51 protein-coding genes (2 of these 51 only partly in view) are annotated in these 57,671 nt (G+C 63.3%); 17 read left to right on the top strand and 34 right to left on the bottom strand.

Annotation, left to right across the window (positions count from 1 at the left end):
• Positions 1-47, top strand: the final stretch of a protein-coding gene (locus K8R92_07200) for an ABC transporter ATP-binding protein (protein MCE9619680.1). The gene continues 1,003 nt to the left of window position 1, outside the view; the window shows 47 of its 1,050 coding nt (coding positions 1,004-1,050); the start codon falls outside the window, past its left edge; its stop codon occupies positions 45-47.
• Between the two features lies 1 nt (position 48).
• Positions 49-843, top strand: a complete 795-nt coding sequence (locus K8R92_07195) for a hypothetical protein (protein MCE9619679.1) — start codon at positions 49-51, stop codon at positions 841-843.
• A gap of 49 nt (positions 844-892) precedes the next feature.
• On the opposite strand, the gene tmk is transcribed toward K8R92_07195, so the two are convergent.
• Together tmk and K8R92_07185 are read right to left on the bottom strand one after the other, a co-directional pair.
• The gene (gene tmk, locus K8R92_07190; protein MCE9619678.1) at positions 893-1,552 is read right to left on the bottom strand and encodes a dTMP kinase; all 660 of its coding nucleotides are present in this window, start codon (positions 1,550-1,552) and stop codon (positions 893-895) included.
• Between the two features lie 2 nt (positions 1,553-1,554).
• Entirely contained in the window at positions 1,555-2,352 is a 798-nt protein-coding gene (locus K8R92_07185; GenBank protein ID MCE9619677.1) for a YggS family pyridoxal phosphate-dependent enzyme, read from the bottom strand.
• An 85-nt stretch (positions 2,353-2,437) separates the two neighbouring features.
• Here K8R92_07185 and gpmI point away from each other — a divergent pair, with 85 nt between their 5' ends.
• Together gpmI and K8R92_07175 are read left to right on the top strand one after the other, a co-directional pair.
• Positions 2,438-4,045 (top strand): 2,3-bisphosphoglycerate-independent phosphoglycerate mutase, encoded by a 1,608-nt coding sequence (gene gpmI / locus K8R92_07180; protein MCE9619676.1) that lies wholly within the window; start codon positions 2,438-2,440, stop codon positions 4,043-4,045.
• A gap of 66 nt (positions 4,046-4,111) precedes the next feature.
• Entirely contained in the window at positions 4,112-5,518 is a 1,407-nt protein-coding gene (locus K8R92_07175) for a hypothetical protein (protein MCE9619675.1), read from the top strand.
• 43 nt (positions 5,519-5,561) lie between these two features.
• On the opposite strand, the gene K8R92_07170 is transcribed toward K8R92_07175, so the two are convergent.
• A complete protein-coding gene (locus tag K8R92_07170) occupies positions 5,562-8,774 on the bottom strand; it encodes a protein kinase (GenBank protein ID MCE9619674.1) in 3,213 nt (1,070 codons plus the stop codon).
• Positions 8,775-8,858: 84 nt separating this feature from the next.
• Here K8R92_07170 and K8R92_07165 point away from each other — a divergent pair, with 84 nt between their 5' ends.
• Together K8R92_07165 and K8R92_07160 are read left to right on the top strand one after the other, a co-directional pair.
• Positions 8,859-9,233 (top strand): helix-hairpin-helix domain-containing protein, encoded by a 375-nt coding sequence (locus K8R92_07165; GenBank protein MCE9619673.1) that lies wholly within the window; start codon positions 8,859-8,861, stop codon positions 9,231-9,233.
• Between the two features lie 49 nt (positions 9,234-9,282).
• Complete coding sequence (locus tag K8R92_07160; protein MCE9619672.1) at positions 9,283-10,503, top strand: winged helix DNA-binding domain-containing protein; 1,221 nt, start codon at positions 9,283-9,285, stop codon at positions 10,501-10,503.
• Positions 10,504-10,716: 213 nt separating this feature from the next.
• On the opposite strand, the gene K8R92_07155 is transcribed toward K8R92_07160, so the two are convergent.
• Positions 10,717-12,354 carry a hypothetical protein gene (locus K8R92_07155; protein ID MCE9619671.1) on the bottom strand — a complete coding sequence of 546 codons (1,638 nt, stop codon included), beginning with the start codon at positions 12,352-12,354 and terminating at the stop codon, positions 10,717-10,719.
• On the opposite strand from K8R92_07155, the gene K8R92_07150 reads away from it, so the two are divergent.
• The 5 genes from K8R92_07150 to K8R92_07130 all read left to right on the top strand — a co-directional run bounded on the left by K8R92_07150 (position 12,353) and on the right by K8R92_07130 (position 16,627).
• Positions 12,353-12,817, top strand: a complete 465-nt coding sequence (locus K8R92_07150; protein ID MCE9619670.1) for a cupin domain-containing protein — start codon at positions 12,353-12,355, stop codon at positions 12,815-12,817. The genes K8R92_07155 and K8R92_07150 overlap by 2 nt on opposite strands.
• Before the next feature lie 239 nt (positions 12,818-13,056).
• Positions 13,057-14,082 (top strand): YHYH protein, encoded by a 1,026-nt coding sequence (locus tag K8R92_07145; GenBank protein MCE9619669.1) that lies wholly within the window; start codon positions 13,057-13,059, stop codon positions 14,080-14,082.
• Positions 14,083-14,140: 58 nt separating this feature from the next.
• Entirely contained in the window at positions 14,141-14,662 is a 522-nt protein-coding gene (locus K8R92_07140; GenBank protein ID MCE9619668.1) for an RNA polymerase sigma factor, read from the top strand.
• Positions 14,659-15,804, top strand: coding sequence for a hypothetical protein (locus tag K8R92_07135; protein MCE9619667.1), 1,146 nt, complete (start codon positions 14,659-14,661; stop codon positions 15,802-15,804). Before K8R92_07140 ends, K8R92_07135 begins: the two co-directional genes overlap by 4 nt.
• Positions 15,805-15,844: 40 nt before the next feature.
• Positions 15,845-16,627, top strand: a complete 783-nt coding sequence (locus tag K8R92_07130; protein ID MCE9619666.1) for a formylglycine-generating enzyme family protein — start codon at positions 15,845-15,847, stop codon at positions 16,625-16,627.
• A gap of 115 nt (positions 16,628-16,742) precedes the next feature.
• Here the strand turns inward: K8R92_07130 and K8R92_07125 are convergent, their stop codons facing one another.
• Entirely contained in the window at positions 16,743-20,273 is a 3,531-nt protein-coding gene (locus K8R92_07125; GenBank protein ID MCE9619665.1) for a hypothetical protein, read from the bottom strand.
• A gap of 201 nt (positions 20,274-20,474) precedes the next feature.
• On the opposite strand from K8R92_07125, the gene der reads away from it, so the two are divergent.
• From der to K8R92_07110, 3 genes are read left to right on the top strand one after another with little or no spacing between them, the layout of a single operon-like run.
• Positions 20,475-21,875 (top strand): ribosome biogenesis GTPase Der, encoded by a 1,401-nt coding sequence (gene der, locus K8R92_07120; protein MCE9619664.1) that lies wholly within the window; start codon positions 20,475-20,477, stop codon positions 21,873-21,875.
• Positions 21,876-21,907: 32 nt separating this feature from the next.
• A complete protein-coding gene (locus K8R92_07115; GenBank protein MCE9619663.1) occupies positions 21,908-22,909 on the top strand; it encodes a hypothetical protein in 1,002 nt (333 codons plus the stop codon).
• A gap of 26 nt (positions 22,910-22,935) precedes the next feature.
• The gene (locus K8R92_07110) at positions 22,936-24,597 is read left to right on the top strand and encodes a S26 family signal peptidase (protein ID MCE9619662.1); all 1,662 of its coding nucleotides are present in this window, start codon (positions 22,936-22,938) and stop codon (positions 24,595-24,597) included.
• Here the strand turns inward: K8R92_07110 and K8R92_07105 are convergent, their stop codons facing one another.
• Both K8R92_07105 and K8R92_07100 read right to left on the bottom strand, forming a co-directional pair.
• Positions 24,598-25,875 (bottom strand): amidohydrolase family protein, encoded by a 1,278-nt coding sequence (locus K8R92_07105; protein MCE9619661.1) that lies wholly within the window; start codon positions 25,873-25,875, stop codon positions 24,598-24,600.
• Between the two features lie 221 nt (positions 25,876-26,096).
• Positions 26,097-27,737, bottom strand: coding sequence for a hypothetical protein (locus K8R92_07100; GenBank protein MCE9619660.1), 1,641 nt, complete (start codon positions 27,735-27,737; stop codon positions 26,097-26,099).
• Positions 27,738-27,955: 218 nt separating this feature from the next.
• Between K8R92_07100 and K8R92_07095 the strand changes: the two genes are divergently transcribed.
• Both K8R92_07095 and K8R92_07090 read left to right on the top strand, forming a co-directional pair.
• Positions 27,956-28,237, top strand: a complete 282-nt coding sequence (locus tag K8R92_07095) for a PGPGW domain-containing protein (GenBank protein ID MCE9619659.1) — start codon at positions 27,956-27,958, stop codon at positions 28,235-28,237.
• A 139-nt stretch (positions 28,238-28,376) separates the two neighbouring features.
• Positions 28,377-31,580 (top strand): proprotein convertase P-domain-containing protein, encoded by a 3,204-nt coding sequence (locus K8R92_07090; protein MCE9619658.1) that lies wholly within the window; start codon positions 28,377-28,379, stop codon positions 31,578-31,580.
• 105 nt (positions 31,581-31,685) lie between these two features.
• Here K8R92_07090 and K8R92_07085 read toward each other — a convergent pair whose 3' ends face one another.
• Genes K8R92_07085 through ccoN form a run of 9 tightly spaced genes read right to left on the bottom strand, consistent with a single transcriptional unit; the run spans position 31,686 to position 41,149 of the window.
• Entirely contained in the window at positions 31,686-32,525 is an 840-nt protein-coding gene (locus K8R92_07085) for an ATP-binding cassette domain-containing protein (protein ID MCE9619657.1), read from the bottom strand.
• On the bottom strand, positions 32,482-32,694 hold the full coding sequence (gene ccoS, locus K8R92_07080; protein ID MCE9619656.1) for a cbb3-type cytochrome oxidase assembly protein CcoS: 213 nt from the start codon (positions 32,692-32,694) through the stop codon (positions 32,482-32,484). Before ccoS ends, K8R92_07085 begins: the two co-directional genes overlap by 44 nt.
• Entirely contained in the window at positions 32,691-35,195 is a 2,505-nt protein-coding gene (locus tag K8R92_07075) for a heavy metal translocating P-type ATPase (protein MCE9619655.1), read from the bottom strand. Before K8R92_07075 ends, ccoS begins: the two co-directional genes overlap by 4 nt.
• Positions 35,192-36,016 carry a sulfite exporter TauE/SafE family protein gene (locus K8R92_07070; GenBank protein ID MCE9619654.1) on the bottom strand — a complete coding sequence of 275 codons (825 nt, stop codon included), beginning with the start codon at positions 36,014-36,016 and terminating at the stop codon, positions 35,192-35,194. Before K8R92_07070 ends, K8R92_07075 begins: the two co-directional genes overlap by 4 nt.
• Complete coding sequence (locus K8R92_07065; GenBank protein ID MCE9619653.1) at positions 36,013-36,564, bottom strand: FixH family protein; 552 nt, start codon at positions 36,562-36,564, stop codon at positions 36,013-36,015. Before K8R92_07065 ends, K8R92_07070 begins: the two co-directional genes overlap by 4 nt.
• Positions 36,561-38,066, bottom strand: a complete 1,506-nt coding sequence (ccoG, locus tag K8R92_07060; GenBank protein ID MCE9619652.1) for a cytochrome c oxidase accessory protein CcoG — start codon at positions 38,064-38,066, stop codon at positions 36,561-36,563. The genes K8R92_07065 and ccoG overlap by 4 nt, the downstream gene beginning before the upstream one ends.
• Complete coding sequence (locus K8R92_07055; protein MCE9619651.1) at positions 38,051-38,644, bottom strand: c-type cytochrome; 594 nt, start codon at positions 38,642-38,644, stop codon at positions 38,051-38,053. Before K8R92_07055 ends, ccoG begins: the two co-directional genes overlap by 16 nt.
• On the bottom strand, positions 38,637-38,834 hold the full coding sequence (locus tag K8R92_07050; protein MCE9619650.1) for a hypothetical protein: 198 nt from the start codon (positions 38,832-38,834) through the stop codon (positions 38,637-38,639). Before K8R92_07050 ends, K8R92_07055 begins: the two co-directional genes overlap by 8 nt.
• On the bottom strand, positions 38,831-41,149 hold the full coding sequence (ccoN, locus tag K8R92_07045) for a cytochrome-c oxidase, cbb3-type subunit I (protein MCE9619649.1): 2,319 nt from the start codon (positions 41,147-41,149) through the stop codon (positions 38,831-38,833). The genes K8R92_07050 and ccoN overlap by 4 nt, the downstream gene beginning before the upstream one ends.
• Before the next feature lie 208 nt (positions 41,150-41,357).
• Between ccoN and K8R92_07040 the strand changes: the two genes are divergently transcribed.
• Entirely contained in the window at positions 41,358-41,855 is a 498-nt protein-coding gene (locus K8R92_07040; GenBank protein ID MCE9619648.1) for an Rrf2 family transcriptional regulator, read from the top strand.
• A 61-nt stretch (positions 41,856-41,916) separates the two neighbouring features.
• Here the strand turns inward: K8R92_07040 and K8R92_07035 are convergent, their stop codons facing one another.
• The 18 genes from K8R92_07035 to K8R92_06950 all read right to left on the bottom strand — a co-directional run.
• Positions 41,917-42,723, bottom strand: a complete 807-nt coding sequence (locus K8R92_07035) for a YdcF family protein (protein ID MCE9619647.1) — start codon at positions 42,721-42,723, stop codon at positions 41,917-41,919.
• Positions 42,723-43,916 carry a DegT/DnrJ/EryC1/StrS family aminotransferase gene (locus tag K8R92_07030; GenBank protein ID MCE9619646.1) on the bottom strand — a complete coding sequence of 398 codons (1,194 nt, stop codon included), beginning with the start codon at positions 43,914-43,916 and terminating at the stop codon, positions 42,723-42,725. Before K8R92_07030 ends, K8R92_07035 begins: the two co-directional genes overlap by 1 nt.
• A 20-nt stretch (positions 43,917-43,936) precedes the next feature.
• On the bottom strand, positions 43,937-44,578 hold the full coding sequence (locus K8R92_07025; protein ID MCE9619645.1) for an acetyltransferase: 642 nt from the start codon (positions 44,576-44,578) through the stop codon (positions 43,937-43,939).
• Positions 44,575-45,207 (bottom strand): sugar transferase, encoded by a 633-nt coding sequence (locus K8R92_07020; GenBank protein ID MCE9619644.1) that lies wholly within the window; start codon positions 45,205-45,207, stop codon positions 44,575-44,577. The genes K8R92_07025 and K8R92_07020 overlap by 4 nt, the downstream gene beginning before the upstream one ends.
• 5 nt (positions 45,208-45,212) lie before the next feature.
• Positions 45,213-46,379 carry a glycosyltransferase gene (locus K8R92_07015; protein MCE9619643.1) on the bottom strand — a complete coding sequence of 389 codons (1,167 nt, stop codon included), beginning with the start codon at positions 46,377-46,379 and terminating at the stop codon, positions 45,213-45,215.
• Complete coding sequence (locus tag K8R92_07010; GenBank protein ID MCE9619642.1) at positions 46,376-47,317, bottom strand: NAD-dependent epimerase/dehydratase family protein; 942 nt, start codon at positions 47,315-47,317, stop codon at positions 46,376-46,378. The genes K8R92_07015 and K8R92_07010 overlap by 4 nt, the downstream gene beginning before the upstream one ends.
• A gap of 48 nt (positions 47,318-47,365) precedes the next feature.
• Positions 47,366-48,274 carry a glycosyltransferase gene (locus K8R92_07005; GenBank protein MCE9619641.1) on the bottom strand — a complete coding sequence of 303 codons (909 nt, stop codon included), beginning with the start codon at positions 48,272-48,274 and terminating at the stop codon, positions 47,366-47,368.
• Complete coding sequence (locus tag K8R92_07000; protein ID MCE9619640.1) at positions 48,259-49,341, bottom strand: hypothetical protein; 1,083 nt, start codon at positions 49,339-49,341, stop codon at positions 48,259-48,261. The genes K8R92_07005 and K8R92_07000 overlap by 16 nt, the downstream gene beginning before the upstream one ends.
• 50 nt (positions 49,342-49,391) lie before the next feature.
• Entirely contained in the window at positions 49,392-50,735 is a 1,344-nt protein-coding gene (locus tag K8R92_06995; protein ID MCE9619639.1) for a hypothetical protein, read from the bottom strand.
• Between the two features lie 219 nt (positions 50,736-50,954).
• A complete protein-coding gene (locus K8R92_06990) occupies positions 50,955-51,713 on the bottom strand; it encodes a transaldolase (GenBank protein ID MCE9619638.1) in 759 nt (252 codons plus the stop codon).
• 10 nt (positions 51,714-51,723) lie between these two features.
• Positions 51,724-52,341, bottom strand: a complete 618-nt coding sequence (locus K8R92_06985; GenBank protein ID MCE9619637.1) for an SIS domain-containing protein — start codon at positions 52,339-52,341, stop codon at positions 51,724-51,726.
• A 72-nt stretch (positions 52,342-52,413) separates the two neighbouring features.
• Positions 52,414-53,367 carry a phosphoglycerate dehydrogenase gene (locus K8R92_06980; GenBank protein MCE9619636.1) on the bottom strand — a complete coding sequence of 318 codons (954 nt, stop codon included), beginning with the start codon at positions 53,365-53,367 and terminating at the stop codon, positions 52,414-52,416.
• Positions 53,364-54,017, bottom strand: a complete 654-nt coding sequence (locus K8R92_06975) for an HAD hydrolase-like protein (protein MCE9619635.1) — start codon at positions 54,015-54,017, stop codon at positions 53,364-53,366. The genes K8R92_06980 and K8R92_06975 overlap by 4 nt, the downstream gene beginning before the upstream one ends.
• A gap of 4 nt (positions 54,018-54,021) precedes the next feature.
• A complete protein-coding gene (locus K8R92_06970) occupies positions 54,022-54,798 on the bottom strand; it encodes a 2,4-dihydroxyhept-2-ene-1,7-dioic acid aldolase (protein MCE9619634.1) in 777 nt (258 codons plus the stop codon).
• On the bottom strand, positions 54,792-55,799 hold the full coding sequence (locus tag K8R92_06965) for a class I SAM-dependent methyltransferase (protein ID MCE9619633.1): 1,008 nt from the start codon (positions 55,797-55,799) through the stop codon (positions 54,792-54,794). The genes K8R92_06970 and K8R92_06965 overlap by 7 nt, the downstream gene beginning before the upstream one ends.
• A gap of 14 nt (positions 55,800-55,813) precedes the next feature.
• Positions 55,814-56,869 carry a Gfo/Idh/MocA family oxidoreductase gene (locus K8R92_06960; protein MCE9619632.1) on the bottom strand — a complete coding sequence of 352 codons (1,056 nt, stop codon included), beginning with the start codon at positions 56,867-56,869 and terminating at the stop codon, positions 55,814-55,816.
• The gene (kdsB, locus tag K8R92_06955; protein ID MCE9619631.1) at positions 56,866-57,624 is read right to left on the bottom strand and encodes a 3-deoxy-manno-octulosonate cytidylyltransferase; all 759 of its coding nucleotides are present in this window, start codon (positions 57,622-57,624) and stop codon (positions 56,866-56,868) included. The genes K8R92_06960 and kdsB overlap by 4 nt, the downstream gene beginning before the upstream one ends.
• A gap of 32 nt (positions 57,625-57,656) precedes the next feature.
• Positions 57,657-57,671, bottom strand: partial view of an SDR family oxidoreductase gene (locus K8R92_06950; GenBank protein ID MCE9619630.1) — the 3' end only. The gene runs 738 nt beyond the window's last position; 15 of the gene's 753 nt are visible here — the last part of the coding sequence; its start codon lies beyond the right edge, outside the window; it ends in the stop codon at positions 57,657-57,659.

The raw sequence follows: 57,671 nt of genomic DNA, 5'->3' as shown, positions 1-57,671 counted from the left end.
CGCTGCACGTTCCGCCCGAGGCCGTCGTGGTTCTTTCGGAGAATTGAAGTGACCCAGATCGAAGTCAACAACGTCGCCGTCGAATTGAAACCGCAGGAGCGGCAGAGCTTCGCCCAGCTCGCCAACACGCTGCTGCCGGGCATGATCGCGGGCAAGAAGATCATCGAGCTTCTCTGCAGCGTCGTCGCCGAGGGGTCGAAGCGCGGCGTCGAGGCGACCCATCCGACTTTCCAGGCGTCGCTCTGGGCGATGCACCAGATCGGCGTGCGCGGCGTGCGGATCAATTTGGAGACCAACAACGCCGACCTGCGCACGGAGAAGTCCACCGAATTCGAGAAGCAGCCCTTCGAGTCGCACTTCACGCAGGGCAACATTGCCACCGGCCGCGCCCTGGTGGCCACGCTGCTTTATTTCACCAACCGTTCGATCCGCATCAACAACGTGGTGCGGCCCGTGGTGCCGCAGCCCCTCGAGGCGATGAAGCAGGTCAACCAAGCGGTGACGCAGTCGCGCCTCGCCGGCGAGGATGTGCCCGCGACGGCGGCGAAATATTTTCTCAAGATGGTCGAGGCAGGCCATGCCGACGACTCGAAGGAGATCCAGACCGCCGTGCACGTGCTGGCGGATTGCTCGGTCTCTGCGCTCTCCTACGACATCCCGGGCAAGAGCATCACGATCGAGGGCTTCAGCGAGGCCAATGCCTGCGCCATCGCCTACCTGCAGGGATTCGATCCGCAGCAGATCGAGCAGATGCACCAGCGCATCGTGGGCATGAACGCGCGGATGCGCGGCGAGATGCCGCCCGCGCAGGCGATGCCGGTGGCGCGACGACGGCGCTCGTAGGGTCTTTCGACCGGTTCAAATTTTCTCGTGCTCTCAGAAGTGGAAAGTATTACGGCGCGACTGCGACGGTCGTGGCGCACCAACGCTCAAGCCCATCCATCAATTGCGCATAGACCTCATCGGGCGAGCGGCCCGCGTCGACCACCAGGAAATCCTTGGGGTTCTGCTGCACCTGGCGCAGGTAGCCCTGGCGGACGCGGGCGTGGAACTGGGCGCCCTTGCCCTCCATGCGATCCATCAGCGGACTCAGCCGCGACATGGCGACGGCGGTGTCCACGTCGAAGAGCACGTTCAGGTCGGGCCAGCGCCCGCTGATCGCCACTTCGGCGACGGCGCGGATCTCGTGCGGCGGAAGGCCGCCCGCCGTGCCTTGGTAGGCCAGCGTGCTGGCCACGAAGCGGTCGCTGAGCACGAAGATTCCCTTGCGCAGCGCGGGCTCAATGCACTCCCGCACCAGCTGGGCGCGGCTGGCCATGTAGAGCAGCATTTCGCTGCGCACATCCATCTCGGTGTGGCGCGGATCGAGCAGCACGTCGCGGATGCGCTCACCGATGACGGTGCCGCCCGGCTCGCGCACCGTGAGCATCTTGAGGTTCTTGTCGCGGCAGAAACGCTCCAGCCGCGCGATCTGCGTGGACTTGCCGCTTCCATCCGCGCCCTCAAAGGCCAGGAATTTTCCGCGGAGCCGATCCCACCAATTCGAGCCCATGATCAATCTTCGCCGGACTCGGAGACCTGCGGCTCGCCGATGACGGCCGAGCCGACGCGGACCATGTTGCTGCCGCACTCGATGGCCATCTCGAAGTCGCCGCTCATGCCCATGGAGAGAATGTCGAAGCGGTCGCCGCCTGCGCCCGAGCCGCGCACCTCCTCGAAGAGTTCGCGGCAGCGCAGAAAAGTTTCGCGGGCCGCGGCGACTCCGCCTTCGAGCGGACCCATGCACATCAAGCCGCGCGGCTTCAGGTTGGGCATGGTGGAAAGCTGATCAACCATGTGCTTCACGGCCGGCGGCGAGATGCCGTGCTTGTTGCTGTCGCCGGAGACATTCACCTCCAGCAGCACCTCGGTGCGGGCGGGGCGGCGCGTCGAGGCCTCCTGCACCTCCTCGGCGATGCGCAGCGAATCGATCGAGTGGATGAGTCGGGAGACCTCCACGCACTTCTTGACCTTGTTGCGCTGCAGCGATCCCACCATGTGCCAGCGCACCGTCGGCAGCGTGACCTGCGGGTCCATCTCCTTGCGGCGCGAGAGCCACTCGCCGATGGTGGCGGCGCGCTGCGAGAGCTGCTGCACGCGGTTCTCGCCGAAATCGACCTGGCCCATGTTCACCATCTCGCGGATCTGCTCGATGCTGGCGGTCTTGGTGACCACGATCAGCACCACGCTGCCCGGCTTCTGCCCGGACTTCTTCACCGCGGCGTCGACGCGCTGGCGGACGGAATTCAGTCGCTCGCGCAGTGCGGTGACGTGGGCGGCGTCAAGCGGAATGGATGCGGCGGTTTCTCCCATTGAGGTGAAGGCTAACAGCATCGCGCAGGAATCGGGAGCAGAAAATTCCCAATCGTCCACCTTGTATCCTGACGCGGTGAGTTCGATGCCTCCGCAAAGTAGAAAAGCTCCGGTTGTCCTGATCATCCGCGACGGCTGGGGGGAGAATCCGCATCCGGAGCAGGACAGTTACAACGCAGTGAAGCTGGCAAGCACTCCCTGTGCGGACATGCTTGCGAAGAGTTGGCCGCGCACGCTCATCAAGACCAGTGGCGAGGATGTCGGCCTGCCGATCGGACCCGACGGCCCGGTGATGGGCAACAGCGAAGTGGGGCACCAGAACATCGGCGCCGGCCGGATCGTGGATCAGGAGCTGATGCGCATCACCCGGGCGATTCGATCGGGAGAATTCGCAAGAAATCCGCAGTTGCTGGCGGCTTTCGAGCATGCCAACAAGAGCGGCAAGTGCGTGCACGTGATGGGCCTTTTAAGTGACGGGCAGGTGCACAGCGATCTTTCTCATCTTGAGGCAATCCTGGAGACGGCCAAGGCACATGGCGTGATCAGCGACAAGCTTTTTGTCCACGCCTTTCTTGACGGCCGCGACACACCCGCCGAAGGATCGCTCAAGTATGTGCCTCGATTGCAGTATGTGTTGCAGAAGACGGGCGGGCGATTGGCGACCCTGTGCGGACGATTTTTCGCCATGGATCGCGACCATCGATGGGAGCGAGTGAAGAAGGCCTACGACCTGTTGACCAAACCCTCCGCGCCATGCCCGGGCGATGCACTCTCGGCGATCCGCGGGCATATCGCGCATCCATTGAGCAAGACCGAGCGCGGCGACGAGTTCATGCCTCCCACGCGGCTTCTGAAGGATGGCGTGATTTGCGATGGCGACTCGGTGATCTTCTTCAACTTCCGCGGCGACCGGCCGCGCGAGTTGTGCAAGGCGTTCACGCTCAATGATGATGCGTGGAAGGTCGTTCAGGGCGGCGGATTCGATCGCGCGCCGCGCCCGACGCAATTGTTCTTCCTCACCATGTCGGAATATGAGCGAGGCCTGCCGACGAAAGTCATGTTCACCCGCCCGACGAAAATGGAGCACATCCTGGGCGAGGTCGTCTCCACGGCGGGCTTGACGCAGTTCCGCTGCGCCGAGACGGAGAAATTTCCACACGTCACCTTCTTCTTCAACGACTACCGCGAAGAGCCCTTCACCGGCGAGAAGCGCGAGATCATTCCGAGTCCGCGCGACATTCCCACCTACGACCTGAAGCCGGAAATGAGTGCGGCGGGGGTGCGTGACGCGGTGCTGGCGCGGCTGGCGGCGCCGGATTGCGAATCGCTGATTGTGGTCAACTTCGCCAACCCGGACATGGTCGGGCACACCGGCTCGCTGCCCGCGGCCATCAAGGCCTGCGAGGTGACCGATGCCTGCGTTCAGAAAATTCTCGATGCCACGTTGCTCCGCGGCGGACAGTTGGTCATCACCGCCGACCACGGCAACGCCGAGCAAATGAAGGATCCGGTGACGGGCGCGCCGCAAACAGCTCACACTAATTTCGATGTCCCGCTGTTCGTGGTCTCGGAGAAATTCAAGAACGCAAAGCTGCGAAAGGATGGCCGCCTTGCCGACATCGCGCCGACGCTGCTGCAACTGTTGGGTCTGCCCAAGCCCCCGGAGATGACCGGCCAAAGCCTGATTGCGTGAGATGATTCGCCGGGGTGATCGCGACCCCGATTGCCCATTTGAAATGTGAGGTGTGCGGTTCAATCAATGCAACGATCAACGGACAACACCAGGCGGCAAATATTCTCGACAACCGCCTTCCACACAGCCGTGTATGCGGCGGCGATTGTCGCCGGCTACGCAACGGGCATCGCCCTTCTGCTCTGGCGAGCGGATACGGGATCCAATCTCCAATACGCAATCGACGGGGGAGTCGTTGGCGTCGAACAGTTGAATCCGGCGCGCTATTGGTTTTGGGGGCATACCGGCGTGCGCGACACCTCGGGCAGCTCAGGGATTTACCGGGGGACTTATTGGCCGGACGAATCATGGAATCCTCCCGCATGGTTCGTTCTGTGCGCCGGAATGTGGCTTGCCGTGTTGATGAGTCGGGAATGCCTTTGCCTTGCTTCAACACGGATCGCCCCACGGCCGATTCGGTTGGCCGCGAGCGGTTCCGAAGGCGCTCTTGTCAAGGAGATCTGGAAAAAGATCCTGAGGGAATCGACAGCAAGCCTCGGCTCGCCGTTCGTTCTTGGAGTTGCGTTCTTGGTCGGGCTTGCAATCGTCATCCTTGGCGATGTCGCAATCCTGCTGAGCCGGACGGAGCCTGGGTATTGGTTCTTTGAGGGTTTCATGCCGCTTCCGATAGAAATACCGCCGCTTCTTTGCATGGCGATTGTTGTTCCCATCGTCCTTGTTCGAACAGTCGCAGTCCGTCGGGTCCGACTTGATACCAATGTGATCCAGCGTTGGTGCAGTCGGTGCGGCCGATGCGGACACTCACTCAATTCAAAATCGACAGAGCTTCCCGAAGCGGTGCGTTGCCCGGAGTGCGGACATTGCAGTTCGACCTATTCGAGTCGACGGCGAACGTATTCGCGATCGTTTCAAGCAACGATCGCAACAGTCTTGCTCGGCGTGTTCGCGCTGCTCATCGCGACGCCTCGCTGGACCCGCGAATTCTCCCTGCTCTTCCTCGGTGTGTTCAATCCAGGCGCCGCCGAACTGCACGTCGATCGTGTCATTGTCAAAGCCGGCGGTTTTGTTCGCGTGGAGCGACCCGATGGAATCATCTGGTTTCGCGTCGATCGGCTGGGGCCGCAGGTCGTCCGGAATTGGGGCGGAGACGACCCACAGCCCTACCCCGACACGCGATTGCGCGTTGTTACCGAAATGGGAGTCGCATCGATGGCTGGCGGGAACGGCGTTGTCGCGGATCGAAGAATGAATCAAAGGCAATTCAGCATGATCGTATACGACACGAACAAGCCCTCTTCCTACGGGAATGCGGGGATCACCCTTGCCGATGATGGCAAGGGCAATACAGTGGAGATGCAACCCGTATGGAATCCGGACTGGGATTATGTAATCATTGAGATCGCTCCCAAGGGAGCAACCTCCATTCAAGCCGTCGATCCCGCGACCGCTCCTTCGTTTGAAGACGACAAGTAATCCAAGCCCCGAGAGGTGACCGGTCGAGGCCTGATCGTCTGAATCAGGGTTTCGCCGCCGTGCCGCGCCAGAGCTTGACCGTCTTGTCATAGCTCGTCGAGGCGAGCGACGCACCGTCGGGACTGAAGGCGACGCAGAACAGGGCGCTCTCGTTGCCCACAAGCGCGGCAAGCTGCCTGCCGCTGTCGACATCCCAGAGCCGGATCGATTTGTCCTGGCTGGACGAAGCGAGCGTCCGTCCATCGGGGCTGAAGGCGACACAGGTCACCCGGTCATCATGCCCGTCGAGCCGTGCGATTTGCTTCGCGCTGGCCACATCCCAGAGTCGGATCGATTTGTCGTCGCTCGCCGAGGCGACCGTCCGACCATCGGGACTGAAGGCGACGCACGCCACCCGGTCATCATGTCCGTCGAGTCTGGCGATTTGTTTCGCGCTCGCCACATCCCAGAGCCGGATCGATTTGTCGTGACCAGCCGAAGCGATGGTCCGTCCGTCGTGACTGAAGGCGACGCTGGAGACGCGATCTTCATGTCCCTTGAGCTCACCGATCAACTTGCCGCCAAGCACTTCCCAGAGACGGATCGTTCGATCCGATCCCGCCGACGCCAGGGTCCGTCCATCAGGACTGAACGCGACGCAGTCCACCCAATCTTCATTTCCATTCAGAAGCGCGAGCGACTTTCCATTGGAGACATCCCAGAGCCGGATCGACTTGTCGTTGCCGGCCGATGCTAGCGTTCGGCTGTCCGGACTGAAGGCGACCCAAGTCACACGGTCCTCATGGCCGTCGAGCTCGAAGAGTTGCTTGCCGCTTGCAGCATCCCAGAGACGGATTGATTTGTCCTCGCTTGCCGATGCGATCGTCCGACCATCGGGACTGAAGGCGACGCAGGTCACACGATCCACGTGCCCACGGAGTTCGGGAAGTTGCTTTTCGCCGGAGACATCCCAGAGACGGATCGATTTGTCGGCGCCCGCCGAAGCGAGCGATCGTCCATCCGGACTGAAGGCGACCCAAAACGAAATGTCTTCGTGGCCCTTGAGCTCGGCGAGTTGTTTGCCGCCGCCCACATCCCAGAGTCGAATCGACTTGTCGTGACTTGCCGAAGCGACCGTCTTGCCATCGGGGCTGAAGGCGACGCAATTCACCAAGCCTTCGCTCCCTTTGAGTTCGGCGAGTTGCTTGCCGGCGGCCACATCCCAGATCCGGATCGACTTGTCCCGACTCGCCGAGGCGAGCATCTTGCCATCCGGGCTGAAGGCGACGCACATCACGGGACCCTCGTGTCCCGCGAGCGAGAAGCGCTGCTTGCCGCTGGCGATGTCCCAGAGACCGATCGATTTGTCGTAATACGCCGCAGCGAGCGTCCGTCCGTCGGGGCTGAAGGCGACGCACTCCACGCCGCTCTTGCGCCCCTCGAGTTCGGCGAGCAATTTTCTGCCGGCCACATCCCAAAGTTTGATCGACTTGTTGCCCGCCGAAGCAAGCGTCCGACCATCCGGACTGAAGGCGACGCCATTCACCCAAATTTCATGTTCTCCAAGTTCGACAAGTTGCTTGCCGCCGGCCACTTCCCAAAGCCGGACAGTTTTGTCATCGCTCGCCGATGCGAGCGTCCGGCCGTCGGGGCTGAAGGCGACGCTGTTCACGACACTGGCATGTCCCTCGAGATCGGCGAGTTGCTTTCCGTTGGCCATGTCCCAAAGTCGGATCGACTTGTCCGCACTGGCCGATGCGAGTGTCCGGCCATCCGGACTGATTGCGAGACAGCGCACGTGATCCCCGTGCCCATTGAACACCGCCCGCTCAGGGTGCGCCTGGGCGTTGAGATAGCGGAAGGCAAACCCATCCATCGCTCCTGGAAGTTCCAGCGCCTGAATCAGCCGCAACTCCTCGCGCAGCACCGTCAGGTCCGCCGCGTTGTTGGCGCTGGAGGCCCGCCGGATGGAGCCGATGTACGCGGTGCGTTTTGTTTCGAGCAGCGATTGCCGCAATTTGGTGTTCGCCTCGGAGGCCAGCCACGCCTGCATCTTCGCCTCGCTCCACTGCCAGGTGGCGATGCCCAGGCCGATCACCAGCGCCGATGCGACCGCACTGGCGGCAATGACCAGTCCGCGGTTGCGCCGCACATACTTTCGGACGCGGTAAGCCGTGGACTCCGGCGCCGCGATCAGCGGCCGGCCGCCGAGATAGTTCTGGAGATCCTTGGCCAGGTCGTTGGGCGTGGCGTATCGCTCGCCGCGCTCCTTGCGCATCGCCATGAGCGGGATCCACTCGAGTTCGCGCCCGAGCACGCGCAGCAGCGACTCCGGCTGCTCCTGGCGCGACGCGGCGATGCGGTCGGCGAGCCTCCGCTCTCCCTTCGCGATCGCCGCGAGCCGGGCGGTCGGCGTCGGCGGATCCACCTCGCGGATGATGCGCTGGATCTCGCGCAGCGGCTTGCATCGAAGCTCCAGCGAGTCGAAGGGCGGCGCGCCGGTGAGCAGCTCGTAGAGGATCACTCCCAGCGAATAGACGTCGGCGCGGGTGTCGATGTCGCTCGAGCCCGGATCCGCCTGCTCGGGGCTCATGTATTCCGGCGTGCCGATGGTCTGGCTGACCTCGGTGAAGACGGTGTGGCCGCTCATGGTGTTGGTGAGCGCCTTGGCGATTCCGAAGTCGATCACCTTGGCCTGCGCCGCGTCGTGCTCGCCCGCGGCGACGAGAATGTTTCCCGGCTTCAGGTCGCGGTGAATGACTCCCTTCGTGTGGGCGTGCTGGATCGCGTCGCACACTTGCGCGAAGAGGAGGAGTCGATCCTTCAGCGAAAGCTTGTGCCGGTCGCAATGCGCCGTGATCGGCTCACCCTCCACGAATTCCATGGCAAAGTAGGGGCGTCCCGCCGCGGTCATGCCGCCGTCGAGCACTCGGGCGATGTTGGGGTGGCTCATCACGGCCAGCGCCTGGCGCTCCTGCTCGAAGCGGGCGAGCACGCTGCTGGAATCCATGCCGGCTTTGATGACTTTGAGCGCCACGCGCTGCACGAAGGGAGTGCGCCGCTCGGCTTTCCACACCGTGCCGAAGCCGCCCTCGCCGATCTTCGAGATCAGGTGGTAGGGGCCGATTTCGTCGCCGGGCTTCTCGAGCGACGAGTTTTCAAGTCCGCTCCAGGGCGCGGGCGATGCGGCAGCGGCGCGATCGCGCGGTCCGCCCGGAACAACTGTTTCGGCCAGCGGATCATTCGGTGGCTGAATCGTGGGTTCATCGTCGGCCATTCGGAATTCAAGACTAGCACTGGGCGCACGCAACCCGCGGCCGGGATGCGCGAGGATCGCATCGGCGACACTTATACTTCGCGCATGCCCGGACGAATCACAGCGACGAAGAAGACAGCGGCTGCAGCGTCGAAGGCGACCACGATCAAAACATCGAAGTCCAGGAAATCGCCGCCGCAGTCGCTGGCGGACCTGGAGAACATCGGCCCCGCGATGCTGAAGGATTTTGTGGTGCTGGGCATCAGCACGTTGCCGCAGCTTGCCAGGCGCGAGGCGTTCGAATTGTGGCGCGACCTCTGCAAGCGCACCGGCCAGCGTCACGACCCTTGCGTGATCGATGTTTTCATGTCGGCCATCTCGCAGGCCAGGGGTGATGCGCCCTGCCCATGGTGGGATTTCACTCCCAAGCGCAAGGCGATGCAGGCGAAGCTGGGCGCACGCGCCGAGCCGCGTCTCTGACCGGCGCGGCCTCGAAATGCGCATCCCGCACTTCATAGGATGATGCTCCATGCCGCGCAGCGCCGCCACGCCCGAAGTCATCTCCGCCGCCGACGCGCGGCGCGTGCTGCTTCACCTGCAGGGGCTCGCGGAGCCGCCGGCCCGGTCGAGCGCCAAGTCGGTGCAAGACACGGTTGAGCGGCTGGGCTACGTGCAGCTCGATTCGATCAATGTGCTCGAGCGCGCCCACCACATGATCCTGGGCACGCGGCTGGAGGGCTACCGACACGAGCATCTCTCCCACGCGGTCGAAAAGACCCGGGCCCTCTGGGAGCACTGGACCCACGACGCCTGCGTGATTCCGACGAAGTGGTTTCCGCACTGGAAGCACCGCTTCATCCGCTACAAGGAGCGCGTGCCGCGCAGTGCGTGGTGGCGCTCGCAGATCGGCAACGACTCGGATCGGACGATCCGCCGCACGCTCGCGCGGGTCCGACGCGAGGGTCCGCTGCGGGCGCGCGACTTTGAGCCGCCGGAGGACCATCGCAGCGAGGGGTGGTGGGAGTGGCACCCGGAGAAGGCGGCGCTGGAATATCTCTGGCGCTCCGGTCGCCTCGCCATTGCGCGGCGCGAGCGCTTCGAAAAGGTCTACGACCTGGTGGAGCGCGTGCTGCCGGGCGAGCACATGGGGCCGCGGAGCTCCGAGAGCAAGCACGTCGAGTGGGCCTGCCGCGAGGCGATTGACCGTCTGGGCATCGCCAATCCGTCGGAGATTTCACGATTCTTCAACGCGATCACGCCGGCCCAGGCGCGGAAGTGGTGCGCCGCCGCGATCCGCCGCGGCGATCTGGTGGAAGTGGCCGTGACTCCCGAGCGTGGCGGCAAGCCGGTGAGCGGCGTCGCTCTGCCGAACTGGAAATCGCTGCGACGAACTCCACAGCGCGATCGCATCCTTCTGCTGTCGCCCTTTGATCCGGTAGTGCGTGAGCGCTCGCGAGTCGAGCGGCTCTTCGACTTCGACTATCGCTTCGAGGCCTTCACTCCCGCCGCGAAAAGAAAGTACGGCTACTACGTCCTGCCGATGCTCGAAGGCGACCAGCTCATCGGGCGCATCGATCCGAAGTTCGACCGGGCCAGCGGCACGCTTGTCGTGCGCGGCCCGTGGTGGTCGCCCGGCTTCAAGAGCGACGCGGCACGCAATCGCCGCTTCGGCGATGCGCTCGACCGGCTCGCGGCGCAAATCGGCGCCTCGCGTTGGACGATGGAACAGGCATCGAAGAACGCACATTGAGAACAATTGGCGAAACAGGCTGGGATGAGGCAAACACCTGGTCATTTTCGAATTTGCATTTGTTGCCGCCAGGCCGCAAAAATCGGGCCACCAAGGCCCGATTCATGGCCCGATTCAACACAAACATGCAAAATTCCGTCGAATCGGGCCATTGGGGCCCGATTCATGGCCTAATTCGGCTACTTGATGGGTTTCTTGGACTCGCCGTGACGACTACCGAATCACTTTGTAACGAGTCGCACGGCCGGCACCAACCATCTTGAGCAAGCCCAAGTCGGTGAACTTCTTCAGATGATTCTTGGCCGTGCGGTTTGGCACATGCAGCGACAACTGGTACTCCGCCGTCGTGATTGTGTCTTTGGTGGCTAACCATTTCCATCCCAGCCGCTCGGCATTGGTCAATGCTTCCGAGACGTCAACTCCAAGTCCCTTCACCGCGGCGGCGGAACTGCGGTAGAGCGTCAGCACCAAATAGGGATCCTCCCACGCATATTTTGGCAGCGGCAATCCCATGACTTCGGCATTTGCTTTCATGGATTTCAACCCCAGCCCGCGCTCTTCGGCCAGCTCCATCCGGGCAAAGACGTGATGCAGGATCGGATTTCGACTCAGCATTGGAGCATTGAAACTCTGCATCTGTTCCACCGAAATCGGGTCCACCGGCCTGCCGGGGCTCTTGACCATGATGGTGTCCGGCGTGACGATCAGCTGGCACTTTGCACCGGCGATCGAGTAATCACGATGCACGAGCGCATTGACAATGCCTTCGCGCACGAGTTCAAAGAGCGGATCATTCGTCAGCGTCCGACGCGCTGCTGAGCGATCAATCGGATTGGGCAGCTTGTCGCGCAGCCACTGAAGCGCCTGCGCGGGCGCAAGCACCTGCGGGCCGTCAAAGTCTTTCAGTTCTTCGGTTCCGTCAGCAAAGTGAATCGTGCCCAAAAGCCCGGCCTGCGGCATGGCCGTTCTCGGCTCCTTGCCGAAGAGCAGAAGTCCGAATCCGGTCGGAACCGATTTCCCATTTTCCTGCTTGAGCAAGCCCTGTTGGACCAGTCGACGATTGAAGGCGGGCGAATCCACCGCCTCGCCGATGCGGCCGTCGGCCTGATACCGCATGAGGGCTTCGGTTGAAAAATCCTTCGTCTCGGCAGCGGTGAAGGCGTCTTCCAGCGGCGACAGCGTGACCGCCTTCGGTATTTCGTCTTCGTGGGCTGCCGCTGCCCTTTCCATCGCCTGCGCGATGAACGCCTTGTTCATCGAGCGAATGCGCTCCTGCAAATCGCGATCGAACATGGTGACCGTCACGCCGCTGTCCTGCAGGTACTTGATTCCCTTGCGATCCACCGTCGGGTCGGGGTCCTCGATGCCGACCCAGACTTCCTTGATCCGTGCGCGAACGATCCGTTCCGCGCAGCTCGACTTCGGATGACTGCGTGAACCGGGAGAGCAAGGTTCGAGCGTCACGAAAAGCCTCGCGCCGTCAAGTTTCTTATCGCGATTCTTTCGTTCCAGCAGCGCGTACTCGGCGTGATCACCATCTCGCAATTCGCCCCGGCACGCGGAGTCTGTGGTTCCGTCCGGCTTCCAAAGAACCGCTCCGACCAATGGGCTCACCTTCCCGTCCGCGCGCGGTTCGGGGACGGAACGGTGCATGGCCACGACAGCATCGTCCATGAATTCTCTCGGATTGAATTGAGCCATCCGCGGTGGCGGCATGAATTGCAGTCTATAGATCCAAATCAACGAACAGGCGGATTCCCGCCATTTCCTCGCCAGGCATTCGAAAATTTCAGCTTGAGTCACCAGATGCCCGCCCACAACTTGGGATGCCGGGTTAAATGGTGGCTCCATGAGTGCACCTTCCAATACAAGCACATCGTGCCGCGTCTATTCCGTCGTCGGCGACCGCTACCACTTTCTGGTCACGGGCGAAGAAAGCAACGGGGCGTTCGCCATGATCGACGCGTATGTTCCGCCCCTGCATGGCCCGCCGCTCCATGTCCATCACAACGAGGACGAAGTGTTCCATGTTCTCGAAGGCGAGTTCACTTTCACCGTTGCCGGGTTGACCATGCTCGTCAAGGCCGGCCAGACGATCTTTGGCAAACGGAATGTGCCGCACACATTCAAGAACACCGGCAGCACGACCGGGCGCATGATCCTGCTTCTCTCGCCGGCGGGACTGGAAAAATTCTTCGCCGAAGTCGGCACGCCGCTCGCCTCGCCGCAGGCCGCGGCCATCGAACCGACCCCCTCCGACATCAAGAGGCTGATGGAGGCCGCGCGGCGATACGGCCTGGAAATTCGCGCCTAGGTGACGCTGACGACCGCATTGTGAAAATAAAATCCTGACTCGCGAAATTTCTGTCCCCGAAGCACCCCGTCACTGCAACAAGTGACGCCATGACCACACCTATAGATAGATCATCCAGCGTCCTTTCGGCCCGCACGGACCGCCCAAGCGGAATAACCGGAACAACCCGCACAATCACTACCACATGCCTGGCCACGCTTGTCGCGTTCACGGCCGTCGCGCCGGCCGCCGACCCTCCCATGAACGCGTGGCGTTTCAACCTGACCGGCGCCACCGGCTTCAACAACATCGACGCCGACGTGCAGAGCGTGAAGTACAACGGCAGCTACGCCTATGTCAGCTGCACTTCCATTCCTTCCTACTCCATCGGGCCGTGGGTCGGCAGCCCCAACACCGCCACCAATCAGAGCTTCACTTTCCGCATCACGCGCAATCCCGTGGTGAAGAGCGGCACCAAGACTGCCACCGGTCTGGGCAACATCGGCGTGTGGGCCAATGGCGTGGGCATGTTCAACTATTCCGACGGCCGCAGCTACAACAACAAGAACATCTGGCACAACGACGCCATCAAGGTCGAGGGGCCGAGTTTCGATTCCTGCGGAGGTCATCCCTCGCCCAGCAGCGAGTATCACAACCACCAGAACGCGTCGTGCATGTACAACGAGGCACCGACGGTGCACTCGCCCATCATGGGCTTTGCCTTCGACGGTTATCCCGTGTACGGCCCGTATGGATATGCCAACGCCGACGGCACGGGCGGCGTGCGGCGGATCCGCAGCGGCTACTCGCTGCGCAACATCACCACTCGCACCACGCTTCCCAACGGTACCGTGTTGACCGCCGCGAACTATGGCCCCGCGGTCTCGGCGACCTATCCGCTGGGCTACTTCGCGGAGGACTACCAGTACATCGCCGCCAACGGCGATCTTGATCTAAACAACGTGCGCTTCTGCGTGACGCCGGAATATCCCGAGGGAACCTACGCCTACTTCGTCACGCTCAGTGCGACGGGGACGCCGGCCTATCCCTACATGATCGGTCCCTCCTATCACGGCGTGGTCGACACCGCCAACAGCAGCGGACACGTCACGATTCCCGCCGACGCGGTCGCGTTCAATCCCATAGACCTGGATGAGTCGGGCGACGTTGATGGCGGTGACATTGGATTGCTGCTGCTCAACTTCGGCACCTACGGCCCGGGCGACTTCGACGGTTCAGGCGAGGTCGATGGCGGAGACCTTGGCATCATGCTGCTGGCGATGTGAGCGCCATGGCCAACCGGAACGCGAAACAAGTTTGTGGGATGCTGGCGGAGCGAGCACGATGACCACTCCCGACGCGAAACAGGTGTTCGAGATTCTGATCCGCGAGCACGCGGACCGGCTGATGGCATTCGCCTGCGCGGTCTGCCGCGACCGCGCCGCCGCCGACGATCTCTTCCAGGAGACGCTGCTGCGCGCATGGAAGGGACTGGAAGAATACGACCGGGCGCGGCCTTTCGGCGCGTGGCTTCGCGGCATCGCCCGCAACACCGCCTACGAGCTGTTCCGCAAGAGCATGCGCACCGTCGATGACGCGGTGCTGAATGTGGTCGCGGCGCAGGCGGATCGTTTCGATGGAACCCAGGGCACCGAGTTCCGCGAGCAGCTGGAAGTGCTGGAGGAATGCATCGCGGCGCTGACCCGGCCCTACGCGGAGACGATCGAGATGACCTATCGCGGCGGCCTGTCGATCGAGCGGATCGCCGAGCAGGTTTCCAGCAACACCGAGGCCGTGAAGAAGCGATTGCAGCGGGCCCGCGCCATGATCGCCGAGTGCCTGGCGCGGAAGGGGCTGCTGACATGAGCGAGCAGCACGGACCGGACGCGAGCGAGGAGCACAACGGCACCGACTTCTTCGTGGAGGGGCTGCTTGAGTCTCTTTTTCAAAAGCCGCTGGAGCGCGAGCGGCGCATCGACCGGGTGCTCAAGGCCATCGGTGAGCCGCGGAAAACTTCCACGCGTGAATCGGTAAGCACTTTGACGCGAAGCTGGAAGCGGGTTGTTCACAGGGTTGGAGCGATTGTCGCCACCGCCGCAGTGATTGCCTTCATGTTCCTCATCATTCCGCGCGAGGTGGAGGCCGGCGCCCAGGCGCGCGCCGTGTTCGCCGCCGAGCGGCAGACTCGTGACCGTCGCGTTCTGTTCCAACTTATGCCGCCGAGGGACCGCAACAACGGCCAGCCACTGGTGGGCATGCTGGATATCCGCGATTCCCGGCATCTGGTGCTCATGTTGCAGCAGCCCAACGGCTTCATCGAGATTCGCGGCCGCGATAGCGACCACTTCTGGAAGATCGGCCCGGGGCCGGAGCTCATCGATCTTCCCAGCGACATGCCGTGGCCGACATGGATCCAGTCGCCCGGCGGCGGATTGCTGGTGGACATGGCCGAGGCCCTTGAGCAGGGCTTGGGCGACGGATGGAAATGGAGCCGCGTTGAGGGCGACAGCGGCGCCGCCACTCCGGGCATGCATCTGGTTGCGGTGCGCGAGCAGGAGAAGCCTGGCGAGCCGAACAAGATCGATCTGCGGATCAATCCCGCGACGGGCCTGGCCACGAAGATCGAAATGGAGTGGCCGGACAATCAAGAGCGGCGCGGGTCTGACGGTAGACCCGGGGGCGAGATGCGTGGTGATCGACCACCACCACCTGAAGGCGACATGGAGGACGATCGTCATCCGCCACCCCCCGAAGGCGACATGCGAGATGGCGATCGACCACCGCCACCCCCAGAAGGCGGCATGCGTGATGGCGATCGACCACCGCCACCAGCCCGGGGCGGAATGGATCGCGATCGTCCGCAACATCAAGACCCGAAGCAGACAGTCCCCATGGGTCCGCCCAGCAAGCTGATCCTGATGGTCGAGCCCCCGATCACCTTTGACGCGGCGTGGTTCACGCCCGAGAAACAGATGGCCATCTATGGGAAGGAATCACATGGCAAATAAGAGGCAAGTCGTTTCCGGCATGCTTGCTTTGGCATTGTTCATGCCGCTCGTGCAAGCCGTCCGCACCGCGCCGATCAAGCCCACAATGATCGTCGTGACTGCGGGCACTTACACCATGAGCGCGCTGGATTTTGGCACGCAGCAATACGAAGCCGACGGCAAGACGCTGCGGCCCGGCACCAAGGTCACATTTGAGAAGCCGTTCCAGCTCGGGCGAACCGAGGTCACGCAGGCGGAGTTTGCCTCCGTGCTTGGACGCAATCCGTCGGTACACACGAAGGCCGCCGACGCGGGGCGGTTGCCCGTGGAGAATGTCTGCTTCTACGACGCGATCGAATATTGCAACGCGCTCTCGCTCGCCGAGAAGATGACGCCGCGCTACACGCTTGAGAAAGCGACGCGCGCCGCGGACGGCTCGATTTCGTTCGCCATCGTGAAGGATGCGGGCGGCGCGGGATACCGGCTGCCGACCGAAGCCGAATGGGAATACGCGGCGCGTGCCGGATCGACGGCGGGCTGGAGTCACGGAGACGACGAGGCCTCGGTGGGCAAGTTCGCCTGGTGGAAGGCGGAATCCAGCGGCGAGAGCAAGCCCGTGGCGACCAAGCTTCCAAACGCGTGGGGCTTCCACGACATGGCCGGCAACGTGTGGGAGTGGTGCTGGAATCCCGAGTCGAAGGTCGGCGGCCCGCAGCCGATGCGCGGCGGAAGCTGGTTCAACTGCGCCACTTGCTGCAAGAACACGGGGCGGTGCGTGAGTGAGCCGACTTCTCGCGAGGGAACGGTCGGCTTCCGTGTGGCACGAGATGCAGTGAGTAAGTGAATCAGCGCAATTTGATTGTGGCAAGGAGTCTAATAGTTGCTCGAACCAAAGCATTTTCGAGAAGAATTCATCCAAGGATTCATCTCGCTGGACAACAGGGTTTATTACACCTCAATTATCGCGGGGCTCTCAACAGCAGCCCATCGGCTTCTCGTTCATAAGACGCGGCTAGTTCTCGGAGCGTAATCGCTAACCGGTGGTATTCAGCGACTTCAACGGCTTCGGCCTGCTCCCGATACTTGCTTGCAAGTTCTCTCTCAGGCTTCCCAGTAGGGTCGACCCAGTGGAAGCCTCGTGAGTTGAATAACTCGGATCCAAATCCACTTCTCATTTCTTCAGCGTCTTTGGCGTTGAGCGCCTCCGCAGCTGAGCGATGGATCCACAATCCGCCTGGGTCTGGCGGTGCATAGACGAGCACATGACCCACCATTGACATTGCAACTTCCAGATGACCGGTTTCCGCGCACTCTTTCTTCACCGCTTCTAGCCAGCCTGCAAAAGCGTCACCATCGTATGTATCGTCCGCCTGATAGCCGGGCGGAGTTTGCCACTCGCTCAATAGGCGATAGGCATTTTCTGCAATGTTTTGTTTTTCTTTGGGGAGCTCCTCGGTTGGGCGCTCTTCTTTTTTTGAACGAAAAGCAAATCGAATGACTTCACAGAAGAATTTTGGCTCCTTCGCTAGTCGATGCTCAATTAATTTGGGAGAAGCGCCGCGGTGACGATCTAATAGCGGAAGGTACGCCCATTCAATTTTGAAGAGATCATCGGGATTCGTACCCTTGTCGTTCTGAAGCGCCTTGATGATCTCAATGATGGGGTGATACATCGAATGCACGCTTTCTGGTGACTTAAGCACAGCAAACAGCACTTGTACTGCTCGGCTACTGTCAAATGGCTTTTTGTCGAGCATCGCATAGAGACATCGCAATGCCGCATCCGGCCTGTTGTGTACTATCAATTGATCGATAGCAGTTTCGAGTTCCGCCTCATCACCGTAAGGATCAGCATTCGTCTTGCTCCAGTACGCAAAGTCATTTCTCCCAAGAAGACGTTTCGAGCGATCCCATGTATCTGCCGTAAATGGCAAGAAAGCGAGAAGCTGCCCGATTTGCACAGGACTCCATTGCGAAGTGTCGATGTCATCAAGCCATTGCCAACCGTGGCAACGAAGTTTTCCTCGTACGAACCCACCCGTAAACTGAACAAGCGCTTTCTGTTCGGACTCAAGCAGTTCAGGCAAGATCACGCCATCAACTTCTTTGTCTGTTATGCATCCCAATGCCACACCTACGCGCCAGGGTGATGGGACGGTCTTGGCGAAATCAAGTACCGACAGCGCCCCCCCGGTTGCAAAAATTTCTTCTATGGCCTTTTGGCGACGTTCTTCCAGTTCTTTTTGTTGCCCTTCGTAGTCGTCCTTCATTTCGAATAAGTCAAAATCGTGTTCGGTAAAGAGACGAAGGTGACGGAATGCGGGATTCGTCGGCGCCAATTGTTTGGCGAGAGCGTCAATTGCGTCGATCTGTTCTGGTTTCATCGCCCATTTAGCGTCCGAAAATTTTCTATGTTTTGCTACCAGCTTAATGAGCTCGGTCCACGGGTCCAGTCTGTTGACTTCTATCATTGTGATCACCGCTTCAGACCCGAGATACACTAAAAGTTGTTTGCGCGTGGGTGGTGACAGGTTGTCCATGTGTTGGATGAGTACAGCCAACCTTTTACTGTTGCCCTTAGCGGCGGTGAACGCCATTTCTGAATAGTGTTCAATCTGTTCCCGGTATTCGCCATGCGAAACACCCTTCTTCCAATCATCGGGAATTGTTTTTCGCCATGCTGGTCTGTGCGTGTCGGATGTTGTGGAGTCTGAATTGGGTAGAAGCCTCATAAGCAATTTCCAGCCAATATCTGGAAGTTCCTTAAGTAACGTTGACACCGCCGCATAACGCTTCGTAGCCGAGGCGCATGTTTGTGGCAACCATGGCAACAGGATGGCGGTAAGAGAGTTGACTGGACGATTGGCCCAACGACCGCCAGGATCGTGCAAGGCAAGTTCTCCCAAGCAAATCACCACGCGGCTGAGATGATTCGCATCCCAAGCCAGTGTCTCTAACGCCCAAAGCACACCGGTCATGTAGTTGCCTCCCAGAAATCCACCACTTTCCTGCGCAAATATTTCATCAAACGGACAAGGATCTCTCTCGAGTGTTGCCTCGAACGCATCGAGAAACTCACCGGGAGCAGCCTCCGCAAGGAGCGGAAGCAGATTGTTCAAGCTGGCCCAGCGTGACCAGTCGGCGTCGTTGAGAATTTCGCGGATGGCAAGAACCGCTGTTAATTCTGGTTTGTGGGGGCTACAGAAAGTTAGTGTTTGATGGTGAGTGCCAAGAAGTGCCAGGGTTTCTGCAAAACCCTTTCGCAAATGTTTTGAGTGCTTTATTACTTTATTGTGAATGCTGGCCGCATGGCGTTCTTCCAAAGCCAAATCAAATTTGGGGTCGCGCTCGGTTAGAACAGAAACGGCGCAATCTTTGAAGACATCCAAGTTTTCGTCGAAGAGTTTTGGTCCTAGTACTTGCCATGATCGGAGCCGATCAATTACCCACCATTTCCCATCTTTTAATGAGAGGATGCTCTCGGGTTGTTGCAGTGACTCCCGAAGTTTACGAATCCATGTAGAAAAGTCTTCTTTAGAAAGTTTTTCAACAATGATACGGTCCGCATTTGTTTTTTCGTTCCATGAACCCAGAACACAGGCGATTGACAACTCGGTCGCGTAGGTAAGTTTGCTCAGTTCGGGTTGAACTACAGGGAGCAGGGGCACGGCATATTCGGCCGGAATGGATTGATGAACTCGCTTTGTGAATGCGGTTCGCAGATCATCCGAAAGAGACTCATTTGTCAAGGTACCCGCGTTCTTGTTTGACGATCGAACCGCATTAACTAGCAGTGCCCACAACCCAGGCACACTCTCTTGCGAATTTTGTCCGATTAACGAGTGAAGCAGTGAGAGGGTCACGCCCGCCTTGATATCCAGGTCATAACCAAGGAGGTGAAAATGTCTCAAAAACTCAAAGACTCTTTCCTCAGACACCTCCTCATTCTTGTTCGCTTTTTGCAAGTGCGTTCGAAACGCCTTTAACTTTGTTCGCTGTCCATTGCTGACAAATCTAGCGAGCTCCATGCTCTTGAAGAACTCAACAAAATTTTCGACATGTCGTGCTCGTTCTAGAAGAGGTCTTACATCGTTGATGTCGGTTGTACTCAGCGGGCCAGTGATAAGCGCAATCGCATCTTGGCCGTGTGTGAATATTGTTGGATTGTTGAAATCATTCCACGCTGCCTGAATTACTTCCCCAAATTTGGAGTGTTGCTCGGTAATACCGATCGAGTGCTTGATCTGTCCAAGGAGTTTGCGCTTTTGTTGGCCATCCTCACTTTCCACAAAAACAATGAGATCATCAGTGTTGTAGTCAAGAAATTTGCCTTGGAGTTTGACCTTTTTGATTGGCCAGCACGGTAAACACGGGGAGTATCCACCGGTCAGCATGAGTGCAACAAACGATGCTTGAACATGGGCCTCAAAATCTCCACCGCCATTGCCGGTCGAGAACGAATTGCTGAGTTCTTTGGTGGTGTTGGTCACGCAGTTCCTTCGCCCCCCAAAAGTAAGGTGGTATGTATCGCGAAAGATTCAGAGCACGCGAGTCAGATTGGGCGGTATTGATCGTACATGCTTGGGATGTGTTCGTACGCCAAGTGGATTGGTACGCGCTCGTTGCACACGAATTACCAAAGCAAACTCTAATATGAGCGCCGTGATTATGCCCTAGTATGTGGGGCTGTCATGCTTCCCAAGCTCGCCATCATCGGCCGCCCGAACGTCGGCAAAAGCAGCCTTTTCAACCGGCTCGCTGGCCGCCGCATCTCGATCGTCGACCCCACGCCGGGCGTGACGCGCGACCGCATCTCCGCGGAGATTTCGCTCAAGCCGAGCAAGGGTCCGGCCCGCGCGATTCAGGTGATCGACACCGGCGGCTGGGGCATCTACACCACCGAGAAGAACCGCAAGGATGACGCGGGCGTCGACCTGACGCCGCTCACGCCGAGCATCGAGACGCAGATCATGGCCGCGGCCAAGGAAGCGGACATCATTCTCTTCGTCACCGACGCGCGCGACGGCGTGATGGCATTGGACCGCACAGTTGCTTCGCTGATGCGTCGCCGCGGGCTCACGCCGAAGGTGATCCCCGTCGCCAACAAAGTGGATGACCGCAGCCTTGAGGCCGCCGCCCAGGAAGTGGCCCGTCTTGGATTCGGCGCCCCGACCTGCGTCAGCGCCAACTCCGGTCTTGGCCTGGCCTACCTGCGCAACCTGATCGTGAGCAAGCTGCCCGACGTCGCGGATGACGCGCCCGACGAGAAACCGCCGCTGCCCGAGATTCGCATCGCCATCGTCGGCCGCCGCAACGCCGGCAAGAGCAGCATCGTGAACTGGCTCGCGGGCGAGCCGCGCGTGATCGTCAGCGAGATCGCGGGCACCACGCGCGACAGCGTGGACGTCCGCATCGAAAAAGAGGGCCGCATCATCACGCTCATCGACACCGCCGGCGTGCGCAAGAAGAAAAGCTGGGATGGCGACATCGAGTTCTACGCCAACACCCGCACCACCGACGCGATCGCGCGCTGCGATGTGGCATGGCTGCTGCTGGACGCCACCGAGAAGAGCACGCAGATCGAGAAGACCCTCGCGATGCAGCTGGCCGACTCCTTCAAGCCGACGATGATCGTGGTCAACAAGCTCGACCTCGTTCAAAAAGAACTCAAGCCCGCCGACTACCAGGAATATCTCACCCAGGAGTTCCCGCAGCTTTCCTACGCGCCGATCTCCTTCGTCAGCGCGAAGACCGGCAAGGGCCTGCGCAACTCGCTCGCCCTGAGCTTCTCCATGCAGGAGCAGGCCGCGCACCGCGAGGGCACCGGCAAGCTCAACGCCGCGATCAAGGCGATCCTGACCGAGCGCGGGCCAAGCTCGAAGCTGGGCAAGATCGCCAAGGTGCTCTATGTCAGCCAGATCTCGATCAATCCGCCCACCATCGCGATGGTCGTGAACAAGCCGGACCTCTTCAAGGGCCAGTACGAGCGCTACCTGCTCAATCGTCTGCGCGAGATGCTGCCCTTTAGCGAAGTGCCGATCCGCCTGAAGTTCAGCGAGCGCAAGCGCACCGAGCGACCGGCCCGCAAGTAACGCGGCTACCATGCGGCAGATTCATGCCGATCATGCCGCTCCCAATCTTCGAACAGGACGCTGATCCATCGCGCCGCGACGCGATGAGCGACGAGGAGATCTACGCACGGCTGAAGCCGCCGACCAGCATCGTGGTGAAGTACGGCGCCATGCGCCTTGTCGGCGAGTTCCCCTACAAGGGAGACGCCAAGCCCGGCTGCGGCTCGCGCCTGGTGGTGCGCACGGTGCGAGGCACCGAGATCGCCGAGATGCTCACCACCACCTGCGCCAACGGCAGCTGCTCCAAGAGCGTGAGCCGCTCCGAGATGCTCAAGTTCATCGAGAATTCCGGCGGCCGCGACTATCCCTTCTCGCAGGAGGGTGAAATCCTGCGCCTGGCCACGCCGGATGACATGTCGCGCTGGAATGCTTTTCAATCCGCGGCCAAGGATCGTCGTGATCACGCCCGCGAGATCGCCACTCAATGCAACCTGGACATCAAAGTGGTCGAGGTCGAGGTGATCCTGGGCGGCGAGACCGTGACCATGTTGTGGATGGCGCCGGAGACCAACCAACACCAACAACAAGAGGCCGCGCCGCGTCCCGACGTCTCCGCCGTGGTCCACAAGCTCGAGCATCACTACGGCGTGCGTGTGGCGGAGCGTCAGATCGGCGCCCGCGACGAGGCCCGCCTGACCGCCGACTACGAGAAGTGCGGCCAGCATTGCTGCTGCAAGAATTTCTTGAAGGTGCTCAAGCCCGTAAGCATGAAGAGCGCCAAGATCCAGAAGGCCACGCTCGATCCGCTGAAGATCAGCGGCCGCTGCGGGCGCCTGATGTGCTGCCTTCGCTACGAGGACAAGACCTACGAGGAGCTCTCCAAGCGCCTGCCCAAGAAAAACTCCCGCGTCATGACCACCGATGGGCCGGGCACCGTGATCGACGGCAAGATCCTGGTGCAGCTGGTGCTGGTGCGGCTGGACGCCGACGGCAAGGAAGTCGCGTTTCCCTTCGAGGAATTGCTCCCCGACGTGCCGCCACCAAATCCGAATTGATCCCCATGCGATACATTGGCTGATTCATGAGCGATTCCGCAACGCCATCCCCGACCCGCTCGACCGCCGTCGACACGATCCAGGGCTTGATCGTCGCCTTCACGCTCGCCATGGCCTTCCGCGGATTCATCCTCGAGGGCTTCGTCATTCCGACCGGCTCGATGGGACCGACCCTGCTGGGCGACCACGTGCGCGTCCGAAGCGACGCGACCGGCTATGCCTACACCGTCGATGGCGGATCCGTCTTCGACAACGGCGCGCCGCCGACCGCGCGGGCTCCAATGATCGACCCGATGGTCACGCGGCAGTTTCCCATGGGGGAGATGGAGCTCGGCAGGCTCCGCCAGCAGGTGGTTGGCGGCGACCGCGTTCTGGTGCTGAAATATGTCCCGTGGATCTTCGAGCCCCAGCGCTGGGACGTGGCGGTCTTCAAGAATCCGCCCGATCCGATCGGCATTTCGCAGAACTACATCAAGCGCATGGTCGGCCTGCCCTCGGAGTCACTGGTGCTGGTCGATGGCGATGTCTTCACGGGCGCACCGGACGCCGCGCCGGACGCGCTGCGCATCCAGCGGAAGACGGAGATGGCCCAGCGCGCCGTCTGGCAGCCGGTCTGGCGCAACGACTGGGCGCCGATCGAACTGAAAAAACTCGAGTCCAACTGGAAGCATGCGTGGCCCGGTCCCGCCTTCCTGCCCTCCGGCGAGAAGAAGTCGGCATGGACGGCGGGGGACACCCGCATCTGGCGCTGGCCCGACTCCGCGGCGACGCAGCTCGAGTGGAGCTCGGAGAATTTCCCCGTCAGCGACTGGAACGCCTACAACGTCTGGCGGCGCTCCTTTGAATTCCCCATGAGCGACATTCGCCTTTCGGCGGCGCTGGAGTTCGACCAGCCCGAGAAGGCCGCGGCGAATGTGACGCTCAACACGCGCGGCTTGCGGATCGAGGCCGCGGTGGACAACGCCGCGAAGTCGATCGAGATTTCCGTGAAGACCAATGGCAGCGCGACCGAGCCTCCGCGGGTGCTCGCCCAGCAGAAATCCGCGCTCGCCACCGCCGACCGCCATCTCGACCTCGAGTTCTGGCATGTTGACCAGGCGGTGTGGCTCTTCGTCAACGGCACCAAAATCGCCTGCCTTCCCTATGAATTCGCTGCCTCGGGCACCACGCCCGAAATGCGACTAGTCGCCTCCGGCATCGACCCGGCGCACTACCGCAACGACCCCGTCGCCGCCAAGCCCGCGCCGATGCAGTCGCTCTCGATGAATTTCTCCGGCTCGCCGGTCACCATCCGCAACATGGAGCTCGACCGCGACCTCTATTACCAGCCGGGCATCCTGCTGCCGGGCAACCAGACCGCGGTCAACGGCTCGATCATCATGGGCAAGGCCTATGCCACCGACATCGACGATCCGGCGCGCCTTGGCCCCGACGACTACCTGATGCTCGGCGACAACAGCCCCGCGAGCCGCGACGGACGCTTCTGGGGCCGGCCCCATCCCATTCTTCAGCGCGTGATCGGATTCGAGAAGCCCTTCCTCGTGCCGCGCGAAATGATCGTCGGCAAGGCGTGGTGCGTCTACTTCCCCGCCACCTATCCGCTGGCAGGCGGTCTGGACATGCAAGATCCAGCGGCGAAGAGCCCCAACATCGTGCCGAACTTCGGCTCGATGCGATTCATTCGCTGACTAGGGCTTGCAAGCCACTCCGTCTTTCATGACGAAGTCCACGTGACGCATCAGCGTGATGTCGTGCAGCGGATCGCCCTTGACGGCCACCACATCGGCCAGCTTGCCGGGGCTGATGCTTCCCAATTCCTTTTCCTGGCGCAGCAGCGTCGCGGCGTTGATGGTGGCGGACTTGATGGCATCCATCGGCGTCATGCCGGCCTCGACCATATAAACAAATTCCTCGGCGTTGCTGCCGTGCGGCCCCACGCCGGAGTCAGTGCCGAAGGCGATCTTGACGCCGGATTTGTAGGCCTTGGCAAAGGTCTTCTGGATCTCCGCGCCGATCGCCGCCGCCTTGGGCCGCACCACTGCGGGAAAATATCCCTCCTGCTTGGCCTTCTCGGCGACGAATTTACCGGCTGAGATGGTCGGCACATACCAGGTGCCGCGCTTCTTCATCTCCTCGATCACCTCGTCGTCCATGAAGGTGCCATGCTCGATGGAATCGACGCCCGCCTTGACCGCGCGCAACATGCCTTCCTTGCCGTGGGCGTGCACGGCGACCGCGAAGCCGTAGTCCTTGGCGGTGTCGACGATCGCCTTCAGCTCGTCATCCATGAACTGCGGGTTCTGACCATTCTTGGCCAGGCTGAGCACGCCGCCGGTGGCGGTGATCTTGATGACATCGGCGCCTTCCTTGTAGCGCTGGCGAACCGCCTTGCGGGCGTCATCGACCCCATTGATCACGCCTTCGTCCGGGCCAGGATTGCCGCGCAGCCCGATGTTGACGCCGTTGGTGGGATCGGCGTGTCCGCCGGTCGTGCCGATGGCCTTGCCCGCCGCGAACATGCGCGGACCGACCACCCAGCCCTTGTTCACAGCGTCGCGCAGGCTCAGGTTCAATCCGTCGGCCGCGCCGAGATCACGCACGGTGGTGAAGCCCGCGTCGAGCGTGCGCCGCAGATATTGCGTGGCGCGCAGGGCGAAGTCGGAGGGGTTCATGAAAAACTCCTCGGTGTACGCGGTCGGGCTGCTTTGGCCGGCCATGTGCACGTGCATGTCGATCAGCCCCGGCATGACCGTGCATTGCTTCAGGTCGTGGTAGGGGGCGTAGCCCTGCGGATCGACGTAGCCCGACTTGACCTCGGCGATACGACCATCCTTGATGACGATCGAAACCTGCTCGCGCACGGCGCCCTGCTCAGTGTCGATCAGCTTGCCGGCATGGATCAGGGTGTCTGCGTTCGCCGCGCCGGCGGCAAGCAGCGTGGCAAATGCGATTGAGCGAATTGACATGGGCGAGCCTCCGGGGTTTGATTCGAGCGGGCACACGAGTTTACCGATGGCTCAGCGATCAAGGTGCTATCAGTCGCTCAGACAACGCTCCGGGCCCGCAGACTCGCCCTGCGCTAAACTCGCTTGGTGATAGCACCTTGATCGCTTCGCACCAGTCAAAAAAACAAGGGGCGCTCTTGCGAGCGCCCCTTGGGCAAAGTCAGTGAATCAACCAATCAAGCTTAGAGGCACGGTCCTTCGCTGAGGAGCATCAGGCCAACATCCGCTCCGTCGACCACGCCGTCCATGTCGATGTCGGTTGAGCAGCCGGCGCAGGGACCGAAGTCCAGCAGCACCAGTCCGATGTCGGCACCGTCGACGAAGCCGTCGCCGTCGATGTCGCACGAGCGGGTCGGCGTGTAATCAAAGGAAATCGCAGTGGACGGAATGCCGTTGGCCGTGACCACCAGCGAATAGGTTCCTGCCGGAACGGTCGAAGGAACGGTGAACTTGGTGGTGTTCACCGTGGCTCCAAGCTTGACGCCGGTGTGGCTCCAGTTGAAGGTGCGGCAGTAGTACACGTTTGCGCCCGAAGTCAGACGGATGATCGGGTAGTTGGTGTTCATCTGCCAGTCATCGCCGTACGAGGCGCCTTCCGAAATGCCGTTGAGCTGCGTGCCCGTCAGGGTGTAGTCGCCGCAGTTGTTCTGAGCGACATCGGTGATGGTCGGCTTCCAGGCGGCCGCGGGGGAGCCGGCCGGCGTGTAGAGGTAGAACCGGGTCGAGCCCTGTGTGGAGAAAAGCACCTGGCCGTTGGGCAGCTGCAGCATGCAGTAGATGTAGCACGAGGTGTTCAGGGTCAGGCCGGTTGGTCCGTTGACCTGCGTGTATGAATTCGTCACATAGTCGTACTCATAGAACGAGGTCGGCGAGGGGAAGTGATTCGCCGATGTCGGGATTGGAGATGTCACCACAATGACCTTGCCGTCCGGCATCATGCACAGTGGCGCGTCCGGGCAGCCATTGGCGTTGGGGGTATTTGGACCCGCCACCCAGCTGCCGATCGCGTTGGTTCCAGACGGGGTGTAGATGCCCGTCGCGCTGTTGGCGCCGGGGAAGAAGGCCTTGCCGTTGGGAAGCAGTGCGCCGCCGCCGGTTTCAAGGCCGAAGGAATCGTAGAGGGCGACCGGCACGACCGCGTCATTCACCCAGGTATTGGAAGAGGGAATCCAGCGCTCGGACTGGGTCGTGAGCCGGTTGACCATCAGGAAACTGTTGTCGGGCAGTTTGCACCATTCGGACTCGTTGTGGATTCCGGTGCAGGTCGGGCCCGCGATGTAGGTGTTGGTCGTGGGGTTGTAGATCTTGTTGTTGCGAAGAGTTCCCGAAACCACTGCCTGCATGATGCGTCCGTCCGGCATGATTTCCGAATTCGCGTCGCTGATGTTGCTGCCGCCGTTTGGGGACGGAGTCAACGTCCAGCTGTTGGTCAGCGGGTTGTAGACCTCGCCGGCGGAAGTCAGGCCGGTTCCATACTCGCCACCGCACACATAGAGGCGACCATCCTTGAGAAGTTGCGATGAAAAGTAGAGCCGGGTGAACGACATGGCGGGCACGGTGGCCAAGGGGGACCAAGTTCCGGACTGGTAGCTGCCGGTGGAGCTGGGTTTCAGTTTCACCCAGACATTTCCGATGCCGTCGCCGCCGCCGGAGGAGGTTTTGCACAGGACGGTTCCATCCGACATCAGGATCATGCCGCCGCCGCTGGCGGCCGGGGCAAGTGCGGTCACGGTGGTCCAGGTTCCCGCGGCATCGCTTTGCGCGCTGATGCCGGCGACTGTGATCAAGGATGCTGCGACGAGAAATTGAATCGGTGATTTCATTTTTTGCTCTTTAGGGTTGGTGGCGAAGTGGGAGATGCGACAATCGCTTCAAACTACTTGAAGTCGTCCAATAAGTGGCTCCATCATGGACCAAACGGTCGCGATGGCAAGCGAAAACCGAAAATAAATGGGCAGTTTGAGCCAAAATTCTCAATTTCGGAGCCTGATTCGCTGAATCAACCACCTGATTTCCATCGGGCACGTCGAAACGACTCCCCATGGGTCGCAAAGAATCGCTCATGGATCCGCGCGATCACTACTCTTTCCGGGTGGGACATTCCTCCAACAGCGTTTGGCGAGTCGCGCGCAAAATTGCTGTGCTGGTGGTCGGAGGCACGATCACGATCGTGGGCATCCTCCTGGTCGTGCTTCCGGGTCCGGCATTTGTGGTGATTCCCGCCGGGCTGGCCATCCTTGCCACCGAATTCGACTGGGCGAAAGCGTGGTTGATCAAAGCGAAGGAAGTGTCAAGGAAAGCCATGAAGAAAGTGCGCCGCTGAGGCAAACTTTTCCGACTTATCGACCAAAAATCCGAACTTTCGGTTGCATCGAATTAGTTTTCGGTCAGATTGTGGTGTTCCTCGGGCGGGCCACCGTGCCCGAATTCCGCCATCGTTCGCTTTCCCTCCGGAGTTGATCATGTCCATTCGTCGAAACGCGTTCCAGGCCTTGTCGCACAACTTCCTCGGTCTCGTGGTGGCCGCAGGCTCGCTTCTGCTGGGCGGCAGCGCCGCCGCGCAGGTGTTTGAGCAGGGCACGCCCTCCAAGCCGACCAGCGCTCAATTCGAGATGCCGGCCATCAAGGAAGTGGAGCTGATCGATGTTCCCAAGCTCGACATGATGAAGATCACCGACGAGGACTCCCATCGCGACACCTCGGTGGAGCCGCCGCGCTACGCCATTCCCAACCCCGTCCACATCACGCCGGTCACCCACGGCACCTGGGAAAATGTGATCGACCAGAACGGCGCCCTGCGCAGCGTCTGGCGCCTGCGCGTCTCCTGCGAGAACGCGGCCTCCATCAACCTCGGCTTCACGGAGTTCTGGCTTCCCCAGGGCGCCTCGCTCTTCATCTACTCGCCGGACATGAAGTTCGTGATGCGCCCATTCACCAACGCGGACAACGCCGACCACGGCCAGCTCTGGACACCGCCAGTCCCGGGCCGCGAGCTGGTGGTTGAATTGACCGTGGAGCGCGACCTTGAGCGCGACGTCCGCCTGACGTTGGGCTCGATCAACTCGGGATACCTCGGCTTTTCGGAGATCGCGGAGATGGCCAAGTCAGGCTCCTGCAACGTCGACGTCATCTGCAGCCAGGGCGACGCCTGGCGTGACGAGATTTCCTCCGTCGCCGTGATCAGCACCGGCGGTTCCACCTTCTGCTCCGGCTTCATGGTGAACAATGTCCGCCAGGATCTGACGCCCTTCTTCATGACGGCCTACCACTGCGGGATCTCCTCGGCCAACGCCGCGTCGCTGGTGGCCTTCTGGAACTACGAGAACTCCACCTGCCGCACGCCGGGCAGCGGCGCCAGCGGTGCCGCTGGTGATGGCACGCTGACCCAGTTCAACACGGGCTCCACATTCCTGTCGCGCAATTCCCCGTCCGACTTCACGCTGGTGCGACTGACGTCCAGTCCGAATCCGGCGTGGTATGTCTCCTTCGCCGGCTGGAATGCCAACAACGTCGAGACCACCGCGTCGACGGGCATCCACCATCCCAATGTCGAGGAGAAGCGAATCAGTTTCGACCTGAATCCTTCCACCACGACCAGCTACAGCGGCACGACGATTCCGGGTGACGGCACCCACATCCGCATCGGCCAGTGGGAGATCGGCACCACCGAGGGCGGATCCTCCGGCTCGCCGCTCTTCAACCAGAACCACCAGGTCGTTGGCCAGCTTCACGGCGGCAGCGCCTCCTGCTCGAGCATCACCAGCGACTACTACGGCCGCTTCAGCGTTTCGTGGCTGGGCGGCGGAACCGCAGCAACGCAATTGAAGACCTGGCTCGACCCCGACAACACCGGAACGATGTCGGTGAACACGCTTTCCACCAAGGGACTCACGGTTTCGCCCAGCGGCGCTGTGACGCACTCCGGACTGGTGGGCGGACCCTTCACGCCATCGCCCTACAACTACACGCTGAGCAACAGCACGCCATCATCTGTGAATTACAAGGTGCATCTCACCAACAACATCGGCCTGCTGATCAACGGCGGCAGTAGCGATGTCACCGGAACCCTCGCGGCCAGCGGCGGCAGCGCCATCCTGGCGGTGACCGCGGGACCCGTGCTGGCGACCCTGCCGGCCGGCATCTACACCGAGGACATTGTGTTCACCGACCTGGGCACGGGCGTGGCGCGCACCATTCGTCACACGGTCGAGATCGGCCAGACCGGCTTCTCCGTCACCCCGGCGGAAGGTCTCGCCACGGGCGGCCCAGTGGGCGGGCCGTTCACCGGCAGCAAGACCTATCGGGTGACGAGCACCAAGGCTGCGCCCGTTTCGGTGACGGTCCAGAGCGACGCGGGATTCGTGGACATCAACCTCGACATCAACGATGTCAACAAGTCCTCCTCGGTCAGCTTCACGCTCGATGGCGTGGGCGACTTCAAGGATGTTGATGTCTCCATCGATGCCTCGGCGAATTCTCTCGCCGCGGGCCTCTACAACGGCGATGTCACCTTCTCCAAGGCCGACGGCCCTGCCGACACCACCACTCGCAATGTCTCGCTCGATGTGGGTCGCAGCGTCTACGCAGCGACCGATGTGCCCATCGCGGTCGCGGACAACTCGACGGTCTACAGCTACATCACCGTCAACGATGACTTCTGCATCGCCGACGTCGATGTCGACCTCAATGTTTCCCACACCTACATCGGCGACCTTTACATCGAGTTGAGGGCGCCGAATGGAACCACCGTCATCCTGCACAACCGGACCGGCGGCACCACCGACAACATCGTCACTACTTATGACGACGATGGAGGCGGCACGCTACCCTTCTCGCAGCTCTCCGATCTGGACTACGGATCCTCGCTGGGCGTGTGGCGCCTGCGCGTCTCCGACCAGGCGACCACCGACACCGGCACGCTGAATTCGTGGGCGCTGCGCATCGCGCAGCACTCGGGCACCTGCCCGACGCCTGTCGTGGTGTACTCCGAGCCGATGGACTCGAATCCCGGCTGGACCACCGAAGGTCTCTGGGCCTGGGGAACTCCGGCGGGCGCCGCGGTCTCTTCCGGCAGCCCGGATCCCACCTCGGGCTTCACCGGCACCAAGGTGTATGGCTACAACAATGTCGGCTCGGGTCTCTACGAGAACAGTCTCGTCGAGCGCAATCTCACCACACCGGCCTTCGATTGCACGGGGCTCTCGGGTGTGAAGGTTGCCTTCCAGCGCCGGCTGAATGTCGAGTCCTCCACCTATGACCATGCCGCGTTCAAGGTCAGCACCAACGGCACCACCTGGACCACCGTGTTCCAGAACGGCACCGCTTCGATGTCGGAAAGTGCCTGGACCAAGGTTTCCTACAGTGTCGCCGCGATCGCCGACAACCAGCCCACGGTGTACTTCCGTTGGACCATGGGGACCACGGACACCAGTGTGCAGTATTCCGGCTGGAACATCGACGACTTCGAGCTGACCGCCATCGTGGCGGCCCCGGCCTGCCCGTCCGACCTGGACGGCGACGGCGTGGTGGATGGCGCCGACGTCGGCTTGATGCTCCTGGACTTCGGACCCTGCCCGGGCTGTGCCGCCGACCTGGACGGCGACGGCATGGTGGATGGCGCCGATGTCGGCCTGATGCTCCTGGACTTCGGACCCTGCCCCTCCTGAGATTTTCCGGATGGACCCCGTTCGCGCCGGCCACTTCGGTGTGGCTCGGTTCGGCGGGGCCACGGAAGCGGGCGGCAGTGATGCTGCGTTGGCGCCGCGGGCCCGTCAGTAGTCCGAGGGCCGCCGCGCGTGCAGCGCGGGCATCTGCTGGACGTAGGGCCGGATGTGCGGGTCGTCGCGACCCACGAAGTCCTTGTAGGTGCCGTCGAAGAAGACCTTGCCCGCGAAGAGCATCACGATGCGCGGCTCCAGCCGGCGCAGCAGCTCGGTGTCGTGGGTGACCACGATGCTGGTCCGCGGCACGCCCTGCGCGGGCAGGGCGCGGTGGGTCGAGTCGATCAGCGAGTGGATGTTGCCGCACATCTCCGGGTCGAGCCCGGCGGTCGGCTCGTCGTAGAAGATGAGCACGGGGTCCATCACCAGCGCGCGGGCGATCGCAAGCCGCTTGGCCATGCCTCCGGAGAGTGCCTCGCGGTCGCGGTGCATGATCTCGTCCGCGTTGAGCCCGACATCCAGCAGCGCCTTCCGCGCCAGCGGCATGATCTGGGCATCCTGCATCTCCTTGATTTCCTTGGGCCAGAAGGCCAGGTTGAAATAGACGCTGCCGCTGAGCAGGGCGTTGCGCTGGAAGACCACGGCCCAGTGCACCCGCATCCGGTCGAGCTCATCGTCGGAGAGCCGCGAGAGATCGCAGACGGGTGAGCCGGGGACGTCGTGGTTGGCGATCAGCACGCGGCCGGAGTCGGGGCGAAAGTGCCCGGTGATGGTCTTGAGCAGCACCGTCTTGCCGCAGCCGCTGCCGCCCACGATGGCGACCAGCTCGCCGCGGCGGATCGTCAGGTTCACTCCGGTCAGGACCGATTGCCGGCCGAAGGACTTGCAGAGCTCCTCGACGGCGACCTCAATGAGTTCCTCGGATTTCGCGGGTGGAGGCGGTGGAGTCATCGGGCGTGGGTGAGCCTACTTTGGAAATCGGGGCATCGTCGAGCAGCATCCGCCAGGGCGGCGTGTCGAGATCCTCGTACTGGTCGGAGCGCGCCGCCCAGATGAAGGCGGCCACCGCGGCCGCGGCGATGAGCAGCGCCACCGGAATCGCGATGTAGATCAGGATCATCGGTGCGCCTCGCTTTGGGGGGCCGCATCGGACCGGAAGCGCGGCATGCGCAGGGCCACCGCGGTGACGGTGAGGCCGCTCAGCGGCATCAGCACCGCGGCGATCAGCGGGTTGATCACTCCGGTCGCCGCGAGCGCGCCGCCGAGCAGGTTGTAGGCGAGGCTGATCGCGAAATTGACGTGGATGGTGGCCATGGTCCGCCGCGCGCCGTCCAGCAGCGCGACCACCTGGCCAAGCCCGCCGCCGGTCAGGGCGACATCGGCGCATTCGAGCGTGGCCCGCGCACCTTGGCGCACGGCGACACCCACGTCGGCGGCGGCCATTGCGGGCAAATCGTTCACCCCGTCGCCCACCATCACCACGGGCCTTGGCTGAAGTCCGGAGACAATCTCCAGTTTTCGCTCCGGCGTGCAGGCGCCAAACACCTGGTCCTTCGCAAGGCCCAGCGTGGCGCCGGCCTTCGCCGCGATCTCGGGAATGTCGCCGGAAGCCAGCCAGACGCGCCAGCCGCGACGGGCCAAGCCCGCGACCAGTTCGCCGGCATCGCTTCGCAGCGGGTCGCCCATCGCGATCACGCTCCGGAGGGCGCCCTCCACCGAAATGTAGATCGGCGTCAGGCCATCCTGGACCATGGTGCGTGCCTCGGTGGCGAAACCGGTGTCCTGCAAACCGATGTCGCCCTTGATGAAGTCGAAGTTGCCGACCTTGACGCGATGGCCGTCGACCATTCCGCGGATGCCGGCGCCAAGCGACTCCTCGACCTCGCCCACGATCGACGGGGCGACGCCCGGCTTCTCGCCGTAATGATCGTGCATCGCCCGCGCGATCGGATGCGCGCTGTGGGTCTCCAGCGCCGCCGCCAGTGCGATGGCTTTCCGGTCGCCCAGCTCGCGCACCACCCGCATGCGTCCCTCGGTGACGGTGCCGGTCTTGTCCAGCACCAGCGTTCCGCTTCGCGCCAGTCGCTCGAAGACATCGCCGCCGCGGACCAGGATTCCGGCGCGGGCCGCCCTGCCCAGCGAGGCCACCATGGTGAGCGGCGTGGCCAGGCCCAGGGCGCAAGGGCAGGTGACCACCAGCATGGCGATGACCACCGAGAGAGCGCGGGAGGGATCGATGAGCCACCATGCGATTCCAGTGGCCGACGCCGCCACCACCACCGACAGCAGGAACCAACCGGCGATCCGGTTGGCGAACTCGACCACGCGGGGCCGAGCGCCTGCGGCGCTCTCCACCATGTGTGCGATCGCGGCGGCGCGCGTCTCGGAGCCCAGCGTGCTCACCCGCACTCGTGCGGGTGAGGAATCCAGCAGCCGGACGCCGGCATAGACCGCCTCGCCGCGGCCCACGCGGATCGGCCGCGACTCGCCCGTGAGCAGCTGCATGTCGAAGTGCGCCGCCGCGGCCTCGAGCGTGCCGTCGGCGCAGACCGATCCGCCTGCGGAAATTTCGACGAGATCGCCGGGACGAAGCGCCTCGGTCGGGACCTCCTCCAGAGCGCCGCTCTCGGCGAGGCGACGGGCGCTTTGGGGAACCAGGGCGCAGATCAGCTCGAGGTCGTGCCGCGCCGAACGCTGCTGACGGAATTGCACGAAGCGACCGACCAGCAGCAGAAAGACCAGCATGGAGACGCTCTCGAAGTAGACGCCGGGTCGGTTGGCCAGGGTCATCGCGGCGCCGCCGAGCAGGCCCGCCAGCAGCGCCAGCGCAATCGGCAGATCCATGTGCGGAGTGCGGGTGCGGATCGCGCCCATCGCGTTGGACAGAAACATCCGGCCGGGCCATGCCACCGAGAGGCCCGCCAGCGCGACGCTGGTCCATTGCAGGAACTGCCGCGTGGGATCGTCCATCCAGGCGAAATGGGCGCCGTAGAGGGCGAAGGCGATCGCCATGACATTGCCGCTGATCGCGCCGGCGACGGCGATGTGCACCAGCCACCTGCGATCCTGCCGGCGCCACTCGCTGCGCGAGGCGAGCGTGCCGACCGGGCGCACTTCGTAGCCCAGTGAGGCGATGCGCCGTGCCACCGCCGAGAGCGAGGTTTGCCCGGGCAGCCACTCCAGCGCAATCACCGACCGGCCGAGATCGACGCGGGCGCCCAGAAGTCCGCCTTGCAGTCGCGGCAACGCCTCCAGCAGCCAGAGGCAGGCGCCGCACTTCAATCCATCAAGGCGCAGCTCGGCGCGGAGCCGGCCATCGTCGAGCTGCTGCACGTGGCGCTGCTGGAACTCGGCGTGGTCAAGATAGGAGAGCGAACATTCATTGTTCGGCCGGTTCGCCGCGAAGCCATTCTCGCGCTGCAGCGCGTAGTACTTCTCCAGGCCGCACTCGTGCAGCATGTGCCAGACCGCCTCGCACCCGGCGCAGCAGAAGGATTCGCTCCGCACCGAAGCGGCGCCCGGCACGGGCTGCCCGCAATGTGCGCAGGTCGCACTCGCCGCCTGGAAGCGCGAAGCCGCGGGCGAGGATTCAAAATGGGAGGAGGCGGAGAGCGAGGTCACTTGGGCGGTTCTCCGGAGCAACACGCGGGCGGGCCATCGGTCACCGCGCTCAGATTCGCACCATCGCTCGTGTCGCGCACCGCGCCGGCATGAATCGAGTCCGCCGCGTTCGCGTCATGCTCGCGCTGAGCCAGTTGCTGCGCCACGCGCGGGGCCATCGGTGCCCGGATGCCCGCGGTGTAGATGCCCACCGCGATCATGATCGCTCCGGCGATCGCCGCCATCACGCGCCGTTGCGTTCCACCCAGCGACGCGATGCCGACGCCCACCACGGTGAGAATCGGAACCGTCCCGACCCAGAAGGCGATCATGACCAGTAGGCCGCCCATGATGCTGGCCGTACCCGCGGCCACGGCCGCAAAGGCCCAGAGCCAACCGCAGGGAAGTAGGGGCGTGGCCAAACCCACGACTAGGGCACGCCGAATCGGTCGCATCGCGGCGGCGGCCTGGTGCACGGCGCCCAGCAATTTCTTCATCCATTGCGGCAGCGGCATGCGCCCCGAGTCAATGCCGCCCGCTTGAAGCAGCATGCCGACGCCCACCAACGCCACCGCTACTCCCGCGGCGATGGCGGCGATCTGCTGCGCGCCGACCAGGGCTCCGCCGGAATTCAGGAGCACGCCAAAGGCGCCGGCCAGCGCGCCGACGATCGCGTAGGAGGCCAGGCGCGACAAGTGATAGACGCCGCTGGCGGCGAGGCTGCGGCGCCCGCCGCACTCGCCGGCGCCGCCGCAGAAAGCCGCGATGCCGCCGCACATGCCCGCGCAGTGCGAGCTGCCGACCAGGCTGGCGACCAGGACGCTCGCGAGCAGGGCGATCATGATCCCGGCCTTTCCGGCGCGTCCGTTGCGCCAGGCGCATTCTTCGCCGCAGGCTTTCCAAATGAGACGTGTCTGCGAAAATCATCCGTGTAGAGCCGCCCCTTCGATTGCACCGTGGCACGAATTTCCCACTGGCCGTTCACCCGCAGCGGCACATCGACGCCATAGTGTCCGCCGTCACCTTCCGGGAGATTGAGCGTGACACGGGAGTTTGCCGAGAGGATCGGAATGATTTCCGCCTGCACGCTGGCATGCTCGATGCCGATGCCGTACTTGTCCGCCACGACCAGTTCCAGCCGCGCCAGCGTCGGATCGTTCGTGCCTGGGATGATCGTCGGGGTCACGATCCAGCCCAGCGCGTTGTTCTGGGCGAGCTGGCGCTTGTGGTCATCCCACGAAGCGGCCTTGCGGTAATAGTCGGGCTCCGCCGCGGTGACATTGGTGTCGGAGAATGCAAGCGTGACCACCACCGCCGCCGCCGTGACCGTGAAGGAGAGCATGGCCACGGGAACATAGGCCCAGCGATTTTCGATGAACCGGCGAGTCATCGGCCATCCTTTCCGTCGCGATCGCTCTCGCTCCCGTTCGGACTGTGGTCGGAATCCTTCGAGTGCTTGTCCTTCTTCTCATCCGAGTGACCGATCGGCTTGCCCGTGGAGAATGGTCCGGCGATGGAGATGGGCACGAGCTTGGAAAACTCGCCCGGGCCGCGCACCACCAGCTCGCCGGCGCGGCTGCCCCGGTTGAAGGATTCCGCCGGGCTCACCACCACCACGTCAATCGATCCCGCGTCCAGCGCGGCCACCACCAGTGAAGCCGCGGGCTGCACGGACACATCGCCGCGCCCCTCGATGGTGAAAGTGCCGGGCGCGTCGCCGTAGTTCTCGATCATGATCCGGACCGGCGTGTGAATGCCGTCGGCGGCGCTGCTGAAGTTGCCGCCGATGATCCGCACCTGCTCGACCGAGGCGCTCGGGCGGCGCATCAGCAGCGTGACCAGCCCGGAGAGCAGGACCACCAGCAGCAGCGGATAGATCACCAGGCGGTACCGGAAGCCGCGCTTGCTCTTCCCGTCGATCCGGTTCTGGTTGGAGTAGCGAATGAGCCCCGTCGGCTTGCCGACCTTGATCATGACCTCGTTGCAGGCGTCGATGCACTGGGTGCAGTTGACGCATTCCAGCTGCAGCCCGTCGCGGATGTCGATCGCCGTGGGGCAGACCTGCACGCACATCGTGCAGGCAACGCAATCGCCCGCGTGCTCGCCGCGCGCCTCCATCGCGCGACGCTCCGTCGCGTTGCCCCGCGGCTCGCCGCGAGCCACGTCGTAGGCGATGATCATCGAATCCTTGTCCAGCAGCGCGCTCTGGAAGCGCCCGTAGGGACAGACCAGCGTGCAGAGCTGCTCGCGGAAGAAGACGAAGTCGAACATCATCATCCCGACGGTGACGGCGAAGACACCGAAGGCCACCGGATGGTTGCCGGGCGAGCCCAGGATCCACGCGCTGAGCCGGTCGGTGCCCACGAAGTAGGCCAGAAAGGTGTTGGCCAGATGCGCGCTGAGCACAAGAAAGACCGCGTACATCAGCAGCCGCCGCCATCCCTGCACATGGGCGCCGCGCCTGCCGTAGGCCGCGCCGAGCAGCAGCCGCTCGATCGGGCGGTAGACGAACTCAAGATAGACCGTCTGCGGGCAGGCCCAGCCGCACCAGACGCGGCCGAAGAGGGCCGTGACCAGGAAGATCGTCACGAAGATTGAGAGGAACATCAGCGCCAGCAGCAGGGTCTCGGTGGGCCGGAAGGTGGTTCCGAAGAAAGTGAACTGCCGCAGCATCACGTCGAGCAGGATCGGCGGCTTCCCGGCGATGCGCAGCCAAGGCAGCAGCGCAAAGAGCGCGATGAGAAACCACGCCACCGCGAAGCGAGCCTTCCAGAGGCGACCCTTCACTTCGCGCGGCGTCACCCAGCGACGTGTGCCGTCCGCGTTGAGCGTGGACAGCACGCGCTCCTCGAGCACGGGCAGCGCGACGGACTTTCCTACTTTGCCGGCCATGGCGGGATCGGCTCTCCTTGCGGTGCCTTGGGCACTGCGGGCGTCGTGCCGCGCAGATGCGCGACATAGCCGGACAGCAGGACGAGTTGCGGCTCGGAAAAGCGGCCGCTCCACTGCGGCATGCCCTTGGCGACCAACCCGCCGGAGACGACCTTGTAGATGTCCTCCACCTTCTTGACGTTGATGTAGTTGTTGTCGCAGAGATTGGGTCCGGTTCCGCCGCCGCCGTCGGCGGTGTGGCAGACGGCGCAGTTGGCGGCGAAGAGGCCCTGGGCGGCCTTCATCCACTTGGGATCGGCGGCCAGTCCCAGGATGGATGCCTGGGTGGGTTTGATGTCGCCCAGCTTGCCGAACTGCTCCTGGTAGAAGACCGCCAGCTCCGACTGGTAGTCGCGCTGGGCGCTGGCGCCGACGCCCACCACGAAGTAGCCGAAGTAGAAGTAGCCGAAGACGATTGTCAGCCAGAAGATCGCCGACCACCAGAAAGGCATCGGGTTGTCGTATTCCTGGATGCCGTCGGCCTCGTGCTCGAGAATTTTTGCCTGGAGAAATTTTGGGGTTTGGAATGAATCAGCCACGACGGTTCTCCTTTTCAGAGGGGGGAGTGTCCGAGTGATCGAGCGGAATCTCGGCGTCCTTCTGCCACGCCGATTTGGGAACGATGAAGACATAGGTGACAATGGATGCGAAGACGATCAGGAAGACGACGAGCGAGATCGTCGGCATCAGCCCACCCTCGGCCAGCAGCAGGGTGCAGGAGCAGGTCATGGCAGGCCCTTCACGGCGCCCGCCGAGGCCGGCGCAGCCGGCGGAGTGGGCGCGGGAGCCGGCGCGGTCGCCACGGGCGCCACATCGATCGGCTTGTTGAGATCGGTTCCCAGTCTCTGCAGGTAGGCGATGACCGCCAGCACCTTCGTGTTCTTGACGCCGTCGAGTCCGTTGGCGGTTCCATTCTCCTGAACCAGTTGGGCGAAGACTTTCTCCGACTGCGCCCGCGCCAAAGTCTCGGCGTCGGCGATGGTCTTCTCCGAGTAGGGCACGCCGACTTTGGCCAGCGTGGCGACTGCCTTTTTCGCCTGCGCCCAATCGATCGGCTGATCGACCAGGTGCGCGAACTTGGGCATGATGGAGCCCGGGCTGGTGTCGACCGGATTGTTGAAGTGACGCAGATGCCAGAGCGCGCTTGGATTGCGCACCCCTTCGCGGGCAAGGTCCGGACCGATGCGCCGGCTTCCCCAGAGGAAGGGATGGTCAAAGACACTCTCGCCCGGCTTGGAATATTCGCCGTAGCGCTCGGTCTCAGCGACCAGCGGGCGGATCATCTGCGAGTGGCAGTTGACGCAGCCCTCGCTCACGTAGATGTCGCGGCCCACGCACTCCAGCGGCGAGTAGGGCTCGACGCTGGCGATCCGCGGAATGTCGCTGCGGATGGAGAACATCGGCACGATCTCGAAGAGACTCGCCACGGCGACGGCAATCACCACCCAGATGGTGAAGGTCAGCGGCAGGCCTTCCAGTCCGCGGTGCCAGCGCAGGGCGGCGAAGCGGTCGATCCTCTTGCCCAGCTCGAGCACGTTGACCAGGTCGGAGGGCGGCGCCGGCTCGGGCTTCCAGGACTTCGCCAGCGGCGCGGCCTCGTAGACCGGCACGTCATAGTGGCTCGGTCGCCCCATCCAGGTCAAAACCAGGTTGAAGCAGCCGATCAGCAGCGCGACCAGGTAGAGCGAGCCGCCGACGGTGCGGATCCAGTAGAGCGGAATCAGCCGCGTGACCGTCGATAGAAAGTCGTACTCCAGGACGCCGTCGGAGTTGAAGGTGCGCCACATCAGGCCCTGCATCAATCCCGCCGCGTAGATCGGAATGATGTAGAGAATGATGCCGACCGTGGCCAGCCAGAAGTGCAGGTTCACCCACGAAGGCTTGGCGATCGGCGTCTGGTAGAGGCGCGGCGCCAGCCAGTAGACCATGCCGAAGACCATGAAGCCGACCCACCCCAGCGTGCCGGCGTGCACGTGCGCGATGGTCCAGTCGGTGTAGTGGCTGAGCGAGTTGACGCTCTTCACGCTCAGCAGCGGCCCCTCGAAGGTGCTCATGCCGTAGAAGGTGATCGCCACCACAAAGAACTTCAGCACTGGATCCTCGGCGACGCGCTTCCAGGCGCCGCGCAGCGTCAGCAGTCCGTTGATCATGCCGCCCCACGATGGCATCCACAGCATCACGCTGAAAAGCATGCCGACGGTGGAGGCCCAGTCGGGGATCGAGGTGTAGTGCAGATGGTGCGGGCCCGCCCAGATGTAGATGAAAACCAGGCTCCAGAAGTGGACGATGGAGAGCCGGTAGGAGAAGACCGGACGCCCCGCGGCCTTGGGCAGGAAGTAGTACATCATCCCCAGGAAGGGGGTGGTCAGGAAGAACGCCACGGCGTTGTGGCCATACCACCACTGCATGAAGGCGTCCTGGCTGCCGGCGTAGATCGAGTAGCTGCGGTGCCAATCGGCGGGCATGGCCAGGTTGTTGAAGATGTAGAGCACGGCAATGGCGATCACCGTGGCGATGTAGAACCAGAGGGCCACGTAGAGATGGCGCTCGCGGCGCATCGCGATGGTGCCGAAGAAGTTCACCGCGAAGACCACCCAGATCAGCACCACGGCGATGTCGATCGGCCACTCCAGCTCGGCGTACTCCTTGGCCTGGGTGAAGCCCAGCGGCAGGCTCAGTGCGGCGGCGACGATGATGAGCTGCCACCCCCAGAAGTGGATGTTGCTCAGCAGATCGCTGAACATCCGCGTCTTGAGCAGGCGTTGCGATGAGTAGTAGACCGCCGCGAAGATGGCGTTGCCGGCGAAGGCAAAGATGACCGCGTTGGTGTGCAGGGGACGGAGCCGGCCGAAGGAGAGGTACTCCCCCAGGTTCATCCCCGGCATGGTCAGCTGCGAGGCAATGAGGACGCCGACCAACATTCCCACCACCCCCCAGAGCATCGTCACGAAGACGAATTTCCGCACGATGGAGTCGTCATAGCTGAAGCGCTCCAGGGCAGGGGTGCTGGCGGGAATCGACGATGCTTGAAGCGGGGGGGCCATTCTTGGATCTCCAATTTCGAATGAAAGTCGTTGATTTCACCGTGAAGTTCGCAGTAAACGAATTGCGGATATTGATATCCTTGACTATACTCTAATTTAAGATACTAATATCGTTATCTAACTTCAACCTTGCTTCCTCGAAAACTTTTTTGATCCCCGGCGATTAGCGAGCCTTTGTCCGGAATCGTGACCTCAGAAGGAACAGCACATGTATGGAAAGCAAACCGAAAGAGCCATCAGCGCCCTGAGTTACCTGGCCGAGGTATGGGACGGGGGAAAGACGCGCCTTTCAGCGGTGCAAATCGCACAGGAGCGTTCGCTGCCCAAAGCGATGGTTGCCAAAATTCTGACCACGCTCTCGCAGGCGGGGCTGGTCGTGGGATCCACCGGACCCGGCGGCGGCTACGCGCTGGCCAAGCCCCCGATCGACATCAAGTTTCACCAGGTCTTCGAGCTCTTCGAGCGCGAGAACAAGTCGCACCTCTGCCCCTTCGGTGGCGGCGTGTGCGGCGTGGGAGAGAATTGCGCGCTGCACGACAGCCTGGTGGCCACGCAGGTGAACATCAGGAAGTTCCTGCAGGAGACCACCTTCGAGATTTTCCGCCACGCGGCCCAGATCAAGGGATTGAAGCCGAGCAAGCCCACGGTGATTCCGGAAACGCCGCGCGAGAGCTTCCGGGCGCGGGGCGGAGCCAAGGGCGGCTGATGCGAGCACGAATGCGAAGCGGATGTGTCAAAGTCGCAGAGACGCCGCGGATCGGCTGGATTCAGCGCGTGAGCGCGTCGTAGAGCGAGCCCATCACCTCGTGCAGCGCCATCTCGGTCTGATGCAGGGCGCCGCCGCTGGGAATGAACGATCGCAGAGTGATCGCGTCGAGGGGCGGCGTTTGGAAATCCACCGGAAAGGAATGCACGCTGAGTCCCGCCTTGCGAAAGAGCTTTTCCGCGCGTCCCATGTGGTAGGCGGAAGTGACCAGCAGGATGCGCGGCGCGCCGGCTCGCGCATTTCCGAAGGACTCAAGTGCGGATGTCGCAGAATCGCCGGGCGTGGACATCGGCGCCGCACCCAGCAGCGTCGCCACCGCGGAGGCCTCCTGCTCGGTGTTGCTCACCTTGCCGGTGGTCGAGAGCGCCGTCCCTGGAATTCCAAAGTCGCGGGCGCGAGACATCAGCACATCGCCCACCAGCGGCGTGTTCGGGCTCCAGGCAGACCAGCCGCCCGTGAAGATCAGCCGCGGCGCCTTGCCGGCGCGGTAGAGATCGAAGCCGCCCAGGAAACGGTCGAACTCGCCGAACTCCATGGCCCCCGAATCGCCCGGAACCGCCAGCACGCCCTGGCTCAGGACCACGATGGCGTCGGCGACCGGCGCCGCGGCGATCGCCTGCCGCGCACGATAGCCCTCGACGGCGCGCATCAGGCCGTCGCTGGCCACGGGCAGGCTCGAGATCAGCAGGAGCGCCAGCGCCGCAATGACCGGCCAGCGTTTCTTGGTGAAGAACCCCGCAATCAGCAGGGCCGGCACAATCACCGATGGCATCACAAAGAGCGGAAGGATTTCGCGAAGCATCGACATCAGCCGCGCCGTAGCGACCCGGACTGAACCGCGTCGACCGACTGCAATGCGTCGCGCACCTCGGCCGCATGCCGGTGCATCGACATCTCATCGATCGTGTGGTGCACCAGGAAGGCAAGGCTGGATTCGCCCAGCGCATGCGCCACCGGCAGCGGGCTCTTGGGCGCCAGGCCATGCTCAGCGAAGATCGGTTCGCGGTAGACCTCGGAGCAGGAGCCCACGCTCGCCGGCAGGTTCGCCTGGGCCAGGGCCGAGAGCATTGAATTGCGGCGCTTGGCCAGGCTCTCGCCGGACTTCGCCTCGCTCTTCACCGCATAGGCCATGCACCGATAGTGGGCGTGTCCTTCGGGCGTCTCGGGAACGCGGAGTCCGCGCACGCTTCCCAAGGCCTCGCGCATGATCGCGGCATTGCGGGCCCGCCGGGCGACCCAGTCATCCAGCTTGCGAAGTTGGCAGAGGCCGATCGCCGCCTGCATCTCGGTCATGCGGAGATTGGTGCCCTCGTGCCGGACCAGCCAGCGGAAGCCAAGCTCGCTGCTCTTCGCGTGGGAGAGGTCGTAGTCCTTGCCGTGCTGGGCGAATTGCCACGCCTTCTTCCAGAGGCGCAGATCGGGCGTGCAGAGCATGCCGCCCTCGCCGCCTGTGGTCATGATCTTGTCCTGGCAGAAGCTCCAGCTGGAGAAGACTCCCCAGGTGCCGATGGCGCGTCCATCGATGCCGGCCCCATGGGCCTGGGCGCAATCCTCGATCACATGAATGCCGTGCTTCGCGCCCCACGAACTGATGCCGGGCATGTCGCATGGCCAGCCGGCGATGTGCACGGGAATGCAGGCCTTGGTGCGCGAGGTGCGGACGGCCTCCATGCTCTCGACGGTCACGTTGCCGCTGTCGGCGTCGACGTCGGCGAAGACCGGCTTGGCTCCGGCGAGCACGACGCACATGGCGCTGGCGACATAGCTGCGCGGGCTGACGATCACCTCGTCGCCGGCGCCGATGTCCAGCGCGCGCATCGCCGCGTCCAGCGTGAGCGATCCATTGGCCATCGCCAGCGCGTGCACGCCGCCGTGGGCGTCGCTCCAGGCGCGCTCGAATTTTTTGCACTGGTCGCCGGTCCAGTAGTTGACGCGGCCCGAGCGGAGCACGGCCTCGACGGCGGCGAGCTCGTCGGGCTCGAAGATCGGCCAGGCGGGCAGGGCGGTGTTGTGGGGTTTTTTCACCAAGGATCGAGTTCCCGAAGGGTGTCGGCGGGATTGCCGACGACCAGTGTATTGGCCGGGACGTTGTCGATGACGACCGAGCCCATGCCCACGCCGCAGCCCCGGCCCAGCGTGAGGCGCTGCCGGATGGCGGCGGAGGTGCCGATGTCGACGCCGGGACCCGCCGAGACATTGCCCGACAGGGACGCCAGCGGCGCGAGCGAAGTGAAATCACCCAGCTCGCAGTCGTGGCCGAGCGCCGCCAGGCGGTTGATGCTGACGAATTTTCCGATCTCGATGTTCACCGTCATCTCGACGCCGCCGAGAATTGTTGCACCGTGGCCGATCGTGACCGAAGCGTGCACCGCGACGCCGGGATGGATCACGCTTCCCCAGCGCGGCGTTCCGAGCGACTGCATTGCGCTCACGACCTTGCGGCGCAGGCGCGGATCGTTGATGCCGACGACGAATTCGTGATCGGGCCATCGCGTCCATTCCGCGACCTTGCCCAGCACCGGCCATCCCTCGGGGGTCTTCTCGTCCAGCATGTCGTCGAGGAAGCCGGCAAACTCCTTCTCGGGATGATCCTGCAGGAAGGTGTGCGCGACTTCGCGGCCATGGCCGCTGGCGCCGACGATGATCAGGCCCTTGCGGCTCATCGATGCGCACCCTGCGCTTTCGCTGGTTCCGCAGCGGAGCGCGAAGCGCCGGTGAAGGGCGGCATCGTCGCGTGACCCTCGGCCGCGACGCCCTGTCGCGAGAGCACCCGCCAAAGCGTCAGCCAGAGAATCTTCAGATCAAGTCCGAACGTGCGATGGTCGACGTACCAGACATCCAGCCGGAACTTCTCCTCCCAGGGGATGGCGTTGCGCCCGTTGACCTGCGCCCAGCCGGTGATCCCAGGTGTGACCTCGTGCCTTCGCATCTGCTCGGCAGTGTAAAGCGGCAGGTACTCCGGCAACAGCGGGCGCGGACCGATGAGCGACATCTCGCCCACGAGCACATTCCAGAGCGTCGGCAGTTCGTCGAGGCTGGAGGCGCGCAGGAAGCGACCGAGAGGGGTCTGTCGCAGGGCGTCGCTGGCGAGTTCATCCTCGCCGGCGCGAGTCAATCGCATGGTGCGGAATTTGTGAAGCGTGAAAATTTTGCCGTCACGGCCGGCGCGTTTCTGCGAAAAGAGAATCGGCGCGCCCAGCCGCCATCGAACCAGGATCGCCACGATCGCAAGCACCGGAACCAGCACGATCAGCAGGATCAGCGAGGCGAGAAGGTCAAAGAGCCGCTTCATGGAGATCAGCGTAACGCAGGCGCCGGCAGGCGGCCGTAGTACTCCTGGAGCGCGTCGACCAGCATCTCCTGGCGGAAATGCAGGGCGACGCGGCCCAGCGCCCGCTCTCCCATCGCCTGTCGTCCGCGCTCGTCCAGTGCCAGCTGTTTCATCGCGGCCTGGAGATCCTCCGCACTGCCGACGCGAACCAGCAAGCCCGTCTCGCCATCGGCGATCGCGTCGCGCACTCCGTAGATGTCGGAGCCGATGCTGGGAATTCCGCACGCGGCCGCCTCGATCACGACGGAACCGAAACCTTCGCGGTAACTCGGCAGCACGAAGAAGTCCGCCGCGGCCATGAATTCCTCGGGCTTGGCGGTGAAGCCGATCCAGCGGAGCCGGTCGATCACCGGTGCGAGCGTGGCGCGGGCGGCGGTTTCCATTCCATCCTCGTCGGGGCCGACCACCACCAGATGCAATTTCGGACAGGCCTTGGCCGCGCCCAGGAACGCCGTGGCCAGCTCGCCGATGCCCTTGTCGCGCGTCACACGACCGATGAAGAGCGCAACCACCGCGTCGCCCGGAAGGTCATGTTCGACCCTCACCTTGGATCGCGCCTTCGGGTCCGGGCGGAAGCGCGACAGGTCGACGCCGCAAACCGATCCGGCGGCAAGCACTTTGATGCGATTCCTTTTCGCCACGCCCTCGGCGACCAGGAACTCCGCCTGCGAGCGGCTGTCCGCCAGCAGGTGGGTGGCGCAGCGCGCGGTGACACAATCCATCGACTTGATCAGCGTCCGCATCAAACCGCGCCGGGTCGCCCAGACCTGCCCCGTGAACCAATGGATTCGAATCGGCACGCGGGCCAGGCGCCCCGCGACCATGGCGATCAGTCCGGCCTTGGGTGAGATGGAATGGACGATGTCGAAGCGCTCGCGGCGCAGCAGCCGCCACAGCGCCGCCAGGGCGAGGAAGTCCCGGATCGGCGCGATCGGCCGGGCGATCGGGATCGTGACCAGCGGAATGTGACGCAACTCCGGACGGAGTTGATCCGAACTTCCATTCAAGGCGATGGTGACGCGGTATCGCTGCGAGAGCGCGACGATGTGCTGCGTCATGAAGGCGTTGACCGTCATGGGCGCCGCCGCCACGATGCAAATCCGGGCTCTCGCGTCGCCGGCGGGAGGGCTCACGGCCTTACCCCCACAAGGTCCGCGATGGAGTCGGGCATCGGCCGCACGAAGGTGAATCCCAATTCGCGCACGATCCGGTCCGACGGATAGTGCGTGCGGTTGGTCAGCGCCGCCAGGCGGCCGCCGGTGATGGGCAGTTGCATGCGACCCTCCAGTGCGCGCACCAGAAGTCGCAGCGGCCACGCGGGCAACCGGAGCCGCGGCGGCCGGACTTCGACCAGCTGAGCGATGCGGTCGATCAGTTGCTCCCACGCACAGTCGCTGGAAATGTTGTAGACGCGGCCGGTCGGCGCGTCGCGGCAAGCCAGCAGCGCGCGGACCACGTCATCGACGTGGACGTAGGTGGCAATCGATCCGCGCGGACCGATGTGGACGAAGCGTCCGCGCCGCACGGCGTCGATCAGCGCGAAGACCGATCCATTCTGCATCCCGACGCCGACGACGTTCGAGGGGCGCAGGATGGCGAACTCCATGCCGGAGATCCGGCTCGCCGCCTCGACCAGCCGGTCGGAGGCGAGCTTGGTCCGCTCATATTCGTTGCCGGGAACGGGCGGTGTCTTCTCGTCGACGACCCGACCCGACGGCGGGCCATACACGCCCACGCTGCTCAACTGGATCCAGCGGCGGACGCGGTCATCGGCGGCTTCGAGCAGGTGCTCGGTGCCAAGCACATTCACCTCCTGCATTCGTTCGGGGTCGCGAAGCTCGGCCGCCAAATGGAAGAGCGTGTCGACGCCCTCCAGAAACGCCGGGTCGACGGGATGACGGAGATCCCCCTGGAACCATTTCACCCCGTGAAAGATGCCGGAAGAATCGCGCAGACGGCGGCTGAGGATCCGCACCTCGTCGCCGCGCTCCACCAGCGCCCGCACCAGCGTGACACCGATGAATCCGGTGGCTCCGGTCAGGGCGACGATGCGGGGTGGGGTCTGAGGCATGGGGGGATTGTCGTCAAAAGTGCCGCAGCATGTTGCGGCGCGGGCGCGTCAGGCGTGGCGCATCCCGGCGCGGATGCCGGAGAAGAAGCCGACGATGGGCTTGAAGGTGAGGTGGCGCAGCGAGAAGGCCGCACTCGACAGACCGATGCCCAGCAGCAGCCACGCCAGCGCCACCGAGTCGCGCCAATCGCGCCGGTGCTTGCGGTGGAACTTGAAGAACTCCTGCACCTTGCGCGACTCGCGCCGCCCGTAGGTGTCGCGGCCTGCGGGGGCGAAGTGGTGCGCCAGTCGCGCCCGCGGATTGATGTAGAGGCAGGGGCCGTATTCCCGCTGCACCCGCGTGGAGAAGTCGATGTCCTCGAGCATGTGGAAGCCGGTGGCGAGGTCGAAGGGCACGCGCTCAAAGACGCCCCGCCGCCATGCGGAGATGCCGCCCGAAAGTGCATGTGACGGAATCAGGCGGGAGCGGTTCGGATCCGATTTCAACCGCTCCAGATTGCCATACACCCGCGGCCGGGGGTCGTCGAAGACGCCGCGGTGGAACAGCTCGTGGAAGAACACATACGCGCTGCCGGGCCTCGGCGTGTTGGTCACCACGCCGGAAGCGCCCTGCATGCCCGCGTCGCCGCGAAAGGAAGCCTCGATCTGGGCCAGGTACTCGGGTTCCAGCACGATGTCATCCTCAAGAAAGCAGACGATGTCGCCGGTGGCCCGCCGGGAGCCGACATGCTTGGCATGAATGAGTCCGGAGATGTGGGTGTCATGAATGTAAACCAACGATCCCGCAGTTCCCGCCACATGGTCGCAACGCGCAAGATCATCGCGATCAAGAGGCTCGGTGCTTTGATCCACCACGACCAGTTCGTCCGCCCGGCGCAGCTGCTTCTCAATCGACTCGACGGCGACCATCAGATCTCGACGTCGGTTTTTGGTGGGGATCACTACGCTGATGCGCATCGATGTTCGAAGCGTATCACGCCGAACATGGAGGTCAGGCCGGCGATGAACTGGCCGCAGGCCGTGCCGACGATGAACCAATAGCGAACGTCTTCCAGGATGGCGTGAATCAAGAGAGGCGTGATGCCGACGATCAGGAAGATCAGCGTGCCGAACAGGCTGAACTTGCCGCGCATCTTCAAATACCTTCCCAGGCCGAAGAGCAGCACCACCAGGAAAAGACTGACGATCGCAAAGGTCCCGAAATTGTCGGTGAGGGTGCTGTGCCCGCCCTCGTCGAACAGCCGGTCGCCGAATCGGGAGAGCTTGATGTCAAGCGAATAATTCTCCAGGAAAATCGGATAGAGGAACAGATAGACGAACAGCAGGCCCAACAGGAATCCCCCTTGAAAATATCGAAAGGGTCCTTTGCGGGATGGGAAGAAGAGGGAAAGCACGAACAACATGCTGCTGGTCGTGCTGCCGGTCAGCGCGAAGGCCACCCCGGTCAGGAACTTGACGGTCTTGCCGCCGTAGCTTCTCGAAGTCGCCAGCTGTCCAAAGACGAGGCATTCGAAGATCGAGAGATAGATCGTGCTGGGAAAGATTCCGGGAGGGCGGGATTGATGAACTGGGACGAGGCGCGTCTCGCCGTCGAGAAAACTGTTGTAGGAGGTCCAGTCCGGGGAATAAAATTGGAAGCGATACAGCAGGGAATCGACTCCCAGCACCTGCAGGAGAATGAGGACCGCGTTGAGAAGCAAGAGCATCCGGAGCGATCGGTTCAAGAAGCGATCGGCCCGCGCGACGCAGCCATAGCCGTAGGCGAACATGAGCGCCGCCGCCAGCGCCTTTGAGGGGCTTCCCAGGACCGTGGCGGCGACCAGGAAGAGGACCACCACGAAAAATCCCATGAAAGGAAGGTCGCAGTTTTTCAGCAGAAACATGCCCGCCAGCGAAAGGATGACCACGTTGGACGCGGTGCGGACGACCGAATCCTCATACAGCCAGTTGATTTGGTACTGGAAAAAAAGCAGCAGGACGGGCAGCTGAACCAGCAGGATGAATGGAGAAAATGTCTTCGACAATCCTGCTCTCTTTCGCGGTGCCGCCGCGTGGCGCCGGCAATTGTAGTTGCTCATGCGGAAGGACGAAGTGCGAGCGCCGCGAGCGCGGCGGGATCGAGCGGGGTGAAGAACTCCGTGCTGTGGGTGTGTGCCACGGAGCGGCGCCGCTCGAGTTCACCGGAGGAGAGACCGGCGGCATGTCCGATGGCCGCGCCCAGTTCCGCGGTGGTGGTGACGGTGTGGATGCAATCCTGAATCTCGTGCATCGGATCGATGGTCATCTCGTCCACCGAGAGCCGCAGGTAGATCGGCCGCAATCCCGCGGCGACCGCCTGCACCGCGGCCGTGCTTCCGCGGTAGAGAACGAATGCACAGCGGGCGAAGTCATCGGTGAGCGACCGATCGGAGTGGATGATGTTTGGTGGAAGCCCTCGCAGCCCGGGATGGCGCGAGGCCAGAGCCTTGAATTGGATGAGCGGGTGCAGCCTCCAGATGAAGGAAATGTGCGGCAGCGCTTTGGCGCAGGCAATGGAAAACTCGAAGAGGCGCAGACACTCGCCTTCCAGACCCTCGGGCAGCACCAGACAGGCGGTGTGGGTGGAGTCCGCCTTCGGGGGGCCACCAATCGACGGCGCCGCGACGATGGTCGGAAACGCACGATTTGATCCCAGCACCGAGACGGGCATGCCGACCAGACCGGGCGAGCTTTCGAGCTGGCGCTTGCCGACCGCTCCCGCAGTGACGATGTGATCGGGATTCATTGTGGGGGAAAGGCGCCGCCGGATCGCATGCTGCCGCCGGAAGACCGCGGCGTGCTGATAGCCGACGCACCGAATTCCGGGCGCGGCTTGCCGGGCCGCCTGGAAGCAGACACGCTCCCAGGCGTGTCCTTCGTGCGTTGTCACCAGCGTTGACGGCTTCAGGCAAGCGACGAGCGCGGCGATCTGCGATGCCATGCGCAGCGCCGCGGACGCGCCGCCCGCTCTCGCCTCCTGCGCGGCCCGAAGGAGGACCCTTCGATCGAGTTCGGAGTCCGGGCGACCCGCCTCCACGCGCAGCCGCCTGGATTCCATCGCGAGTCGCCGGGCAATCGCTCGCTCCCCGCGCATGGAAAGCGTATTCGACAGAAGGATGCGCGGCACGGCGCCCGTCTTCCACCGGCCGCGAAAGTCCGACGCCGGCCGCCCGGAATGGTTGATCAGGGCGATCGCCGCGGTCATCCCCATGTCGGCGAGCCGCTCGGGGGCGTCGCCAAAGTAGAAATCGTGGGGCTGGGACGCCTGGGCAGCGCTGAGCAGGTGCGACACGAAGAGGACATCAATCTTCGCCGGAAGCACCTGATCGCAGTGCCAGGGAGGGCCGCTCTGCCGAAGCGATCGCGCCGCCTGGCGCAATCGAAGGGCAAGCGCGCGCATCCCACCGATCAAACTCCGCTTCGCGCCGCGCAACATCGACGGCGCCTCGAAAAGTTCCGCGTAGTTCTCCAGAAAAACCGGATGCTCCCGGATGACGTGGAGCCAGGGAATGGAAGCCCGCTCCGGCGAATCACCGCCGGCCCGAAGCGCCCGGTCGCAGGCCTCGCACAGATCGCGGTATTGAGTTTCGGTGAACGAAATCGCTCTTTCCCCGGCGGCTCAGATGCTGAATCCGGCCGCGAGCGCGTCGTTGTGGAACATCTTGACGGTCTCCAGGGAGTACTCGTCGAGATTCTTGCCCACCAGCTCGAGCTTTTTGAGCACGTCGTTGGTCACGGTGATGATGTGGCAGCCGACCGAGTCGGCGTGGAAGACATTGAGCAGTTCGCGCGGGCTGGCCCAGATCAGTTCGGCCTTTGGCAACGGCTCGAGCATCCGCACCGCCTCGTGCATCATCGGCACCGGATCGACGCCGGTGTCCGCGATGCGCCCGGCGAAGATCGAAACGCAGCTGGGCACCTGGGGATCCAGACAGGCCGCGATCTCGCGCACCTGCTTGAGCGTCATCAGGGCGGTGACATTGAGCTTGATGCCGCGCTTGGAGAGGTTGCGGACCAGGTCGCAGGCGGACTGCCGCTTGGTGTTGGTCACCGGAATCTTCACATAGACGTTGCGCCCCCAGCCGGCGATCTGGATCGCCTGCCGCTCCATCTCCGCGAAGTCATCCGAGAAAACCTCGAACGAAATGGGCTTGCTGGGAATGTCCTTCAGGATGTCCAGGGCGAAGGCCTTGTAGTCGGTGATGCCAGCCTTGCGCATCAGGGTCGGATTGGTGGTCAGCCCCTGGATGTGCGGCTTGGCGGCCATCTCGAGCATGCCCGCCTTGTCGGCGCCATCCGCGAAGAGCTTGACCTTGAGGTTGGCGATCGAGGGGGAAGACACACTTGGCGCGGACTTCGGTTTCTGGACCAGCGTCATGGATCGCTCCTTATTTCTTGCTCGATTCCCACTTGTTGGACATCATTTGCAGCCGCGGATCCGAGACCAGCAGATGCCAGACCAGGGCCTGGAAGGACTCCGTGTGAGGCGTCACCATCGACGCGTTGACAGTCGGCACGATCACGCAGGCGCTGGCCACCGAGGCGGTGTAGCCGCCGTCGCGGCCGAGCACGCCGATCACATCGGCGCCGACTTCCTTGGCGAGCTGGACCGCCCGCACGATGTTCGGGCTGATGTTTCGGGCCAGGTCGCCCCCGCCCACCGAGAAGACGAAGAGCATGTCCTTGCTGGAGAGATGGCTGCACTTGAGCCACGCCGCATAGGTGGTGTCCCACCCCTCGTCGTTGGTCCGCGCCGTCAGCTCGCTGATATTGTCGCTGGGGGAGTAGGACTCGATCCCGGCGAGCTTGCGGAAATCGTTGACTGCGTGCCCCGCATGGCCGGCACCGCCGCCCACGCCGACCAGAAAGAGGCGCCCCTTGCGCTCGCGCAGCTTCACCAGGAGCAGGGTCATCTTCTCGATCGCCGCCCGGTCGATTTGGTCGAGAATGTCCTTGGATTCGTCCAGATATTGGTCGGCAAAAAGCTTGGTGGTGGTGGTGCTCATGGTTCGGTCCGTGGGTTGCGGATGGTATCAGAAACCCCGCTCGAAAGAAGCGTTTTCGGGCCCCTTCAGGCCTCACGCCACCGTGCGTTCGGGCGACAATTTTCCATTGAGAAAGTCGATGGCGTTCTGCACGCACTGCGTCTCCATGGCGGAGCGCGTCTCGTAGGTCAGGGTCGCGGTGTGCGGAGTCAGGATCACCTGGTCGAAATCGCACAGCGGCCCCGCGTAGGGTTCGGCGCCAAAGACATCCAGACCAGCGCCGGCGATGTGGCCGGACTTCAGAGCCTCGACCAGTGCGGCCTCGTCGACCATGTCGCCGCGTGCCAGATTGACGAGCACCGACCCGGGCCTCAGCTGCTTCAGCTCGGCGGCGCCGATGATCACGGAATGGCCGGCGCTCTTGGAGGCGTGCAGCGAGACGATGTCCGACTCCGACAGCAGGCGCGATTTTTCGACCAGCGTCACGCCCAGCGACTTCGCGGCAGCGGCGTTGGCCATCGGATCGTGCACCAGCACATTCGCCTCGAAGGCCTTGCACAGCGCGGCGACTTTCTGCCCGATGCGGCCGAAGCCGATGAGGCCGACGGTTCGCCCTCCCAGCAGGTGTCCGGTGAGTTTCTGCCATTTCCGCTCCGACATCAGCTTTCCCTGCGGCCGCAGGCTTCGGCTGAGCGAGAGGAACATGGCCAGCGCCAACTCGGCCACGGCCTGCACGGGAATGGTGGGGGTGTTGGCGACGGCGATGCCGCGATTCCGCGCGGCCGGCAGGTCGATGGCGTCCACGCCCACGCCGCAGCGAGAGATGCACTTGAGCGCCGGCAGTTTCTCGAGCGTTGCCGCGTCGTAGGGCTCCACGCCGGCGACAATGACGGCGGCGTCGGCGCCGTCGCGCAGCAGTTCCGCCGTGGTGATCCGCTTGCCGCTCTTGTGGATCCGCAGCGGGCGGCCCGAGGCTTCAAGCAGTCGAAGGGGGGCCGCGTCATGCTCGGCGAAGGTGGAAAGGGCGACGAAGATGAGATCGCTCATGGGAAGGTCACCCGAAGATACTTCAGAACCGCGTGAAGATCGGGGAATGTTCGCGGCGACGGAGAGGCAAAGGGCAGCCCGCTGTCGCGGGCCACGAAGTGAATTCCGGTGTCCTGCGCCGCGCGCTGGTCGCCTGCGGAATCACCGACCAGAAGGGCTTCATTCTTGGTGGCCCCCTCGTTGGCAAGGATGGCGCGGATCGCGTCGGCCTTGGTCCAGGGCGGGCATCCGTAGACGCCGCTGAACCAATGCGACAGTTTGCGCCGGCTCAAAATCTCCAGCAGCTCGGGTTCCGGCGTCACCGAGGCGAGATAGATCGGAACTTTCGATAAAAAGGTTCGCAGCAACTCCTCGCTGCCGGGGACCAGCGGCACGCGGACGATCTCGTCGAAGACGCGGCTGGAAAACTTCACGGCCAGTTCATCGCGCAGCGCCGAGTCCTTCTCGCGGCCGAGCAATTTCAGCAGATGGTCGAACTTCACGAAGCGGCTGGCGGAAACATTCTCCTCGTGGAAGCGCAGCATGGCGTCCCGGTGCTCGGGGAACTGCCCAAAGAGCCAGCGGAACGCCTCGCTCTTCACCGAGTTGGACTCGATCACCACGCCGTCGAAATCAAGAATCAGGACCCGCAGCTTGCCCATCGACGACATGCGCTCACTTCTTCGGCGCGGCCGCGCTGCGCAGCGTCCGGGCGCTGTCACCGAGGAAGAGGATGTCGGTGCCCAGGGCGATGAATCGGTAGCCCTCCTGCAGGGCCTTGGCGCAATCGGCCGCCGCGGTGCCCGGCTGCACCAGATGGATTCCCGCCACCAGCTTGTGCCTCAGAGTCGCGTCGAGCACCTTGCGCTTGGCGGCCACCACGTCGGGATGATTCACCTGCCCGGGAAGACCGAGCGAGAGCGACAGGTCATAGGGTCCGATGAAGGTGCCGTCGATGCCGGGCACCGAGAGGATCTCCTCGATGTTGGCGACCGCGTCCTTGTGCTCGATCTGCACCATGAGCAGCGTGTCCGCGTTGGCGTTCTTCACGTAGTCGTCGAAATTCGCGCCGTAGCCCTGGGCGCGGGCCAGGCCGACGCCGCGCCCGCCCAGGGGCGGATACTTGGTCATCTGCACCGCAAGCTGGGCGTCCGCCTTGCTGTTGATCATCGGCACCAGCACGCCGGCAGCGCCGGAATCCAGCACGGCCTTGGCCTGGATCGGGTCGTTCCACGCCAGGCGCACCAGCGGAATGCTGCCGCGCTGCTCGATCGCGATGATCAGCCGCAGCACTTCGGAGACGTCGATCGCGGTGTGCTCGGTCTCGACGACGACCCAGTCGTAGCCCGCCATCGCCAGGATCTCCGCGATCGAGGGATGCGCCATCGACATCCAGGTGCCGATCGAGGGCTCGCCGCGGCGCAGTTTTTCCTTGATCGCGCGGGCTAGCATTCGCCGGTTCTCCGCGCCACCAGTCGGGCGAAGGAAATGAGACGTTGCGCCTGCAGCAGTTCGACCAGCGAGGAGCGACCCTGCGGATCGGAGTGCTGCACCAGTCCGCGCAGCACCCGCGGCCAGCTCGCCGCCGGATCCGCCAGCATGGCGCGGAAAACCATCTCCACGTCGAACATCCCGGGCGTGCTCAGCTCCAGGATCTCCCAGCCCGGGGCCGCGAAGAATTTCTGCAGCGCCGCCACGCTGGGCAGGTTCAGCTTGTCCGGCGGCATGACCGAGGGGGATTTCTCCCAGAGCGACTGGATCTCGAAGCCGCTGGCGACCGTCGCCGTCAGGAAGGCCAGGCCCCCCGGAGCGGTCGATTGCCCGATCGCCTCGAGAAATCCGCTCACATCTGCGGCGCGGTTGAGGGCGTCGACGGCCACCACGACGTCGGCCGGCCCCAGCGCCAGCAGGTCGGCCAGCTTCGAAGGCTTCACTCGGATCTGCGTCGTTGACTTTCCCTCGAGATCGGCGGTCGTCCCCGCTGCGGTGATCTGCTTGAGCGAATGATTCTCCTCGGCCAGCACGTCCAGCAACTGCCGGCCATAGGGGGAGAGGTCGATGATGGTTTTTGTCGCGGGCTTGTACTCCGCGATCCCGTCCAGGATCCAGTCCGCGCGGGGGCGGACGATCTTCTCGCGGCGCGACGAGTCGCTGGCGGGCAGGATCTTCTCGCGCCAATAGTGCGACGGCGCCGAGTCCCGGTACCAACTCCACAGCGCGTCCTCGTTGGGTCGCGTCTTGGCAAAGAGCGACCCGCAGGAGGGCGACTCGACATAGGAGACGCCGAAGCGATCGAAGGCCGTCCGCACATCCTTCTCCGCGCAGGTCGGCCAGCCGGCGCCGATCCACTTGGAATGGTCCTTCCACTGCGAGGAGATTTCCTTCTCGACCAGCCCCTGCCACTCATTGAGCGCGGCGCGGGGCTTGATCTCATACTCGGAGATTTCTTGCACGGAAACGATTGTTTTCATGGGGCCTTCACGGGTGTTGGGGTGAAACGCGTCAGCGGCTCGCGGTAGACGCGCTCGATGATCTCCATCACCCGGATCGCGTCGGCCGAGGTGCCCTGGTTGACCGGCAGCTTGCCGCGGATGCAATCCACCAGGTGGGCGACCTCGATGTCCCACGAGGGATCGGAGTCGTAGTAGGTGGTCTCTTCGCGCGGATTGCCGATGGCCGCGCGTTCGCCGCGCGCCGGACGCCGCCCGACCACCAGCGTCTCGCGCCCGTAGCTTCCGGTCTTGGAGAGCAGTCCGCTGATGATGGCGTAGCCCGCCTCGCATCCAATCTCAAGCCGGAAGGTGTGCTTCCACGAGGTGGCCGTGGAGTGCAGTTGCGCCAGTTGGCCGCGCTTGGTCTTGAGGATGATGATGGCGTTGTCCTCCACGGGCACATCGAAGTGCAGCACGCCGCGCATGCTCTGCACCTCGCTGAATTCGCCCACGAAGAAGTGAAAGAGGTCGAGCATGTGGATGCCCTGGTCGAGCAGGATGCCGCCGCCGCCGACCGCCGGGTCGTTGCGCCACGAGGCGGGATAGTCGTAGCCGCCCGCCTTGCCGTAGACGCCGCGCAGGGTCAGGATTTCGCCCAGCGCGCCGGAGTCGATGATCGCCTTGGCGTCGGTGATGCCGGGGTGATGTCGATGGTTGAATCCGAAGATGAGCTTGCGGTCGGGATTGGCCAACTCGGCGCTGCGGATCTTCTGGATGTCGGCCAGGCTCCGTCCCGGCGGCTTCTCGCAGAAGACGTGCCGGCCGCTGTGCAGGGCCTTCACCGCCACCTCGGGGATCAGGTTGTTGGGCGTGCAGACGAAGACCAGGTCGAGGTCCTCGGCGACCAGATCCTCCCAGCGCTTGTGCACATGCACTCCGAGATTCTCGATCTCGCTGGCGCGCAGCGGATCGCAGATCGCCGAGAGCTGCAGCCCCTGGTGATCGGAGATGTTGCGCTGCCGGATCTGCCCCATGTAGCCGTAGCCGACGATGCCGGCTCGAAGGGGTTTGGTGGTGCTCGCAGTGGTCATGTGCAGATTCTTTTGTAGATCCCGGCCTGAATCATATCGCTTTGAAGGTGGGACTCCGCGATCGCCACGTCGCTCGGCCGATCCACGCCGACCGTGTTGTAGGGGGCCACGACGCCGGCGATCCGCACGCCATGCTCGAGCGCCCGCAGCATGTCCACCGACTCCGCCTTCTCCAGCGGCGTCGGCTCGAGGGCGCTGAAGCGCGGCAGGAACCCGGCGCGGAAAGCCATGATCCCGGTTTGCCGGTAGACGGGCACCGGCAGCGTCGTCCGGAAGAAGGGCACTGGCGCTCGGGTCAGATAGATCACATCGCAGCGGCGGTTGCAGACCGCTTTCACAATGTTCGGATTGCCGTAGTCATCGGCGGATTCCAGTGGCGAAAGCAGGTTGACAATCTGAAGCGTGGGATCGTCGAGCAGCGGTTGCACCACGTTGGAGACGGCGTCGGGCATGAGCAGCGGCTCGTCGCCCTGGACCATCGCCACAATGTCGCCGCGCAGCGATTGCATCGCCTCCTCCACGCGGTCGGTGCAGCGCTCGTGCGTGTCCTTGGTCATCACCGCGCGGCCGCCGAAGGCCTCGACCGCCTCGCGAATCGACTCGTCGCAGGTCGCCACGACGACCGAGTCGATGTTGGTCGCCAGCATGGCGCGGCGTCGCACATGCTCGATCATCGGAAGGCCGAGGATGGGAACGAGGGGCTTGCCGGGATAGCGCGACGAGGCCATCCGCGCCGGAATGACGACGGTGATCATCGGCAAAAGTTACTCTCAAACGCGGGCGGCGGTCACTGGGGCAGGAC

The organism is Planctomycetota bacterium (genome assembly GCA_021414025.1).
GTDB lineage: Bacteria > Planctomycetota > Phycisphaerae > Phycisphaerales > SM1A02 > SYAC01.
Note: the sequence above shows the minus strand (reverse complement) of the source record. Positions and strands in the feature narration are given on the sequence as shown.

Bases quoted from the DNA above. Each gene is read 5' to 3' on its own strand.
- K8R92_06980 (MCE9619636.1), bottom strand. From the start codon at position 53,367: ATGAGCGATCTCATCTTCGTCGCCCTTTCCACCTTCGCCGAGCATGAC.
- K8R92_07140 (MCE9619668.1), top strand. From the start codon at position 14,141: ATGACCACTCCCGACGCGAAACAGGTGTTCGAGATTCTGATCCGCGAG.
- K8R92_07160 (MCE9619672.1), top strand. From the start codon at position 9,283: ATGCCGCGCAGCGCCGCCACGCCCGAAGTCATCTCCGCCGCCGACGCG.
- K8R92_07135 (MCE9619667.1), top strand. From the start codon at position 14,659: ATGAGCGAGCAGCACGGACCGGACGCGAGCGAGGAGCACAACGGCACC.
- K8R92_06960 (MCE9619632.1), bottom strand. From the start codon at position 56,869: ATGACCACTGCGAGCACCACCAAACCCCTTCGAGCCGGCATCGTCGGC.
- K8R92_07130 (MCE9619666.1), top strand. From the start codon at position 15,845: ATGCCGCTCGTGCAAGCCGTCCGCACCGCGCCGATCAAGCCCACAATG.
- K8R92_07165 (MCE9619673.1), top strand. From the start codon at position 8,859: ATGCCCGGACGAATCACAGCGACGAAGAAGACAGCGGCTGCAGCGTCG.
- K8R92_07175 (MCE9619675.1), top strand. From the start codon at position 4,112: ATGCAACGATCAACGGACAACACCAGGCGGCAAATATTCTCGACAACC.
- K8R92_07100 (MCE9619660.1), bottom strand. From the start codon at position 27,737: ATGAAATCACCGATTCAATTTCTCGTCGCAGCATCCTTGATCACAGTC.
- K8R92_07005 (MCE9619641.1), bottom strand. From the start codon at position 48,274: ATGCGCATCAGCGTAGTGATCCCCACCAAAAACCGACGTCGAGATCTG.
- K8R92_07090 (MCE9619658.1), top strand. From the start codon at position 28,377: ATGTCCATTCGTCGAAACGCGTTCCAGGCCTTGTCGCACAACTTCCTC.
- ccoG (MCE9619652.1), bottom strand. From the start codon at position 38,066: ATGGCCGGCAAAGTAGGAAAGTCCGTCGCGCTGCCCGTGCTCGAGGAG.
- K8R92_07170 (MCE9619674.1), bottom strand. From the start codon at position 8,774: ATGGCCGACGATGAACCCACGATTCAGCCACCGAATGATCCGCTGGCC.
- K8R92_06975 (MCE9619635.1), bottom strand. From the start codon at position 54,017: ATGTCGTCGATGGGCAAGCTGCGGGTCCTGATTCTTGATTTCGACGGC.
- K8R92_07150 (MCE9619670.1), top strand. From the start codon at position 12,353: ATGAGTGCACCTTCCAATACAAGCACATCGTGCCGCGTCTATTCCGTC.
- K8R92_07085 (MCE9619657.1), bottom strand. From the start codon at position 32,525: ATGACTCCACCGCCTCCACCCGCGAAATCCGAGGAACTCATTGAGGTC.
- kdsB (MCE9619631.1), bottom strand. From the start codon at position 57,624: ATGATCACCGTCGTCATTCCGGCGCGGATGGCCTCGTCGCGCTATCCC.
- K8R92_07070 (MCE9619654.1), bottom strand. From the start codon at position 36,016: ATGATCGCCCTGCTCGCGAGCGTCCTGGTCGCCAGCCTGGTCGGCAGC.
- K8R92_07095 (MCE9619659.1), top strand. From the start codon at position 27,956: ATGGGTCGCAAAGAATCGCTCATGGATCCGCGCGATCACTACTCTTTC.
- K8R92_07115 (MCE9619663.1), top strand. From the start codon at position 21,908: ATGCCGCTCCCAATCTTCGAACAGGACGCTGATCCATCGCGCCGCGAC.
- K8R92_07145 (MCE9619669.1), top strand. From the start codon at position 13,057: ATGAACGCGTGGCGTTTCAACCTGACCGGCGCCACCGGCTTCAACAAC.
- K8R92_06990 (MCE9619638.1), bottom strand. From the start codon at position 51,713: ATGACGCTGGTCCAGAAACCGAAGTCCGCGCCAAGTGTGTCTTCCCCC.
- K8R92_07105 (MCE9619661.1), bottom strand. From the start codon at position 25,875: ATGTCAATTCGCTCAATCGCATTTGCCACGCTGCTTGCCGCCGGCGCG.
- K8R92_06995 (MCE9619639.1), bottom strand. From the start codon at position 50,735: ATGCGCGCGCTTGCCCTTCGATTGCGCCAGGCGGCGCGATCGCTTCGG.
- K8R92_07010 (MCE9619642.1), bottom strand. From the start codon at position 47,317: ATGCCTCAGACCCCACCCCGCATCGTCGCCCTGACCGGAGCCACCGGA.
- K8R92_07040 (MCE9619648.1), top strand. From the start codon at position 41,358: ATGTATGGAAAGCAAACCGAAAGAGCCATCAGCGCCCTGAGTTACCTG.
- K8R92_07035 (MCE9619647.1), bottom strand. From the start codon at position 42,723: ATGTCGATGCTTCGCGAAATCCTTCCGCTCTTTGTGATGCCATCGGTG.
- K8R92_07185 (MCE9619677.1), bottom strand. From the start codon at position 2,352: ATGGGAGAAACCGCCGCATCCATTCCGCTTGACGCCGCCCACGTCACC.
- ccoN (MCE9619649.1), bottom strand. From the start codon at position 41,149: ATGGCCCCCCCGCTTCAAGCATCGTCGATTCCCGCCAGCACCCCTGCC.
- K8R92_07020 (MCE9619644.1), bottom strand. From the start codon at position 45,207: ATGAAGCGGCTCTTTGACCTTCTCGCCTCGCTGATCCTGCTGATCGTG.
- ccoS (MCE9619656.1), bottom strand. From the start codon at position 32,694: ATGATCCTGATCTACATCGCGATTCCGGTGGCGCTGCTCATCGCCGCG.
- tmk (MCE9619678.1), bottom strand. From the start codon at position 1,552: ATGGGCTCGAATTGGTGGGATCGGCTCCGCGGAAAATTCCTGGCCTTT.
- der (MCE9619664.1), top strand. From the start codon at position 20,475: ATGCTTCCCAAGCTCGCCATCATCGGCCGCCCGAACGTCGGCAAAAGC.
- K8R92_06985 (MCE9619637.1), bottom strand. From the start codon at position 52,341: ATGAGCACCACCACCACCAAGCTTTTTGCCGACCAATATCTGGACGAA.
- K8R92_07065 (MCE9619653.1), bottom strand. From the start codon at position 36,564: ATGACTCGCCGGTTCATCGAAAATCGCTGGGCCTATGTTCCCGTGGCC.
- gpmI (MCE9619676.1), top strand. From the start codon at position 2,438: ATGCCTCCGCAAAGTAGAAAAGCTCCGGTTGTCCTGATCATCCGCGAC.
- K8R92_07050 (MCE9619650.1), bottom strand. From the start codon at position 38,834: ATGACCTGCTCCTGCACCCTGCTGCTGGCCGAGGGTGGGCTGATGCCG.
- K8R92_07025 (MCE9619645.1), bottom strand. From the start codon at position 44,578: ATGAGCCGCAAGGGCCTGATCATCGTCGGCGCCAGCGGCCATGGCCGC.
- K8R92_06970 (MCE9619634.1), bottom strand. From the start codon at position 54,798: ATGCTAGCCCGCGCGATCAAGGAAAAACTGCGCCGCGGCGAGCCCTCG.
- K8R92_07110 (MCE9619662.1), top strand. From the start codon at position 22,936: ATGAGCGATTCCGCAACGCCATCCCCGACCCGCTCGACCGCCGTCGAC.
- K8R92_07155 (MCE9619671.1), bottom strand. From the start codon at position 12,354: ATGGAGCCACCATTTAACCCGGCATCCCAAGTTGTGGGCGGGCATCTG.